General features: G+C 68.8%; 26 protein-coding genes (2 of these 26 cut by a window edge). 16 read left to right on the top strand and 10 right to left on the bottom strand.

The features are described from left to right. Both queG and J2W78_RS17095 read right to left on the bottom strand, forming a co-directional pair. Positions 1-396: the beginning of a tRNA epoxyqueuosine(34) reductase QueG gene (gene queG, locus J2W78_RS17100; RefSeq protein WP_301288874.1), read on the bottom strand. 747 nt of this gene lie to the left of the window's left edge; 396 of the gene's 1143 nt are visible here — the first part of the coding sequence; the start codon lies at positions 394-396; its stop codon lies beyond the left edge, outside the window. 32 nt (positions 397-428) lie between these two features. After that, positions 429-1121 (bottom strand): glutathione S-transferase family protein, encoded by a 693-nt coding sequence (locus J2W78_RS17095; RefSeq protein WP_253372404.1) that lies wholly within the window; start codon positions 1119-1121, stop codon positions 429-431. A 227-nt stretch (positions 1122-1348) separates the two neighbouring features. Here J2W78_RS17095 and J2W78_RS17090 point away from each other — a divergent pair, with 227 nt between their 5' ends. The 4 genes from J2W78_RS17090 (at position 1349) to J2W78_RS17075 (ending at position 5293) form a co-directional block, all read left to right on the top strand. Further along, positions 1349-2188, top strand: a complete 840-nt coding sequence (locus J2W78_RS17090; RefSeq protein WP_253372403.1) for an undecaprenyl-diphosphate phosphatase — start codon at positions 1349-1351, stop codon at positions 2186-2188. 148 nt (positions 2189-2336) lie between these two features. After that, positions 2337-4154: a methylmalonyl-CoA mutase subunit beta gene (locus tag J2W78_RS17085; RefSeq protein WP_253372401.1), complete on the top strand. Its 1818-nt coding sequence runs from the start codon at positions 2337-2339 to the stop codon at positions 4152-4154. Between the two features lie 103 nt (positions 4155-4257). Continuing rightward, positions 4258-4650: a hypothetical protein gene (locus tag J2W78_RS17080; RefSeq protein ID WP_253372399.1), complete on the top strand. Its 393-nt coding sequence runs from the start codon at positions 4258-4260 to the stop codon at positions 4648-4650. A 175-nt stretch (positions 4651-4825) separates the two neighbouring features. Then, positions 4826-5293, top strand: a complete 468-nt coding sequence (locus tag J2W78_RS17075; protein WP_253372397.1) for a hypothetical protein — start codon at positions 4826-4828, stop codon at positions 5291-5293. 22 nt (positions 5294-5315) lie between these two features. Here the strand turns inward: J2W78_RS17075 and J2W78_RS17070 are convergent, their stop codons facing one another. Then, on the bottom strand, positions 5316-5759 hold the full coding sequence (locus J2W78_RS17070) for a DUF2147 domain-containing protein (RefSeq protein WP_253372395.1): 444 nt from the start codon (positions 5757-5759) through the stop codon (positions 5316-5318). 173 nt (positions 5760-5932) lie between these two features. On the opposite strand from J2W78_RS17070, the gene rfbC reads away from it, so the two are divergent. The 4 genes from rfbC (at position 5933) to rfbA (ending at position 9477) form a co-directional block, all read left to right on the top strand. Next, on the top strand, positions 5933-6484 hold the full coding sequence (rfbC, locus tag J2W78_RS17065; RefSeq protein ID WP_253372393.1) for a dTDP-4-dehydrorhamnose 3,5-epimerase: 552 nt from the start codon (positions 5933-5935) through the stop codon (positions 6482-6484). A gap of 134 nt (positions 6485-6618) precedes the next feature. Then, positions 6619-7677: a dTDP-glucose 4,6-dehydratase gene (gene rfbB, locus J2W78_RS17060; RefSeq protein WP_253372392.1), complete on the top strand. Its 1059-nt coding sequence runs from the start codon at positions 6619-6621 to the stop codon at positions 7675-7677. Positions 7678-7679: 2 nt separating this feature from the next. Then, entirely contained in the window at positions 7680-8570 is an 891-nt protein-coding gene (gene rfbD / locus J2W78_RS17055) for a dTDP-4-dehydrorhamnose reductase (protein WP_253372390.1), read from the top strand. A gap of 16 nt (positions 8571-8586) precedes the next feature. Then, positions 8587-9477: a glucose-1-phosphate thymidylyltransferase RfbA gene (gene rfbA, locus J2W78_RS17050; protein WP_253372388.1), complete on the top strand. Its 891-nt coding sequence runs from the start codon at positions 8587-8589 to the stop codon at positions 9475-9477. A gap of 246 nt (positions 9478-9723) precedes the next feature. On the opposite strand, the gene J2W78_RS17045 is transcribed toward rfbA, so the two are convergent. From J2W78_RS17045 to J2W78_RS17020, 6 genes are all read right to left on the bottom strand, one after another. Next, positions 9724-10383 carry a hypothetical protein gene (locus J2W78_RS17045; RefSeq protein WP_253374071.1) on the bottom strand — a complete coding sequence of 220 codons (660 nt, stop codon included), beginning with the start codon at positions 10381-10383 and terminating at the stop codon, positions 9724-9726. A gap of 101 nt (positions 10384-10484) precedes the next feature. Beyond that, on the bottom strand, positions 10485-11354 hold the full coding sequence (locus tag J2W78_RS17040; RefSeq protein WP_253372385.1) for an efflux RND transporter periplasmic adaptor subunit: 870 nt from the start codon (positions 11352-11354) through the stop codon (positions 10485-10487). A 13-nt stretch (positions 11355-11367) separates the two neighbouring features. Next, the gene (locus J2W78_RS17035; RefSeq protein ID WP_253372383.1) at positions 11368-13404 is read right to left on the bottom strand and encodes a preprotein translocase subunit SecA; all 2037 of its coding nucleotides are present in this window, start codon (positions 13402-13404) and stop codon (positions 11368-11370) included. Beyond that, the gene (locus J2W78_RS17030) at positions 13397-15544 is read right to left on the bottom strand and encodes a PqqD family peptide modification chaperone (RefSeq protein ID WP_253372381.1); all 2148 of its coding nucleotides are present in this window, start codon (positions 15542-15544) and stop codon (positions 13397-13399) included. The genes J2W78_RS17035 and J2W78_RS17030 overlap by 8 nt, the downstream gene beginning before the upstream one ends. An 11-nt stretch (positions 15545-15555) precedes the next feature. Continuing rightward, positions 15556-17457 (bottom strand): efflux RND transporter periplasmic adaptor subunit, encoded by a 1902-nt coding sequence (locus J2W78_RS17025; protein WP_253372379.1) that lies wholly within the window; start codon positions 17455-17457, stop codon positions 15556-15558. A gap of 92 nt (positions 17458-17549) precedes the next feature. Then, the gene (locus J2W78_RS17020) at positions 17550-17846 is read right to left on the bottom strand and encodes a DUF3467 domain-containing protein (protein WP_003606160.1); all 297 of its coding nucleotides are present in this window, start codon (positions 17844-17846) and stop codon (positions 17550-17552) included. A 362-nt stretch (positions 17847-18208) separates the two neighbouring features. Here J2W78_RS17020 and J2W78_RS17015 point away from each other — a divergent pair, with 362 nt between their 5' ends. Genes J2W78_RS17015 through J2W78_RS16995 form a run of 5 tightly spaced genes read left to right on the top strand, consistent with a single transcriptional unit; the run spans position 18209 to position 24186 of the window. Beyond that, a complete protein-coding gene (locus tag J2W78_RS17015) occupies positions 18209-19285 on the top strand; it encodes a methyltransferase (RefSeq protein WP_253372377.1) in 1077 nt (358 codons plus the stop codon). Continuing rightward, the gene (locus tag J2W78_RS17010; protein WP_253372376.1) at positions 19282-19941 is read left to right on the top strand and encodes a uridine kinase; all 660 of its coding nucleotides are present in this window, start codon (positions 19282-19284) and stop codon (positions 19939-19941) included. Before J2W78_RS17015 ends, J2W78_RS17010 begins: the two co-directional genes overlap by 4 nt. A 29-nt stretch (positions 19942-19970) precedes the next feature. Beyond that, complete coding sequence (locus tag J2W78_RS17005) at positions 19971-22364, top strand: tryptophan 7-halogenase (protein WP_253372375.1); 2394 nt, start codon at positions 19971-19973, stop codon at positions 22362-22364. Further along, positions 22361-23236 carry a hypothetical protein gene (locus J2W78_RS17000; protein ID WP_253372373.1) on the top strand — a complete coding sequence of 292 codons (876 nt, stop codon included), beginning with the start codon at positions 22361-22363 and terminating at the stop codon, positions 23234-23236. Before J2W78_RS17005 ends, J2W78_RS17000 begins: the two co-directional genes overlap by 4 nt. Positions 23237-23253: 17 nt before the next feature. Then, entirely contained in the window at positions 23254-24186 is a 933-nt protein-coding gene (locus J2W78_RS16995; protein WP_253372371.1) for a radical SAM protein, read from the top strand. A gap of 96 nt (positions 24187-24282) precedes the next feature. Here the strand turns inward: J2W78_RS16995 and J2W78_RS16990 are convergent, their stop codons facing one another. After that, on the bottom strand, positions 24283-25287 hold the full coding sequence (locus tag J2W78_RS16990; protein WP_253372370.1) for a helix-turn-helix domain-containing protein: 1005 nt from the start codon (positions 25285-25287) through the stop codon (positions 24283-24285). Between the two features lie 608 nt (positions 25288-25895). Between J2W78_RS16990 and J2W78_RS16985 the strand changes: the two genes are divergently transcribed. The 3 genes from J2W78_RS16985 to J2W78_RS16975 all read left to right on the top strand — a co-directional run. Next, complete coding sequence (locus J2W78_RS16985) at positions 25896-26138, top strand: hypothetical protein (protein WP_253372368.1); 243 nt, start codon at positions 25896-25898, stop codon at positions 26136-26138. Beyond that, a complete protein-coding gene (locus J2W78_RS16980; protein WP_253372366.1) occupies positions 26135-26935 on the top strand; it encodes a SapC family protein in 801 nt (266 codons plus the stop codon). The genes J2W78_RS16985 and J2W78_RS16980 overlap by 4 nt, the downstream gene beginning before the upstream one ends. Positions 26936-27110: 175 nt before the next feature. After that, a protein-coding gene (locus J2W78_RS16975) for an LEPR-XLL domain-containing protein (RefSeq protein ID WP_301288599.1) crosses the window boundary here: on the top strand, positions 27111-57671 show its 5' portion. The gene runs 18318 nt beyond the window's last position; 30561 of the gene's 48879 nt are visible here — the first part of the coding sequence; it begins with the start codon at positions 27111-27113; its stop codon lies off the right edge, out of view.

Below are 57671 nucleotides of genomic sequence, written 5' to 3'. Positions count from 1 at the left end.
GGGCGCGGTATCGACGAAGACCTTCACCGGCTGGCCCGAGCGGGCGGAGAGGAAGCCGCCGAGTTCCTTCAGCTTGCCCTTCATGACGTCGTGATAGTCGCGCCGCTGCGCGTAAGCGGCGATGGCGGCGCGATCCTTCAGGCGCGTGAGTTCGAGGGGATCAGTCTGCGGGCCCGCATTCATGCCGAGCATGACGATGCTGCGGGTCTCGGCCCACAGGGCGGAGGGCGCCGCGCGCTGGTCGGCCCGCTCCTCCATCCAGTCCATTGTGCCGTGATGGCCCGCCGCGAGCCATGCCGGCAGGCGCTCACGCAACTCCGGCACGGCGTGGGGCTGCGTCACGCGGAACGCCTCGAAGCCGAGACGGCGCGCGCGCGCCTCGACCGTCTCGCGCAGGGCGCGGCCCGTAAGGACAACCTTTTCGAGTTTCAGAAATCCAGATCCGCATAGTGGGCGGCTGCCGGCATCCCCGGCGCCCGGTCGGCCAGGAGCGCGCGGAAGGACGGACGGGACTTCACCCGCGCGTACCAGTCCTTCGCCATCTCGTCCTCGTCCCATGGCACGTCGCCGAGATAGTCTACGCAGGAAAGATGGGCCGCCGCCGCGAGGTCGGCATAGGTCAGGTCGTTGCCCGCGAGCCAGCGGCGCTGCCCGATCAGGTAACCGACATATTGGAGGTGATAGCGCACGTTGGTACGCGCCGCACGAATGGCGTTCATGTCCGGAGGGCCGCCCCCGGCGGCGGACGGCATGAAGCGCTTGTCGATCTTCTCGGTGACGAGATACTCCGTCACTTCGCTGTTGAACTTGACGAGGAACCAGTCGAGCAGACGCCGCACCTCCACCCGTGCCGTGGTGGTGTCGGGCAGCAGGCGCCGCCCGGCAAGGCCGAGCCCTCGCGTCTCGTCGAGATATTCCGCGATCACCCCCGCACCGGGGATGGCGAGCCCGGTCTGCTCCACCAGCACCGGCGTGGTGCCGGCCGGGTTGACGATGAGGAAGTCGCGGCGGCGCTCCCAGGCCCGCTCCTCGACGAGGGTCGGCTCCATGCCCATCTCGGCCAGGACGAGGCGGATGAAGCGCGAGTTCGGGCAGAACGGGGAGTGATAGAGCGTCGCCATCGAGGCCGTGGTTCAGCGGTGAAGAAGGCAGAGCCCTGGGCAGACCGTGTCGCACCGGCGAAATTGGGGCGACGCGCCAGGATTATTTCTCCAACGTTGCCACCTCATTAACAAACGCGCCGCAACCCGGTAACCGCCCGTCAACCCTACCGCCGCAAAGCTGCCGCATCGCCGTCGTCTGCCGCGCCCTGGATCGCCGGCACATCGGCGTGAGGAATGGCAGGCTTATGGATCTCGTCCTGATCGCGAAGGCGCTCGTGCTCGCCGTGGTGGAAGGCGCCACCGAGTTCATCCCGGTCTCCTCGACCGGGCATCAGCTCCTCATCGGCCACTTCATCGGCTTCCATTCGCCCAACAACACCTTCGAGGTGCTGATCCAGTTGGGCGCGATCCTAGCGATCCTGTTCGTCTACTTCAGCCGTCTGTGGAGCATCGCCACCGCGCTGCCGAACGATCCGCGAGCGCGCCGCTTCGTGCTCGCCATCCTCGTGGCCTTCCTGCCTGCGGCGATCGTCGGTGGGCTGTTCTCCAAATATATCAAGCTCTACCTGTTCAATCCGTGGATCGTCTGCGCCACGCTGGTGGCCGGCGGCATCGTGCTCCTCATCATCGACGACACGGTCGGCGAGCCGAAGACCGCCCCCGGCGACGGACCGACCGAGCATCCGCGCAAGACCGACGTGTTCGAGTTCAGCCTGCCGATGGCGCTCAAGATCGGCCTGTTCCAATGCGTGGCGATGATCCCCGGCGTGTCGCGCTCCGGTGCTACCATCGTCGGCGCGATGCTGATGGGCGCGAGCAAGCGCTCGGCCACCGAGTTCTCCTTCTACCTTGCCATGCCGACCATGGCCGGCGCCTTCGCCAAGGATCTGCTCGACAACTACAAGAACCTCTCCTCCAACGACGCGCTGCTGATCGTCATCGGCTTCGTCGCGGCCTTCGTCTCGGCCCTGATCGTGGTGCGGACGGTGCTCGACTACGTCTCCCGCCACGGCTTCTGGCTGTTCGCGTGGTGGCGCATCATCGTCGGCTCGCTGGGCTTTGCCGGACTGATTCTTTTTAGCTGAACCTTCAGGATTTTGAACGAGGCGGCGGCGGTCACCTGGACTAAAGTCGGTTGTCGTCTGCCCGCACCCCGTGCGAGGGCTTGCGGCCAAGTCGCCGCTCTCTCAAGAAGCGGTCGGGAAACGCCGAATCGTCAAGGTCTCGCCCAAGATGGAAGATCGTCCGCTCGCCGAATTGTTCGAGCCCGCCACCCGCGAGCGCTGGCGTAGCGCCGTCGAGGCGGCGCTGAAGGGGGCCGACTTCGAGAAACGCCTCGTTTCGAAGACCGCCGACGGCCTGCGCATCGAGCCCTTCTACGAGCCGGCCGCTGCGGTGGCCCAGCCGGTGCGGGCGCCCGGCCCGTGGCGTCTGGCGCAGCGCATCGACCATCCCGATGCCGAGAAGGCCGGGGCACAGGCGCTGGCCGACCTCGAAGGCGGCGCCGATGCGCTGGTCCTCGTCCATCGCGACGCCCGTGCCGCCCGCGGTTTCGGGCTTGAACTTCCGTCGGTCGATGCGCTGGACGCGGCGCTGAAGGGCGTGATGCTGCCGCTCATCGCCCTGCGGCTCGATGCCGGTCCGGCCGGGTTCGAGACGGCGGCGCTCCTCAAGCAACTGATCGATCGCCGTGGCGACGACCCGTCCTCGCTCGACCTCGATCTCGGCCTCGACCCGATCGGTACCCGCGCCGCGACCGGCCGGCTCGACCAGGGGTGGGAGGCACGCCTCTCCGAGACCCTCACGGCCTTCGCCGGATATCGCGGGCGCGCGGCTCTGGCCGATGCCCGGCCCTATCACGAGGCGGGGGCGAGCGAGGTGCAGGAATTGGCCGCCGTGCTTGCGACGGCGGTCGCCTATCTGCGGGCGCTGGAGGCCGGCGGCCACGATCTGGAGCGGGCCCGCGACGCCATCGCGGTTCTCCTCGTGGCGGATGCCGACGAATTCCTGACCATCGCCAAGTTCCGGGCGATCCGGCGGCTCTGGGCCCGGGTCGAGCAGGCCTGCGGCCTCGAGCCCAAGCCGCTGCGGGTCCTGGCCGAGACCGCGTGGCGGATGATGAGCCGCCGCGACCCCTTCGTGAACATCCTGCGCACCACCATGGCCTCGGCCTCCGCCGGCCTCGGCGGGGCGGATTCGGTGACCGCTCTGCCCTACACCCTGGCGCTCGGCCTACCCGACGCCTTTGCCCGTCGGGTGGTGCGCAACAGCCAGATCGTGCTGATCGAGGAATCGAACCTCGCCAAGGTCGCCGATCCGGCGGCCGGCGCGGGCGGCTTCGAGGCGCTGACCGCCGAACTGACCGAGAAGGCTTGGGGTGCCTTCCAGGAGATCGAGCGGGAGGGCGGGATCGCTGCGAGCCTGGAGGCCGGCGCTCTCGCAGGCCGGATCGCGGCGGTAGCCGAGGCGCGGGCGCGGGCGGTGGCGACCCGCAAGGAGCCGCTGACCGGCGCGAGCGAGTTCCCCTTCCTCGCCGAGAAGCCGGTGACGGTGCTCGATGTGGCGCCGAACGCAGGCACCTCCTCGGACGGGGCCTTGCCCTCGCAGCGCCTTGCCGAGCCCTACGAAGCCCTTCGCGACGCCTCCGATGGCGTCTTCGAGCGCACGGGCAAGCGCCCGGCGGTCTTCCTGGCCAATCTCGGTCCCGTGGCGGTTCACAATGCCCGCTCGACCTTCGCCGCCAACGCCTTTGCCGCGGGCGGCATCGAGGCCATCGGCAATGACGGCTTCTCCGACACGAAGGCACTGGCCGATGCCTTCAAGGCGTCGGGTGCACGGATCGCCTGCCTGTGCTCGTCCGACACCGTCTACCAGACCGAGGCCGTGCCCGCGGCCGAGGCGCTGAAGGCAGCCGGCGCCAGCACGATCTACCTCGCCGGCAAACCTGCCGAGGCGGACACGCTGCGCCAAGCGGGCGTCGGGGGCTTCCTGTTCGCCGGTTGCGATCTGTTGGCGCTCCTGCGGGAGGCCGCCGAGCGCGCGACGGGCTGACACTCAAGGCGTCGTGAGCAATCTTGACACTGCGGGATGCGAGACAATCTTCCGGCTGAGACGGGCCAGAACGGCCCCATGACTTCAGCTGGAATTTGACCCCATGCGCCTTCCGATCCTTGCCGTCGCCGCCTTCGCCATCGCCGTGGGGGGCGCCGGGACATCGGAAGCGGCCAAGCGTAAGGTGCAGGTCCCGGATCGCTTCGACGGCCGCTGGAGCATCGAGGTCGTGACTCTCGACGGTCCCTGCGACCGGGCCTATCGCTACGGCATCCAGATCCAGCGCGGCGAAGCCGTCTACGGCGGTGGCGAGGTCGGGATCAGCGGGCGCGTCGCGGCGAACGGGACGGTGCGGGGCACCATCTCCCGCGGCAGCAACGCCGCGCAGGTGGTCGGACGGCTGTCGGCCAACGGCACCGGCGCCGGCCGCTGGTCGACGCTTGGCGACGGCCCCATCAGCTGCAGCGGGAACTGGAACGCGGTGCGGCGCGGCTGATTTCGCCCTCCCGCTTATGTCACCGCGGAGCCGGCCGCCGCCGAACATTCTGTGGCGGTCCGGCGACAGATTCGGATTTGTTCCGCGCTGCGACATCCGGGATCGGTTTTCGCCCTAGATCCGGCGTGATCTTCGGCGAACACTGGCGGCGTTCGATACTCGTTCGAGGCGCCCCATGAGAGCCGTGATGAGAGCCGTGCCGTTCGTCGGTCTTGCCTTCGTCCTGCTCGGCCCCTCGGCCGAGGCGCGCCCAGCCCGTCAGCACGTGGCCGGCTCCGAGCACGCGGTGCTCGCGCCGCTCGAGGAAGCGGCGACGGCTTGCTTTGCCGAAACCGTGATCTCCAATCCGAAGGCGATGCGGCTCGCACGGGACGGGCGCTGGTACGAGGCGGCCGGGGTGACCGGCTTCCTGTGCCGCCCGGAGGTCGATCGCATGGCGGTCGCCCACGACCGCATTTATGGTCGCGGCACCGGCGCCCGCTACTTCAAGGGGGCCTACGCCCGCCACCTCGACAAGCAGCTTGCCGCCCGCCTGCGGCCTCTTCTGGAAACGAAGGCCATGGCGAGCGCCGAGCCGCCGGCCGAGAAGGCCGCGCTCATCGACAGCGCGATGGAATCCGCGCCCGGAAGCGCGGATCACTAACCGGCCGAGGCCGGGGTTCGACTTACCGGACCCGCCGCCAGGTCTGGCGCTTGCACAGGACGCTGAGCACGCAGCCCGCCACCTCAATGGTGTCGGCCCCCTTCGGCGTGACGCTGCCCGAATAGGTCTTGCCGTCCTTCGGATTGTAGAGGCTGCCCTCGAAGCCGTCGCCGCTCGGGGTGCCGGCCTGCATGATCTGCACGCCGACGAGCTTGCGCGAGCGCAGCGCCGGATCCGGATTCTGCGCGTCGAGGCCGGCTCCGGCGGTCGAAGCGATCACGCCGCAATAGCCGCCGCCGCAACGGGTTATGCGCACGGTCGAGCCCGCTGTCTCCGTCTGCCATACGCCGGAGAGGTCCGAAGTCTTCTGCGCCAGAGCGCCGGTGCCGGATACGGCGAGCAGCAGCGCCGCAGCGAAGGCGTGCGTCGGGCGATGGCGTGAACGGGTGGCGCGCGGCGTCGTCATTCGAGCTTCCCTCCTCGCCGACAGTGACCGCCGGCCGCGGCGAGGGGTAGTCAGCCCGCCACGGTTACGCAAGGCACGGGGAAGGGCCGAGCATGACGGTGCGGCCTTGACTTCGCCGCCTTCGCGCGGCCTACGCCCTCGGCGAGGCGGCACGGACGAGTCAGGAGCGGCGGATGCAGGTCATCGATACTGAGATTCCGGCGGTCAAGCGGGTGATCCCGAAGCGGCACGGCGACGATCGCGGCTGGTTCTCGGAAGTCTACCGCGCCGACATCCTATCCAAGCATGGGATCGCCAACGGCTTCGTGCAGGACAACCAATCCTTCTCCGCACCCGCCGGCACGATTCGGGGCCTGCACTTCCAAGTCGCACCCAACGCCCAGGCCAAGCTGATCCGGGTGCTCGCCGGGGCGATCCTCGATGTCGCCGTCGATCTGCGGTCCGACTCCCCGACCTACGGCCGCCATGTCGCCGTGCGGCTCGACGCGACGGGCGGCGAGCAGCTCTTCGTGCCCGCCGGCTTTGCTCACGGCTTCTGCACCCTGGAGCCGGACACCATGGTCGCCTACAAGGTCGATGCCTATTACAGCCCGGCCGACGACCGGAACCTGCGCTGGAACGATCCGGCGATCGGGATCGAATGGCCGGTGGCGGAAGCGGATGCGATCCTCTCGGGCAAGGACAAGGCCGCGCCGCTTCTGGCCGATCTCGGGCGGGTGTTCTGAGTTCAAGGTGTCGAGATAATTGGGTCGAACGCCTTGAGCGCGACCTCAGGTTGGCGTAGCCGCGGCCGAACGTGGCCCTTGCCCATCCCGCGGATGCCGACCCCGCGGACAGGAATTGGACGGAGTTGGGATCGATGCGCATTCTGGTAACGGGCGGCTGCGGCTTCATCGGCTCCGCGCTCGTGCTGCATCTGGTGCAGGATCTCGGCCACGAGGTGCTCACTCTCGATGCCATGACCTACGCGGCCAATCCGATCTCGCTGCAGCCGCTGGCGGACGACCCGCGTCACCGCCTGGAGCAGGCCGACATCTGCGATCCGGCCCGCGTCCACGCCCTCTACGCCGATTTCAGGCCGGAGGCGGTGATGCATCTGGCTGCCGAGAGCCATGTCGATCGCTCGATCACCGATCCGGGTGCCTTCGTGCGCACCAACGTGATCGGCACCCAGGTGATGCTCGACGGCGCCCGCACCTACTGGGAGAGCCTCTCCGGTGAAGCCAAGGCGACGTTCCGCTTCCTCCATGTCTCGACCGACGAAGTCTACGGCTCGCTGCCGCCGGACGCCTTCTTCACGGAGGAGAGCCGCTACGATCCGCGCTCGCCTTACTCGGCATCGAAGGCGGCCTCCGACCACCTGGCGCGGGCCTGGCACGAGACCTACGGCCTGCCGGTCCTGGTGACGAACTGCTCGAACAATTACGGCCCGCGCCACTTCCCCGAGAAGCTGATCCCGCTGATGATCCTGGCGGCGTTGGAAGGAAAGCCGCTGCCGGTCTACGGCGACGGCCTGAACGAGCGCGACTGGATCCATGTCGAGGACCATGCCCGCGGCCTCGTCGCGGTGCTGGAGCGCGGCCGGCTCGGCGAGACCTACCTGCTCGGCGGGCGCTCGGTGCGGAACAACCTTGAGGTCGTGAAGGGGCTCTGCGCCGCCTTTGACCGGCTCCGGCCCGAGAACGGCCCGCACGAGCGCCTGATCACCTTCGTCGCCGACCGGCCCGGCCACGACCGCCGCTACGCGATCGACCCCGGCAAAGCGGAGGCCGAGGTCGGCTGGCGGCCGACCAAGGTGTTCAAGGAGGCGCTGACGGACACCGTGCGCTGGTACCTCGACAACGAGGCGTGGTGGCGCCCGATCCGCGAGGGCCGCTATTCCGGCGAGCGCCTCGGCCTCGCGGGCAAGAGCGCCTGAGCATGGATATCCTGATCCTCGGCGGCGCCGGTCAGGTCGGCACGGAGCTTCAGGCCTTGTCCTGGCCCGAGGGCGTGCGGATCCACGTGCCCGACCGCCAGAGCCTCGACATCACCGACGAGGCCGCTGTTGCTGCGGCGCTCGACGCACGCAGCTACGCGGCCGTGATCAACACGGCCGCCTATACGGCGGTCGACAAGGCCGAGACCGAGGTCGCCGCCGCATGGCGCCTCAACGCGCTGGCCCCGGCCATCCTCGCGGCCGAGACGAAGCGGCGGGCCATTCCGCTCGTCCACGTCTCGACCGACTACGTGTTCGACGGGGCGGGCGAGGGCTTCTACGCCCCCGATGTGCCGGTGAATCCGCAGAGCGTCTACGGTGCCAGCAAGGCCGCCGGCGAGATGGCGGTCCGCTCCGGCAATCCGCGCCACGCGATCGTGCGCACCGCCTGGGTGGTGAGCCCGCACCGGGGCAACTTCGTGAAGACGATGCTGCGGCTCTCGGGGGAGCGGGAAAAGCTCACCGTTGTCGATGACCAGCACGGTTGCCCGACCTCCGCGGCCGATCTCGCGAGCGCACTCGCCACCATCGCCCTGCGGCTAGCGGGCGACCAGGCTGCGCCCACCGGCACCTTTCACTGCGTCAACGACGGCGCGACCACGTGGTGCGACTTCGCCCGCGCGATCGTCGCGGGCTCGGCCCGGCGCGGCGGACGCTCGGTGCCGGTCGAGGGCATCCCGACCTCCGCCTACCCGACGCCGGCCCGGCGTCCGGTGAACTCGCGCCTCTCCACCCAGAGCCTGACCGACGCCTACGGCATCGCGCCCCGCCCCTGGGAGCAGGCGCTCGACGACATCCTCGACCGGCTGGTCGGGCCGGCCCGCTCCCACTGATCAGGACGTGTTTCGCATGAAGGGCATCGTGCTCGCCGGCGGCTCCGGCACAAGGCTCCACCCGGCCACGCTGGCGATCAACAAGCAGCTGCTGCCGGTCTACGACAAGCCGATGATCTACTATCCGATCTCGGTGCTGATGCTCGCCGGCATCCGCGAGATCCTGATCATCTCCTCGCCTGAGCACCTCGGCAACTACCAGCGCCTGCTCGGCACCGGCGAGCAGTTCGGCCTGACCTTCTCCTACGCGGTGCAGCCGCGGCCCGAGGGGCTGGCCCAGGCCTTCATCATCGGCCGCGACTTCGTCGGGACGGACGACGTGGCGCTGGTGCTCGGCGACAACCTGTTCTTCGGCAACGGCATGAGCGACCTGCTCGCCAAGGCCCGCGCCCGCAAGAGCGGGGCGACGGTGTTCGCCTACCACGTCGATCATCCGGAGGCCTACGGCGTCGTCACCCTCGACGAGACCGGCCGGCCCCTGCGGCTGGTGGAGAAGCCCAAGACGCCAGAGAGCCCCTGGGCGGTGACGGGCCTGTACTTCTACGACAATGGGGTGCTCGACATCGCCGCCGAGGTGAAGCCCTCGGAGCGGGGCGAGCTCGAGATCACCTCCGTCAACCAAGCCTATCTCGAGCGCGGTCAGCTCCATGTCGAGCGGATGAGCCGCGGCTACGCGTGGCTCGACACCGGCACGCATGACAGCTTGCTGGAAGCGGGCGAGTTCGTGCGGGTGTTGCAGCGTCGGCAGGGGCTTCAGGTCGCCTGCCTCGAAGAGATCGCCTACCTGCAGGGCTTCATCGGCCGCGAGCAGTTGCAGGCGCGCGGCGAGCTGTTCGCCAAGACCAGCTACGGCCAGAACCTGCTGCGCCTCGCCCGCGAAGGCCGCCGCGCCGATCAGGACTTTTAAAGGACACGCTTCAATCGCGTCACTACGAGAGCATCGTCGCGAAAGGTGACTGCCGGCTTTCGGAAAAGACGAAGCGAGGACAATAACTTAGAGCATCGTCCTGGATCCGATATCCAGGACGATGCTCTTGGCGAAGCCGAAGCGGTCCAGCGCGCCGATTGCTCCGGCAAGGTCTCGCCGGTGGATCGCTTCGGCTTCGCCTCGCGATGACGGGTGGGGTGCCGTCGTGTTCGGTCCGGAGCCGCGTCAGCGCTCGCCCTGAATGAGCACGGCTCCGGTATAGGTCTCGGCAACCTCGCAGAACGGCACGCCACCCGCCGTCAGCACCGCCTCGACGGAAAACAGCGGCTCGCCGGGCCCCGGCAGGCCGCCGGATTCGGGCCGCCACAGCATCGTCAGCGAGCGGTTGCGCCGGCTCGGACCCAGCGGGCGCACGACGTGGCCGAAGGGGGCTTGCGTGCCGTCCAAAGCCGCGTTCATCGCGGGCGTCAGGCGGCTCGGAACGTACCAGTTGTCGGCCTCGGACAGAACGTGGGTGCCGCAGGTGAGCCGCACCCGGCGGTAGCGCACGGGCTCGTCCGGGCCGACGGCCAGCCGCTCGCGCCGGGCGGCACCGGGGGGCTTGTCCGGGACGGGGACGCGCACCGCGACGATCCGCGGATCGGGGCTGAGCCCGCGCTCGGCGCACCACGCTTCGAGAACGGCGGTGGCGCTCGGCGCGGCGAGAAGGCGGGCGCTCAGCGTTTCGATCAAGGCGCGCGCCTCGGACCCATCCTGCGTCTCTCGGCTTGCGTCGGGAGCGACCTCGGAGGCTTGCGCCCGCGCGCTGCCCGCGTCGGCGGGCGGCACGGTGGCTCCGAGCGCCGCGAGACCCACCGTCAGCATCCGTGTCGCCGTCCGCTCCATCGTGCAGCGCAATACGTCGATGGCGGGCAAAGGTCCATCGCGCCGGGCAATCGGTCCCCGATTCGCCGACTACTTAGCTTCCCGCCTATTTGGCTTCCCGCCTACTTGGAGCCGGGGGGCAGGGCGGTCGCGAGCGGGCCGGCGGGGGGAAGCGGGAAGCCGACCTTGCAGCGCTGGCCGCCGGGCAGCTTGAAGTCCGGGTTCGGCAGTTCGAGGCGCACGCCGAAGGTGCCGCTCGCCGCGTCGAACACCTGATCGACCACGCTGACCTTGGCCTCGTACGCGCCGCCGATCGGCTGGTCGAGCGTGACGGTGGCCGGCATCCCCAGGGCGATCTCCTTCCAGCGGGAGACCGGCAGGTAGGCTTCGACGTAGAGCGGATCGAGCTGGACCAGGGTGAAGATCGCGCTGTCCTGGCGTACGAACTCGCCCGCCGACATCAGCCGCTCGGTGACGATGCCGCGGATCGGGCTGCGGATCATCCGCAGTTCGAGCTGCGCCTCGGCGCGCTGGAGTTCGATGCCGTTGAGCTTGTGCTTGAGGATCTCGGTCTGAAGGTCGCGCCGGCCGATCTCGTAATCGGCCTCGACCTGATCGAGCTTCTCCTGGGTGACGATGCCCTTCGAGAGCTGGTTCTGGCGCTCGAGGCGGCGTTTGTAGAGTTCGACGCGGGTCTGCTGGGCCTCGATGCCGGCGGTCGATTCCGCCTGCGCCCGCGACAGGGCGACGTTGGCCTCTTCCACGCTCGAATCGAGCCGGGCGATGATCTCGCCCGCGTCCACGGCGGCACCACGGTTGACCGGCACGCTCTTGAGGATGCCGAGCGTGGCCGAACCGATCTTCAGTTTCTGCGCCGGCTCCACCACGCAATCGACGCGGATGTCCTGGGCGCTCGCCGCCGAAGCGGAGAGGACGAGGGCGGCGAGCGCCAGCCAGATCCGGGCTTGTTGCGTTCCGGCCAGAAGGGTCATCGCGGAAAAGTCCTCACTCGGCATGGCCGGCAAAAGCCAGAATACGGTCCTGCATCTGGTCGGAATGCAGCAGGTCGGCGCGCATGCGCCCGTGCAGCCGCTCGGTGCGCACCTGCGCGTGGCGCAGCAGGCGCGCGCCGAAGGCCCGGCCCCGCTCGGGGCCGAGCAACGCCATGATGCGGCGGGCGAGTCCACGGCTGATGACGCTGCCATCCAGCAGCGGATCGTCGAGGGAGAGGATCGCCTGGAAACAGCCCGGCTCGCCCTGGCGCCCGCTGCGGCCGGCGAGCTGGTCGTCGATGCGCTGCGCGTCCTGGCGCTCGACCATGATGACGTGCAGGCCGCCGCGTTCGGCCACGCCGGGGCCGAGCTTGATGTCGGTGCCGCGCCCGGCCATGTTCGTCGCGACCGTGATGCGGCCGTGCTGCCCCGCCTGCGCCACGATGGCGGCCTCCTGGCCGTCCTGGGCGGCGCTGAGCACCGTGTGCGGCAGTCCGGCTGCGGTGAGATACGTGCTCGCCCGCGCAGAGGCCCCCACCGAGCGGGTGCCGACGAGAACGGGGCAGCCTTTTGCATGGAGTTCGGCGATGCGCGCGGTCACCCGCCGCCACTTCGCCGTTTCGTCGGGAAGCACCTCGTCGGGCAGGTGGCGCCGCTGCACCGGCCGGTGCGTCGGGATGCGCACCACCGGCAGGCGGTAGACGGTCCAGAATTCGGCGGCGACGCCGCGGGTCGTGCCGGTCATACCGGCGAGGCGGGGATAGCGGCGGAAGAAGCGCTGGTAGGTCATGCGCGCCAGCGTCGCGCGGGCGCCGGAGAGTTCGCAGCCCTCCTTGTGCTCGACCATCTGGTGCAGGCCGTCGCTCCAGCTCCGGTCCGGCATCACCCGGCCGGTATTGGCATCGACGATCACCACTTTCCCATCGCGCAGGATGTAATGCTCGTCGCGGTGGAACAGGTGCAGGGCCGAGAGCGCCTGGCGCACCAGTCCCTCGCGGGTGACGCGCCCGCGCCAGGCCGAGGCCTCGCCGCGCCCGTCGCTCGTGGCAAGATCCGTGATCCGCTCGCGGCCGGCCTCGGTGAGGATGATCCGGTGCTCGGCCGCTTCGATCCCGTAATCCTCGGGGCTCTTCAACGCCGCGGCGATCTCCATGGCGCGGGCGAGCACCTCCGTGCCGAATTGTGAGCCGGCCGGAGCCGAGATGATGAGCGGCGTGCGCGCCTCGTCGATCAGCACGCTGTCGGCCTCGTCGACGATGGCGAAGTGCAGGCCGCGCAGGCGGAGCTGGGCGAGCCGGCTCGCGCTCGCGTGCAGGCTCTCGAGCTTGAGGCGCACGTCGCTGGCGCGCTGGCCCAGCGCGATGCGGTCACGCAGGTAGTCGAACGCCAGATCCTTGTTCGTGCAGTAGGTGATGTGGCAGCCATAGGCCTGAGCCCGCTCCGACTGCTCCTGCTTCTCCTTGATGACGCCGACGGTGAGCCCCAGCGCGGCGTAGAGCGGACGCATCTCCTCGGCGTCACGCTCGGCGAGGTAGTCGTTGACCGTGACGACGTGGACCGGAAGGCCGGCCAGCGCCGCCGCGCCTGCGGCCAGCGTCGCCGTGAGGGTCTTGCCCTCGCCGGTGGCCATCTGGGCGACGCGCCCGTCGAGCATGGCGGCGGCACCCATCATCTGCACGCCGTAATGGCGCTGCCCCTTCACCCGCCCCGACATCTCGCGGATCAGCGCGAAGGCCTCCGCGATGTCGGCATCGCGAAAGGTCTTTCGGGCGCGCAGGGTCCCGGTGATCGCCCGAATGCGGAACTGCAGCGCCTCTTCGGACAACTCGGCGATGTCCTCGGCCTGCGCCAGGGCGGCGCGGGCGATCCGCGCGTAGCGCCGGGCGGCCCAGCCGGCGAGCCCGACGCGCACGCGGCCGATCACCCGTGCGGCGGCCTGATCGAGCCGGCTCGGCTTGAGCGGCTTGCGCTCGGAGTAGGCGCGTGCCGGCGGCACGCGGTAGGCGGCCCCGGGCGCTGGAGCGGCCGAGAGGGAGACGGGGTCAGACACGGAACTGACTCAGGAACACCTGCCGCAGGCTGCGCAGCGCGCGCCACGCGACCGGCTCCGCCCCGTGATCGAACCGGATATAGACCCGCTCGCCGAGCACGTTGAAGGGGATGCCGCCGGCGAGCTGCACGTCGAAGACGAAGATGCTCTGGAGCGCCACCGGCTTCTGCGGGTTGCTGGCGTCCACGGCGATGGTGCCGCCGCCCTGCGTCGCGAGGGCGAGGCTCGGAATCTCCTGCTGCGCTCCCGGCACCTCCCTCAGGATCGAGCCGATGCGCACCTCCTCGGGCTTCTCCGCCAGCCGCGCCGCGACGCCCTGCGTCCGGCTGCGGATCAGGTCCACATCCGTCTGCGGCACCACCACCCGCACCACGGGGTCGTCGGCGGTGAGCACGTAGCCGATGCGCTCGCCCCGGCGCAGGTACCGCCCCGGCAGATCGACGGCGCCCGGCACGATCAGGCGGCCCGCCTGGGATGCCCGCACGGTGAGGCCGGCCTGCCGCTCGCGGTAGACCCGCAGGATTTCCTGGGTGCTGGCGATCTGCTCCTGGAGGATCTGCGCCTGCACCCGGTCGCCGAGGCGGGCGGCGTCGTAGCGCAGGCGCAGTTCGGCGAGCTGCGCCTCCAGTACTGCGACGCGGCTGTCGAGGCTCGGGTCTTCGAGCGTCGCCAGGGCCTCGCCGGCCCCCGCGTCGCGGCCGGGCTCCACCAGAAGCGTAGTCAGGATGCCGTCGGTCTGGGTGCGGATCTGCGTGTCGTCGGGTGCCCAGACGACCCCCTGCGCCATCGTCGTGTAGGGCAGGGGCACCACGAACAGCAGGGCCAGCACCGCACCCGTGGCGGCGCTGGTGAGGGTGACAGCCCGACTCCGGCGCCGGTTCAGCTTCGGATCGGTGAGGATGAACTTGAGCCCCTTCACCAGGGGCGAGACCACGGTGCCGAACAGCGCGAGCCCGGCCAGCAGCACGCCGAACACGAAGTACTGTGTGGCGATGAAGCTCGCGATCGCGATCGAGACGGTGGTGCGGTAGATGAAGGCGGCGACCGCGTAGACGAACAGCCAGGGCCGCTCGCCGTCCGCGGTCACCGGACTCTTCGCGCCCTCGATCTTCAGCGCGTAGCGCTCGATCAGGTAGAAGACGTAGCGGTTGGCCCGCGAACCGAGATTCGGGATCTCGATCAAGTCGGCGAAGATGTAGTAGCCGTCGAAGCGCAGGAGCGGGTTGCCGTTGAACAGCAGCGTCGAGACGCTGCCGATCACCATGACGTTGAAGGCCGCCGCCCGCACGAGGCCCGGCTCGGCCGTGGCCCAGACGATGGCGGCGAGGCCCGCCAGGAACAGCTCGACGAAGATGCCGGCGGCGGCCACCATCATCCGCTGCCACTTGCTGGGGAAGGCAGCGGAGGTCGAGGCATCGACGTAGGGCGCCGGGAACAGCACGAGCAGCATGATGCCGACCTCGTGCACCTCGCCGCCCCAGGCCTTGGCGGCACAGGCGTGCCCCGCCTCGTGCAGCGCCTTGATGACGGGGTAGAGGCACATCATCAGCGCCACGTTCTGCGCCGAGAGCATCTGGCCCGCGACGTCGCCGGTCAGCTCGCCCGCGTGCAGGCCGGCCACGACGAGGCCGGAGATCACCACCGCGAGCCAGACCGCGAGCCCCCAGACCGAGAAGAGCGGCCGGAAGTACGGCGCGAGCCGGTCGAGCAGCGGATCGGGGTCGAACAGGGGGAAGCGCAGGGCCAGCGGGTTCTTCACCCGTGCGATCAGGGTGCGGCGCGCGGTCGATTCCGAGCGCTCGGCGAGTTCGGCGAGATCGGGCGGCAGGTCACCCTGAAGCAGATCCGAGCCGTGAAGCTGCGAGATCAGGCGGATCGTGTCGTCCTGGGTTGGCGGGTCGTCCTCGTTGCGGCGCGCGGCCGCCTCCCACACCTCCTGCAGGGTTCGGCGCCCGTCCATCATGCACAGGATCAGGTTGGCAGCGGGCGAAAGGCGGTGGAAGCGCCCGGTCTGGTGATCCTGAAGGACGTACCAGACCTCGCCGCGAAAGCTCTGCCGGTGAATTTCGGCGTGGCGGCGCAGGCGCGGGCGCAGAGACGCGACGCGGTACCACGATTGGCTGAACAGGGACTGGGACATGCCTCAACCCCTCACGGCCACCAGTGCCAGAGGGCAAGGCGCACCCAGTCGACGATCGGTCGAGCCCAGACCCAGGCGAGCAGCCGCCGGTCGACATCGACCTTGGCGATGCCCTCCATCCCCGGCCGCAGCCGGGTGGCGCCGTCGGCGATCCGGCCCTCGACCCGGAACAGGTTGCGGCCGTTCTTGGCTTCGGCCACGGGGGTGATGGTCTGGATCGTCAGCACTTGCGGCTGGTCGGGCAGGGAGGTGGCGAGCACGTGCCCGGTCTGGCCCTCGCGCAGGTCGGCGATCAGGCGCTCGTCCACGCTGAGCACGACGCGGTAGCTGTCGAGCGGCGCGATCTCGAACAGCACCTGTCCGCGGCTGATCGCGCCGCCGATGGATTGCGAGAGGTCGCCGGAGACGATCAGGCCGTCGAAGGGCGCGGTGAATTTCGAGCGGGCGATCTGCTCGTCGAGCAGGCGGATCTGCGCGTCGGCCTGATCGATCTGGCTCTTCACGACGTTGATCGTGGCGGGCTGCCGGGTGGCGAGCGCCTTGTCGTATTCGTAGGTGCGCTGCTGGCGCTCGGTGACCCAGCGTAGGCGCTCCAGGGCGAGATCGCGGTCTTCCAGCGCGGCGAGCAGGTCGCCCTTGCGCACCGTGTCGCCGGCGCGGTGCCCGGCGGTTTTCAGATAACCGTCATAGGAGGCGACGACGGAGCGGCGCACGAGGCCTTCGACGCGGGCGTCGGCGGTCACGCGGTAATCGATCTTGATCACCGAGAGCGCCAGGACCACGGCCAGCGTTGCGGCGAGGCCGAGCTTGAGTCCGGTATGGTTCGGGCCGAAGACCAGCCGAGCGCCGTTCATCACCGCGTCGGTGGCCTTCAGCACCAGCCAGCGGTCGTTCTGGCGCTTGTCTTCCAGCACGGGGCCGATGGCGGCGGCGCAGGCGCTCACCTGCTCGACCGTCTCCAGGCTGAACGGCTGGTCGGCGGGCCGCTCCAGGGTGATGGCGCCGACGAAGCGGTCATCGACGAGCATCGGCACGGTCAGCACCCGGCCGCCATATTGAAGGCGGGCGAGGTCGGCATGTGCCGTGGTGACGGTGGCCTCGTTCTCGGGCGGCGGGAACAGGATCAGGCTGCGCTGGTCGATCGCCTCGTTCATGCAGGCGCCGAGGCGGCGCACGAGGTTCATCTCGCGGCCGAACTGCGCCGAGTGCGAGATCGCCGTGATCCGGGCGCTCCCGCGGCGCACGAAGCCGATCGCCGCGCGCTGGCAGGAAAAGGCGATGGCGAGGTCCGTGACCGCGGCGGTGCAGGCGGCGGAGAAGCGGGATTGTTCGAGCACGCCGGCCAGCAGGTCGAGGACGGAGCGCGAGCGGGCCAGGGTCCGGCGCTCGCCCCGCCCGATCAGCTCGGCCTGCTTGGCGACGAGCCACGCGCTACCCCACTGCACCTGACGGATCGCGGCGCGCAGTTCGTCCTTGTCGAGGCTGTCGAGGGCAAAGGCGGTGACGGCGAAGCACGCATCGTCCAGAACCAGCGGAAGCGCGACCCACGCGCCCGATTCCTGCGGGGCGGTGCCCGGCTGCGGCCCGGCCTCCGCCATCGCCTGCACGACCGGCCGGTTCTCGCGCAAGGCGGCCTCGGCAGTCTCGCGCAGGCCGGCTTCGCATTCGGACTGTGCCGGGAACACGGCGAGCGGGGCGAGCCCCACCGAGGTGCCCGGAAGTAGGACGCAGGCCCGCGGGGCGCCGAGCATCGGCGCTTGGAGCGTGAGCCACGCTTCCGCCGCCGCCTGAAGCGTCTGGGAGGTTCGGAGCACCTGCCACAGGGCCGGCTCCAGTAGGGACAGGCGCGCGGCCGGGCCCGCTGCGGACACACCCGACGCGGACGAGCCCTCGGCCGCCAAACGCTCGCTCATGGCCCCCGGATTCCTTGACTGTCGGCGCGCAGGGTCTTGCTGGAGAGGGGCCGCGCCGCCACGCCGTTCGGCGCGGCGGCTGAGGCGGATGGTCAGGCGTCGAGGTCGAGGCGCCCGTGCCGGTTCTCGTACTCGGTCAGCACGCCGCCGAGGACGGAGTGGAGGCGCTTGGCCGCGAGCGGCGTGAGGATCACGCGGTTCGAGAGATCGACCACCACGCTCTCGGTCTCGGCGAGGTTCCAGGTCCGGTTGGTGCCGAAGAACAGGTCCACCTGCTCGCGGGTGCCCTGCACGTTCACGACGTTGGCGAACTGTGTCGACATGCTGTCTTCACGCCATTCGATCGCACGCACCTGATCGGCGGCACCGGGCTTGCTGCTCTCGCTCACGACTGCTCCCTCATCTGCGCGCATCACCGCGCGGTGTTACCTCGGGCTCCTCGACATCACCGCCGGGCCGATGCCAGGCTGGATCGCGAAGCCTAAGTCCTCGTCAAGACATTGCACGAATAAAGCCGTCGTTGAACGACGGCTCGCCTTGCGAACCCAGCGAAACCAAGTCGCCTTGCATTTATGGCACACAGGGCGATAGGAGCTATTGCACGGTTTGTGCGATTCGATCACGAATGGAATGTGGCGGCGGCAATGGCCACGAAGAAAAATGCGTTGATCCAGCGTCTCAATTCAAGGCCTCCTTCATGCCGGAGGTTTGACCGGGTCTCGCGCCGCAGCCTGAGCTTGGCTTCACGCTGATGCCGGATGGGGGAGCGCGCGAGATCTCGGCGCCGGAGGTGCCGGGCGCCGGCTTTCCGCGCGTGGACCGCTTCCTCGAAAGCGAGGCCGCCGCGCACGCCCTCGGCTTTGCCTTCACATCGGGGTTGATCGACCGGCTCGCCCGCCGGGCGGACACCGCCACGGCGGGGCTGGCCGACGAGTTTCGGCTCGAGCGGCCGCAACTTGCGTGCCTGACCGGTCTCCTGGTCGGCGCCGGTATCGCGACCGAGCCCGAACCGGGCCGGATCGGACTGAGCGACGCCTTCCGCGCCGTGCTGCCCTGCCGCGACCTCATCGAGGCGAAGCTCGCCTTTGCCGCCGCCGCGTCCGAGGATCTGCGCCGGCACTTCCCCGCCTTCGTCGCCGACCTGCCGGCCTTCATGGCGGCCGCGCGCACCTTCGAGCTGTTCCGCTACGACCGCTGTTTCGAGATCACGCCGGACAACCTCGACGCCACCCGGCGCTGGGTCGCCTACACCACCTGCCTGACCCGCTACGAGGCCGGGCCGGGCCTCGACCGGATCGAGCCCGGCCGGCATCGGCGCCTGCTCGATCTCGGCGGCAATAGCGGCGAGTTCGCCGCCCAGGCCTGCCGCCGTGCCCCGAACCTGACCGCGACGGTGTTCGACCTGCCGGTCGTCTGCGCGCTCGGCCGCGAGAACCTCGCGGACCGGCCGGAAGGCGCCCGCGTCACGTTCCAGGCTGGCGACATGCGGCGCGATCCCCTACCCGAGGGGCACGACCTCGTGACCTTCAAGTCGGTCCTGCACGATTGGCCGGCCGACGAGGCCCGAGCCCTGCTCGAACGCGCCGGGCGCGCACTCGCTCCGGGCGGACGGCTCGTGATCTACGAGCGGGCGCCGATGGCCCTGCGCGAGCGCCCCCTCGGCTACGTCCAATCCGCCGACCTCGTGTTCCAGCCCTTCTTCCGCGAGGCGGATCTCTATACCGGGGCGCTGGCCGCTCTCGGCTTCGTCGATTGCACCGTCCGCCGCCTCGCGCTCGAAACGCCGTTCCACCTGATCGAGGCGCGTAAGCCCGGCGGTGCGCGGTGAGCGCGCCCTTCGTCCTCGCCGTCAGCGGACCGCCGGGCAGCGGCAAGACCACCCTGTCCCGCGCCCTGTCGGAGTGCTTCGGCGGCGCGCCCGTGCTCGCCTACGACGCCTACGAGGAAATCACCGGCTGGCCGCCGGAGCGGGTGGCGGCGTGGCTCGCGGGCGGCGCACCCCTCGACGCGGTGCCTGTGCCGGGGCTCACCGAGGATCTGGCCCGGCTGCGGCGCGGCGAGCCGGTGCCGGACCGGGAGCGCGGCGGCACGCTGCGCCTCTCGCGACGCGCGGCGCGGCCCGTGATCGTTCTCGACACCCTGCTCGGCCGGGCCCATCCCGGCACGGGTGCGCAGATCGACCATCTGGTCTGGCTCGACCTGCCCCTGGACGTCGCGCTGGCACGCAAGCTGCTCAGCTTCACCGGGGAGTCAAAGCGCGACCCCTCGGCGGCCCCCGGACTTCTCGAAGCGCTCGACGCCTATCTCGGCCGCTACGACGCCTTGCTGCACCCGACCTACGCGTTGCAGCACGATCGGGTCCGGCCGTCGGCCGACCAGATCCTCGGCGCCGGCACGCTCGCCGGGCACCTCGCCGCCATTCAGTCCGAAATCCAATCCACTCTCCACGCCACCCTCACGGCCGTCCCGACGCCGACGGCGTGAGGGGCGACGCTCGCGGAGCCGACAACTCGATGTTCAGGTCCGAACGCTCCGCGCCTCCGCGCTTGGTCGTCGCCGGCGGCGGCCCCGCCGGCTGGATGGCCGCGCTCTATCTGAAGCGCGTCCTGCGCCGGGCCGGCTGGACGGTCACCCTCGTCGGGTCGGCCCCGGCCGCAGGCGCCTCCGCCGCCCTGGCGACGCGCCCGGCCTTCACCCGCTTCCTCACCGGTTTCGGGATCGACGAGGCGATCTTCATGCGTCGCTGTGCGGCGACCTATCGACTTGCCAGCCGCTACGACGACTGGTTCGCCGAGGGTCAGGGCCACTGGCATCCCTTCGGTGCCTGCGGCCCGCGGATCGCCGGCCGCGACCTATTTCACTACTGGATGAAGCTTCGCCAAGAGAGCACCGACGAGGGCACCGAGGACGAGGCCGGGAGCTACGCCGATTACGCGCCCCAGGCGCTGATGGCGGCCGCAGGGCGCGGGCCCCGCTCGCAAGCGGACCGGTCCTCGCTCACCGAATCCGGCGATTACGGCTATCACCTCGACCGGACCGCCCTCGTCCGTTTCCTGCGCGACTTGGCCCTCTCCGAAGGCGTACGCGGGGTGGCCGGGCGGGTCCGCGAGATCGAGCGCGACCTGTACGGCGATGTCGGGGCCCTCGTTCTCGACGGAGGGCGGAAGGTCGAGGGCGACATCTTCCTCGATTGTACCGGTGCCGCCGCGCAGCTCATCGGCACCGGGCTCGGCGAGGCCTGGGTCGCGGGCAGCGGCCCCGGAGACCGCGTCGCTCGCCTGTCCCTGCCGCGATCGCCCGAGGTGCCGCCCTTCACCGCCTATCGCGGCCGGGCGGAGGGATGGACGGCGTCGCTGCCGCTGGCCGACCGCACGGAGCACCTCTTCGTCTACGACAGCCGGACCACCCCGCCGGATGCGGCGGCGGCCACCTTACGACGCGCCTTCGACGGGGAGGCAGGCATCGTCGATGCGGAACTGCGGCACGGTCGCCGCGCCTCGCCGTGGCAGCGCAACGTCGTCGCCATCGGCGCGGCGGCCGAAGCGGTCGAGCCGCTCCTCGGCTTCGATCTCGATCTCGTCCTGGCCGGACTCGAAACCTTCCTCGCCTACCTGCCGCAGCAGGGGGAGGGCGGTGACGTGCTGCGCCGCGCCTATGCCGCGCGCCTGAACCGCTTCCACGACGATGCGGCCGAGGCGGTGGCCGCGCATTACGTTCTCGGCCGCCGGTCGGAACCGTTCTGGGCGGCGGCCCGCGCGGTGACGATCCCCGACCGGCTCGCCGACCGCCTCGACCTCTATGAGTTGGCCGGGCATGTCGCCTTGAGCGAGGAGGCGCCGTTCAGCGAGGGCGACCATTATCTGCTATTCTCCGGCGCCGATTTTCTGCCGCGTCGGCCCTTCGCTCCGGTCGATGTCGCCGACGGCCGCGAGATCGCCCGACTGCTCGCCAGCATCCGTGCACAGTCGAACCAGATCGCCGAGGCCATGGCCCCGCATGTCCGTCTGATGGACGCGTTGCACGGCCAGGCGCCCGTTGCCGGGCCTTCGGTCCGCATCGCGTCGGCGCCGGTCGGCCCGGCGGCCCTGCGCCGGACGCCGGAGGGCGCCCGTCTCGCCGACCTGGTGGCGGGGCTTGGCCAGCCCTTCGGCTACGAGCGCTCGGTGAAGGCGTCCCCGGCAGGATTGCAGACCGACCGCTTCCTCATGAGCCTGCACCGCGCGAGCCTCGGCCTCACGCCTGAGGCGACGCTCGACCGGCTGGCCGCCGGGCTCGGATTGCCGGAGCGGGAGCGCGCGGAGGTCGCCGGCCTGATCGGCGGGGCGGACATCCTTCATCTCGGCTACGAGGACGGCCCGTCGGGCGCGCTCTACAAGCTCTACGTCGAATGGTCGTCGCGCACCGACGCCGCCTGGACCGGAGTGGACGCGGCGGGGGCGGAGCCAATGCTGGTCCATCGCGCCTACAAGTGGAAGCCCGAGGCAACGCATCCGCCCGTCGTCACCCTCTACCACTGGCCACGGGTGCGCACGCCTGAGGAGATCGAGGCACGGCTGAACCGGATGGCCGGCGAGTGGGGTTCGGCCGGCGCACCCGCGCGCGACACCGCCCAGGCGATCCTGCTGCTGGCGCGGGAGCGGGGGCGCGGCGCGGTCCACTATCTCGAAGCCCGCGAGGAGCCGGGGCTGCGTCTGTCCTACGACCTCAACCTCTATGCCTGCGGCCTGACCGTAGCCGATGCGGAGCCGCTGCTCGGCCAAGCCTTCGTCAGTCTCGGCGTGCCGCGCGAGGCGGCCGCGATGGTCTTGAGAGACAGGCTTCAGGAGACACTGGGGCATGTCGCCGGTGGTGTCGGGCGGGATGGCCAGCCTTTCGTCACCGTCTATTCCGGCATCGCCGGCGGATGACCGGCCTCGATCCCGCCCGTCTGGAACTGACCGCGCCGGGTGACCGCTACGCCGATTACTGCCTGTGGGACTACGAGCCGGTCGGGCCGACGGCGGGACGCCTGCGGCAGGCGAGCCTGCTCTGGCACTCGCTGGCCTGCGCGGGGGCGGATCCCCGGCTGTTCGCGATCTGCGACGCGTTGCGCGACGGCCTCGGGCCCGGCCGCAGTGTCTGGGGCGCCAAGCTGCGGGGCGGCGTCACGACCTGGGAGTTCTATTTCTACGACTATGCCCGGCTGGAGCGCACGGTCTCGATCGAGCGCGTGCTGGCGATCCTGGCGCCGTTCGCGCCCTGCGGCCTGCGCTATGCGGGTGCGCGGCCCTACTTCATGTTCTCGCTCGATCTCGACGACGCCTTGGCCCGGAGCGAGCGGAGCCTCGACCGGCTCAACATCTATGTCGGCAATCCCGGCAGCAGCGTCTCGTCCGGCCTCAGCTACGGGCTCACCGCCGACGGACTCGTGTTCGACAATCTCTACAGCTTCTTCGACGCCGCCCGCGAGCGCGACGCGATTTCGGCCAAGGCCGCCTGCTCGGCCCATTTCGATCTGCCCGGCCTCGATCTCGACGCGATCCTGTGGCCCGAACTGATGCGTTGCGGCGTCGTGGTCGTGGCCAACAAGCGCCTGTGCGACGGCGTCTATTTCTCACGCGTCGGCATCGACGGGCTCATAGCCTTCCTCGACCGGCTCGCCTATCCGCCCGCGATCCGCGAGTTCGTACGTTCGGAGCGGCGGCGCCTGTCGCACCTGCTGTTCGATGTCGGGATCGACTACGCGCTGATCGACGGCAGGCTGACGGTGACGAAGAGCGCGTATTACGGTCTGCTCTGAGGGGCTGGGACGACGCCATGGGACGCTACGACCACGCCGCCTACGTCTCGCTGACGATGGAGTTTCGCTGCAACCTCAAATGCGTCCACTGCATGATCGAGGGCACGATGGACCGGCTCGCGCCGGAATCGGACGCGCATTTCGAGGAGATCCTCGCTCTCAATGCTCGCGAGCGGCGCTGGACCGGCCTGATCCTGACCGGGTCCGAGATCACTCTGCGGCGCGACCTGCCCGAGCTGGCCCGCCGGGCACGGGCGAGCGGCTTCGACCATGTCCGCATCCAGACCCATGGCATGCATCTCGGCCAGCCGAGCTACTGCCGCCGGCTGGTCGAGGCCGGCGTCGACGAGTTCTTCGTCTCCATCGCCGGCAGCGACGCGGCCAGCCACGACGCGCTCACCCTGGTGCCGGGCTCGTTCGAGCGGGCGCTACGCGGTTTGGAGACCCTCGACGCGATGGAGGGCGTCGAGACCCTCACCAACACCGTCGTCACCGAACGGAGCTATCGCCTGCTGCCCGATCTCGTCGCGCGGCTCGGCCATCTCCGGCGCCTGACCCAGATGGAGTTCTGGGTCTACTTCCCCATGTCCGAGCGCGACGAGAAGGGACTCGTCGCCCGCCACGCCGACGTCCTGCCCTATCTGCGCGAGGCGGTCCTGCGCGCCCGCGCGCTCGGACGCGCCGTCGAGGTGAAGAACTTCCCCGAATGCCTGCTCGGCGATCTCGGCAATGCCCTGGTCAACGGCCAGCCCGAACTGCACATCGATCCGGATTTCTGGCGGGAGTTCGAGCGCAACGGCTTCTACCAATGTGCCCACCGGGAGATCTGCACCTCCCGGGAATGCCTCGGCCTGAACACCGCCTATGTCGAGAAGTTCGGGCTCGAAGCCGACTTGGTGCATCCGTTGCCCGCGCCCCGGCGGCAGACCTGGAGCCGGGCTCCGGCTTGAACCGGCGGTTCCGCGTCTCCGGCAAACGCCGCATCGAAACCAGCACCTTTCGCGGTCCGATTATCTCGTGTCGCCAGCCCCCTTCAGGGCAATACGCTATCGGTTCCCGAGCCGGAGCCAACGGTCGTGCAGGACGTCGAGATCGCTCCTCGCATCCTTCTGGGCGAGGGCCACCTGCTCGGCCCGGAACTCGCTCGCGGTGATGCCGAACTGCGCGCGGAAGCTGCGGCTGAAATGAACCTTGCTGCGAAACCCGAAATCGGTCGCGAGCCGGGAGAGGCGGCGCGTTTCCAACGGATCGCTGAGGGCGGCCCTGACCGCCAGGAGCCGCCGTTCCTGCACGGATCGCATGATGCCGCCGTAGGGGGCGAACATCCGGTAGAGGGTCGCGCGCGAGACGCCGATCTCGTGGGCGATCATCTCCGGCGAGAGGTCCGGCGAGGCGAGGTGGGTTCGGATCGTCTGCTCGGCGAGCGCCAGATGCGTGGTGGCGAGCGTCGGCGTCTCGATGATGGCCTCGGCGCGGGAGGGATCGAGCAGCGCGCGCAGGAAGTCGAGCGTCTCCGCCACGACCTCGTCGGCATCCGGTTCTTCGATCAGGGTGCTGCGTTCACGCAGCGCGATCATATGGGCGGCGAGGAGCCGGTTGCGTCCCGCGTCGAGCCGCGGCGGCGGCGGGTTTTCGGCGAGCCCCGGCAGCAGGGCCCGCGGGATGATGAGCGCGATTGTATCCGACGAGGCCGCGAGCGTGTCGACCTCTTGGGCGAGGTCGATGATCGCTACCTGCGAAGACCAGATCGTGGTTTGCCGGCCGCTGATGAGGCCGTTGAAGCCGCCGACGTTGTAGAGATGGAAGAGGATGTGATCCGGCGTGCGGGCGATGAGGTCCCGGTCGCGGCGATAGCTTTGCGCCCCGAACACCACCCGTGCCACCATGATGTCGCCGATGACGGCACCGCTCGCCGAGCCGGTCGGGCTTTGCTGGCCGGGATGGAAGGCCCGCGGTTCGAATAGGGGGCCGACGACGCCTCTCCAGATTTCGGCCGCGGTCTCGTGGGGCAGCCCGGTCGTGAGGTAATCCAGCCGCTGGAGAGAGGTCACGGGACAATCGACTTCCAAAAAACAATCGGAGCGCTTTTCCCATTCAGGCAACGCTTGCCGAAATGCGCGGAAAAGAGGCAACTTTGCAATCACATCGTATTTGGACGAAGTTTATCGACAGAGTTACGATTGATGTTGCAATATATTCCGACTCAGAGCGCGAGTTGCCGCTCACGTCTTTGCAGAATACCGTCGATCGGATGCCGCCGCCGAGGATGCGTACAGCTAAAGTAGCCCGTTGAGGTTTCAAGAGCTGATGTCCTCAGCAGTGACCGCTCAGACGATTGCAGGGGGGATCGGTTGCCGTCGGGTGGCCGGCTGAAATCCGCAATTTGAAAGTATATTATCTTTATAGGCTGCATAACCTATAATGCAAAAATGTATGATTCGACACCAGATCGAAATAATTGCATCAAATTTTAAAAAAATTATTTTCGATTTTGGTGTTTGTCGGATTTTCGAGCGATGCTGTTTGTGTCGATCATCTGCAAATATCATACGCACTGTGCGATGAGGTCTATCGATCGCGAAGCTTCGCTTTACTGACGTGCCGGTTTATCGGATCGCAAGGCCCAGCTTCGTCACCGTGTCGAGCCGGGTACAGCCCTATGACTATTTTCGCGACAACCCCGATCGCGATTGCGTTCAAGGCTCGTGCACCCGAGAATGGATGGCCGGGATTGATCCTCTCGGGTAACGCCGTCGCGGTTGCGCCTGCGAAGTCGGCATCTGAGACGCTGGATCAATCGAAAAAATGGAACCATCCCTCCGCAGCGGGGGGCGGTACTGATATGCAGCAGCAGGCGAAGATGCGGGAATCGCACGAGCGCCGCAATGTGGGGTCGGAATGAGTAAGCAGCTTCTCATCTACGAGCGTGCCGTACCGGTCACCCGGCAGCGTCACGGGTCATGGTCCGTGAAGGCCGGTGCGTCGTTCGACTTCGCGCGCGGCGTCAATTCAGTACCGCTCATGGTCGCTGAGTTTCCGAATTCGGCGGCCGAGTATGCCATCGTGTTCGGCGGTGCTGCCGACGAGATCATTCCGGTGGCGCTCCTCGGCATTCGCGACAACGAGAACCTTTACGTGGCCGAATCCGGTTCGTGGACCGGTTCGTACGTCCCGGCCTTCCTGCGCCGCTACCCGTTCGTGTTTTCCAGCGACAACGCGAACGACGCCGATGCCACCTTCACGCTTTGCGTCGATGAGGATTTCTCGGGCTGCAACGATGAGGGTCGCGGCGAGCGCCTGTTCGACGCCGACGGCGAGCGGACACAATATCTGCAGAACGTCCTGGGCTTCCTCCAGGCCTATCAGGTGCAGTTCCAGCGCACGAAACTGTTCGTGAAGCGCCTGCAGGAGTTCGGGCTCCTGGAGCCGATGCAGGCGCAGTTCACCCTGCGAAGCGGTCAGCGCTCGACGCTGTCCGGTTTCAGCGTGGTCAACCGTGATCGCCTGAAGGCTCTTTCGGCCGAGCAACTCGCCGAGCTCATGCAGGCGGACGAGATGGAGCTGATCTACCTGCATCTGGCTTCGCTGCGGAACCTTGCGCCGATCGCCGAGCGCATCGGTGCCCCGGCCGAGACTGCGCAGGCGGACGAGACCGCCCCGGCTTCTCCGGCCGACTTCGAGACCTCGGGCAACGCCTGATCCCGAAGGGCTCCCGGTCGAGGCCGGGAGACATGAGCCGACGCTCAGCCGCTGAGCGTCGGCCGAAATCTGGAAATAGCGGTGACGATGACCCCGGCGGCTCTCTTGTCCGCCGGGACGCTGTGTCTTTGCGCGCCAGGTCAGGCCGCGCAGGTTCCGGTTGGAGAGAGCGGCAATGGCTTTTCCGTTTAAGTCGGAAGGCTTCTGGGGTCCCCTGTTCCGCCGCCGCGATCGTGCGCGCATGGCCGTGGAGGCACCGCGCCCGTCGCGTCCGTCGAAGCGTCAGCTCGTCCTGCATCTGAAGACGAAGGCCGGAAAGCTCTTCAACCGCGATCGACTGATTTTCGATCCGTTGGAGCCGCGCGTTCTTCTCAACTCGGACATCACCTATCAGATCGGCGCACCGTCCGACGCTGCGACCGTCGAGCATCAGCTTCTCGTCAAGCTGATCCAGCGGGACGAGACCATCAACAGCACCACGAAGACGGTGCAGCGCATTCAGGTGTTCGACTACACGAACGGGACGCAGGGTATAAACCCGCTCCATACGTTCGGTATCATCGATGCGAGTTCAAACCAAGCTTACACGCTTCAAGGGTCGGGCGGCAAAGAGACCATTACGGTCGATGCCGACTCCTTCAAGCTTTTGGGCGATACTCAAAAGCCGATTCTCGCGTTCACCGATCCGACCAATGCCGGGGTGAATCCGAACAACAATTCCGACAACACTATCGCCCTCCTGAACACGCCGACCGGGTCCGCGCAATCAGGCGCCGAGTTCAAGCTGACGGGCGCCAATGCCGGCGAGATCGCGTCGGGGAAATTCGCGGGAAGCTTCTCGAACGTTGCCAATCTCGTCGGTGCCGCTTCGGCCGACGACAAGCTGACGATCGGCGCGAACGGCAGCCTCAGCGGAACGTTCGGCGGCGGCAAGAAGAGTCTTCAACTCGACATCTCGTCGGTCGTGGCGGGAAGCATCGATGCGACGCTGTCCGGCGGCGGAAGCAGCTACACGCTGGCCCGGACCAGCGGCTCCTCGGCGGCGACCTTCGGCAGCCTCGCCTTCACCGCGCCGACGACGAGCCTCGGCGTGATCCTCGGCAGCGGCGACGACACGCTCCACCTGGCCAGCCTGCCGCCGGCACCGTCCTTTACGGTCAGCGGCGGCGCGGGCGCGGACAGAATCGTCTTCGACACCGATCTCTCTGCCGCATCCGGAAATCTCGCCGTCACCTTCAATGGCGGCGCGGGCGACGACAGCATCGCCGTATCGGCCAACCTGAGCGCGCTGGCGGGCGATCTCGGCATCGTCTTCAAGGGCGGCGAGGGTGCCAACACCCTGAGCGTCGCGTCGGGCAAGACACTGTCCGCCAGCGGACAAGTCACCATCGCCGCCGACGCGACCGTGACGCCCATCCTCGCCACGTCCGGCCTCAATCGTTCCGGCAGCGCGAACGCGCGGATGGCCGTCACCGTCAACGACGGGGCCGTGATCCGCGGAACCGGCGTGAAGGTCGCCGTCCGTAGCGACATCGCGATCGCCGATACGGCGCCGGCCGACATCTCGACCATCAGCGTCACCGCCAACGGGCTGGCCGGGATCACGCTCGATGGCACGGTCGATGCGCGGACGGGCGACGCGGAACTGACCACCGACGTCAGCAACATCGTCACGCTGGTCTCGACGCTCAATTCGGAGCTTGCGAGCGTCAAGCCGAACCTGACCAACAGCTCGACGATCGCCGTCGGCTCCAAGGGGGCGGTCAACGGCGGCACGGTGAAGATCGCCGCCAACACGGTGGCCAAGGTCGATGTGAAGGCCATCGGCCTCAATCTGCTCGGCGTCCAGACGATCACCGGCGCTGCGGCCGGAACCTTCGACAAGGTCAAGAGCGCCGTCAAAGGCGAGGGCAGCTTCAGCGATATCTTCACGCCCGTCGAACTCGCTGCCAGGGGCTTGATCAAGTCGGCCGAGACGACGATCAACAACACGACCCAGGTGACGGTCGCGCCGAGCGCGGTGAGCACCGACTCGCGAATCAGGCAGACCGGCGCCGGTACGATTGCCGGCAGCGATCCCGCCGTCGCGCTCCAGATCTCGGCCGACGACAAGACCGATTCGACGATCACGCTCGTGGCGCGGGACGCCGCGTCGGTGCCCGGCCTCCAGTTCGACGACCCGGCCCTGGACGCCGCTGCGAGCGCCGCCGCCAAGGCGGCGGCCGCCGTCAACATCCTCAACCTGTTCGGCCTGACCGGCACGCAGACCGTCACGCGCCTCACCAGCGTCGATCTCGGCGTGCCGGCCGCCGGAAGCCTCCCGGCCACCGCCCCCGCGCCGGGCGATGCCGCCCTCGTGTCGGCGGAGGGTGCCGCCGGGATCCACGCCGCCAATACCGGTGCGCTGGCCGTGCGCATCCGCGCCGCCACCGATGCGACCGACCCGGCCAAACCGGACGAGAGCCTCGTCGCGGGCGACGGTGAGACCGACAATTCGCTGCCTGCGCCGATGAAGGCGGGTGCGGCCCAGGTCAACGTGAGCGACACCGTACGGGTCGCCGTGCGCGGCGTGTCCGTCACGGCCGCGTCCCTTGCCGTCGCGGCCACCAACGACACGGCAATCGAGTCGCGCGCCGTCCAGGCCCGCAACCTGCTCACCGGCTCCACCAAGGCCGTCGTCGAGACGGCGCGCCTGACCGCTTCCAGCGGCGCCATCTCCGTCGTCGCGATGGATGCGACCAAGGCGGAGGCCATCGTCGAGCCGATCCGGACCGACAGCCTGGAAGACGAGAGCGATGCCGAGGAGGCGAAGCGCGAGTTGATCGGCATCGCCCGCAGCTCCGCCGTCAACACGGTCGAGCGCGACATCACGGCGACGATCACGGATTCGGTCGTGACGGGAGCCGAAGGCGTCGCGCTGACCGCGCAGAACGCCCTCGACCTCACCACCAACGCGAAGGCCGTCGTCGCCGCGAGCAAGTTCGGCGTGGCCGGCTCCTACGCCGTCAACATCGTGCTCGGCAGCACCACGGCGACCGTGAGGGGCGGGAGCGTCAGCGCCGCGACCGGCGACATCTCCGTCAACGCCTCCGACGTGACCAACATCGATTCGCGGGTGCAGACCTCGGTCGCCGGTGAGAGCAAGTCCGGCGGCACCGCCATCGGCGGTGCGGCGGCCTTCAACATCGTCGGCTACCGGCCGGACGGCCTGACCGGCAGCGACAAGCTGGCCGACAAGGTCGTCGGGATGGCCATCGACGCCATTCTCGGCAGCGGGTTCTTCACCTTTGCCGCCACCCAGGCGACCCGTGCCCGGATCGAGGCCGCCACCGTCACCGCCACGACCGGCGGCGTCGGCGTGAAGGCGATCAGCGCCGGCACGGTGAACGCCACGGTCAGCAACACCGTGACCGTGTCGACCCCGGAGCAGTCGCGCCTGGACGAAGCGAAGGCCCAGGCGACGCGCACGGCGATCAACAAGGCCCGGACCTTCCTCGGCAAGGCGACGCTGAGCAGCGAGCCCGGCGCGGTGACGAGCGCAGGCTCGCGCAGCATCGGCGGCCTGATCGCGACCAACCGCATGAACCGCACGGCCACCGCCGAGGTGATCAGCGGCGCGACCATCACGAGCGGGGGGGAACTCGGCGTCCGCGCGACGGACCTCTCGACGATCAACGCCAACGTGAAGCTCGTGGCGTCGAGCCAAGCCGCCAGCGACGGCGGCCTGGACACGAAGCAGCCGCAGATCAAGTCCGATTACAAGCTGAGCGCCAGCCAGCCGGTGGCGATCACCCTCGGCCAGCGCGTGGCCGTCGATTTCTCGACGCTGCTCGGCGAGCAGGCGATCAAGACCGTCAGCACCCTCGACGCGATCAAGTCCAACCTGCCGTCGACGACGAAGCAGGCGCAGGGCGGCACGACGCCCGGCAAGGCTCCGACGCTGAAGGCGGTCAAGACGGGCGACGTCGTTCTCGTCAGCCCCGGTCATCCGGCCGGCAGCGGCGAGGTCGGCTCCTATTACCGCTACATCAAGACGCCGACCGCGCCGGCGACGTTGGACTCGATCGACCTGTCGAAGGAGAACTTCACCGGCGCGAACTGGGAGCTCATCGGCGCGAAGGGTGACGTTTACGCCTATATGGGTGCGGACCGCACCGCCGCGAACAAGCTCGACCTCAAGACGGCGACGTTCTCGAATCGCGATCTCTGGCGCCGGGTCACCGACACCGAGGCCGCGCCAGCCAAGACGACCGGATCCGGCGGCACCTCGGCCGGCGGCATCGTCGTGCGCAACGAGATCAAGGGCGGCGTCACCGCCGCGATCAGCAATTCCTCCGCCACGACGACGGTGAATGGCGGCGTCGTGGTCTCGGCCGAGCGCGGCGCGACGATCACGTCGAAGGCCGATGCCACCGTCGAGGCGATCGCCACGATCCGTGAGCAGACCGGCGAGACGGCCGAAGGCACGGCCGGCAGCGGGACGGCGAGCACGGTTCCGGGCCAGACCTCGGCCTTCGACAAGTCCAGCACGTCGAATTCGAGCGCGCTCGCGATCAACGCGGTGATCGCGACCAACACCATCCTGTCGGCCGCCGACGCCTCCATCACCGACGCCGAGGTCGCGACTGCCGGCGACGATGGCGCGGTCACGGTCGAGGCGAAGACGACCGGCTCGATCGAGGCTGAAGTCCAGGCGCAGATCACCGCGCTGTCGAGTGGCCCCTCCGGTACCGAAGACGCCGCCGCCGACCCCGCCGCCGGCGGCTCGACAGGTGGCACCACGACGCCGCCGACGGGCACCACGACGCCGACGACGGGGTCGGGGCAAACGACCGCGCCGACGACCACGGCACGGGCGGGCGGCATCCAGCTCGCCTTCAACGCGATCGGCTACGAGAGCAGCAATCTCGGCTTCGACACCCTCAACGCCCTGGTCGGAACCAATCTCGGAAACTCGGCGACGGCGCAGGCCAGCGCCCGCATCACCAACACCCGGGTCGCGGCCACGGGCGCGGTCAGCGCGACGGCGGAGTCCTCCGGCACGATCGCCTCGACCCTGAGCAACGAAGTCACCGCTGCGGCCAAGGCCGCGAGCGTCAATTCCCTGGCGGTCTCCGGTCTCGTTGCGATGAACCGCGTCAGCGGCGCCGCCGAGGCGGTGATCGATGCCCGGACCAAGACGGTCTCGGGCACCGACGTCACGGTGTCCGCCACCGATACGGTCGGCATCGAGGCCGAGACCGCCGTGGCGGCCTCGGCTTCGGCCGAGAAGACCGGCTCGGTCAGCGGCCTCGGCAAGAACGCTGAGGCGCTGCTCGGCGAGTACACCTATACCACCGCGTCCGGCAGCCGGCAGGTGAAGTTCGGCGAGAAGATCCGCCTCAGCGATACCTGGGCCGGCAAGGGCGAGAAGGGCGCCGTGTACCAGTACATGGGCGCGGACTTCGCCGCCGCCGAGGATCTCGGCAACACGGCGCGGGACTTCGCCGACTTCGCGCTGTGGAAGAAGCTCGACGCCACCAACGTCGTGCCGGGTGCGACCGGCGGCTCGGCCGCTCCGACCGGAAAGATCGCGGCGGCGAAGTCCTCGGCGATGGCTCTCGGCGGCATCTTCGCCCGCAACGACGTGTCGGGTCAGGCCACGGCCCGGATCGTCAACACCACCGTCCAAGCCACCGGTGACGTCAGCGTCAGCGCGAAATCGGAAGCGTCCATCAACGCCACCGATGAGAGCGAAGTCGAGGCCGAGGGTGGCTCGGCCGCCAACGGCGTGCTCGTTTCCAACACCGTGCAGAACGGCGCGCTCGCCTACATCAAGGACAGCACCGTTACGAGTGAAGACGGGGGCGTGAGCGTCTCCGCCGAAAACGCATCGACGATCGAGGCGAGTGCGGCCGGCTCCGTTGCCGGCGAAACGTCGGCGGTTGGCTTCACGCTCGCCTTCAACACGGTCGGCTTCCAGCAGCAGAACCCGCTCTTCAACGCCGTCGACACCATCATCGGCGATCCGCTCATCGCCACCGCCACCAACGGGGAAAACCCGGCCGGCGCCAAGGCCTACATCACCGGCTCCACCGTCACGGCCAAGCGCGACGTCTCCGTCACCGCCGACAGCCAGGCCAAGATCACGGCCGAGGCCGGCAACAAGGCCGAGCAGGCGGATTCCGAGGAAACCGTCCACAAGGCGGAGACCGGCGCACGCGGGATCTCCGCGGGCGCGGTGCTCGCCATGAACAAGGTCAGCGCCCGCGCCGAGGCCTTCATCGGCGCGGAAACCGTCGCCGCTCAGGCCCCAGCGCAGACCGCCGCCACCGTCGCCTCGACCGATGGCGCGGTGACCGTTTCGGCCAAGAATCAAGCCGGCATCGAATCGACCAGCACGATGATCGGTGCGTCGTCGGTCTCCGGCAGCGTTGCCGAACTGGCCAAGAAGGCGGTCGCCACCGCCCTCAACATCTACGATTACACCTCGAAATCCGGCACCAAGGCGCTGAAGGCCGGTGACCGTGTGCGGCTCGCCGCCGACTTCACCGCGCCGGCCGGATCGAGTTCGAACACCGACGCCAAGCGGACCGAAGAGCCCACTCTAAAGGGCCGGGTCTTCATCTTCGTCGCGGCGTCCGATGCCTCGGTCGATCTCGCGACCGAGGATTACACCAACGCGGCCCGCTGGTTCGCGGTCGATGACGGGGCCATCGTGTCCACCAAGCCGACGGTGGCCGGCACGACGCCCGGTACCACGACCGGCGACACCCTCGACAAAGACACGACCACCATCAAGACCGCGGAAGGCACCACGACGATCACGCGCCAGAAGGCGCGCTACACGTCGAACGGCGGCTTCCAGGACATGATGGCCGGCCAGGGCGTGCTGCTCTCGAAGACCGACACCCTCTCGAAGGGCGAGAAGGGCACGATCTACATCTGGCGCGGGGCCGACAACACGCGGGTCACGCTCCACGGCGAGGATTACACCAGCGCGAACTGGATTCCGGCGGCGGCCAAGACCGTCATGCCGAAGCTCGATACGGTCGCCAACCCGCCGGCGGCGCCGACGCCCGCCGCGGGCTCGACGGCTCCGACCCCGACCGACCGCACCCCCGGCTCGTCGTCCAAGGCCTTCGGCGGCCTGATCGTCTACAACGAGGTGACCGGCGGTGCCGGCGCCCGCATCACCGATGCCACGGTCACCTCCGCGCTGGACCTGACGGTCCATGCCGCGGACGCTGCCGACATCTCGGCCACCGTGCTCAGCACCGTGACGTCGTCCGGCGGTGCCTCCTTCGGTTCGAAGACCGGCGCGGCCGGCACCAGCGGCGGCACCGGTGGCGGCACGCTCATCGCGGCCAACGGCATCGCCGCGACCAACGTCGTCCGCGGCGGCGCCGACGCCAGCGTCCTGCGTTCGACGGTGGAATCCACGACCGGCAATCTCGAAGTCAGCGCCGAGAACGAATCCGGCGTCGATGCGCGCATCCGGGCGTCGTCGACGACGTCGGGCGGCCAGGGCGTGTCCGGCGCGGTGACGCTCGCGTTCAACTCCGTCGGTTACGAGACCCAGAACCTGCTCTTCAACGCGATCGACACGCTGATCGGCCAGTCGGCTATCTCGGGAGCCTTCGGAGGCGAGATCGGCGCGGGCGCCAAGGCGACGATCGTCCAATCGTCGGCAAAGGCCGGCGGCGACCTGACCGTCTCGGCGACCTCAGCTGCCAAGATCAACGCGACCGTCAGCAACGCCGCGACTTCCACGGCCGACGTCGCGATGGTCTCGGGTGGCGCCGGCACCGGCTTCGGTGTCGTCCTCGCCTCGAACAAGGTGAGCGGCAGCGCCGTCGCTCTCATCGACAACACCGGTGTGACCCGTGACATCACGGCCGGCGGCGCCCTGGCCGTCACGGCGACGGATGCGGCCGGCATCACCTCGAACGTCCAGATCGTCACGAGCTCGACCGTCACGAAGAGCGACGGCGGCGCCGTCACCAATCAGTCCAAGCTCAACAAGTACCTGCCGTCGGACTTCTCGACGAACCCGAACGAGGTTCAGTCAGCCACGATCCAGTCGAACATCATCAAGAACCGCGCCGATTGGGCACCGGCCGAATTGCTGGCCTTCGAGGAGAAGGTCACCGCGCAGATCACCCGCGTGAAGGGACTGATCGAGGAGCTTCAGGCCGGCCCCGCGACGCTGCTCAAGCAGGTCGAGACGAAGCTGCTCGAACTCAGGGCGGGCAAGGTCACAACGGAGTACCTGGTCAAGATCAACCAGACCCTCGTCGACCAGCTCAACGGAATTGATACCTCCAAGATTCCGAGCACCGACCAGACCGATCTCAAGACGCGGATCAAAGAGGCGGCCGACGCGCTGTCGGGGCACCTGACGGCGCTGTCGGTCAACACGGATGGTGGCGACGAGGCGCGGCTCGAGGCGCTGAAGGTCGCCGCCGAGGCGGCGCGTCTCGGCTATCTCGACGAGGCCGCGCTGCGCAACAGCACCGATTCGGCCGAGAAGAGTGTCGGCCAGTTGATCCGTCTGCAGGTCGCTGTCGATCGCGCGGTCATCGAGACCGCCGGCAAGATCCTGGAACTGAAGGACGGGCTCAACAACTTCCTGAAGCCGTTCGGCCTCAGCACCGACAGCATCGGCGCGATCGACCTCTCGGCGTACGGCCAGCTTCCGAAGACCGCGAACGCGCAGGACGTCACCTTCGGCGCGCGGGTGCGGATCGCGGACGGCTACGCCAAGCCGACCTATAAGGCCGGACAGGGCGAGATCACGGTCAAGACCGGCGAAACGATCGAAGATCTCTCGGGTAAAATCTACAAGTATGTCGGTGCCGACATCCTGGTCGAAATCAGCTCGCTCGATCCGGATTTCACGGACGGCGCGAAATGGAAACTGATCGCCGACAAGTCCAGCGCCTACAAGGCCGGGGACATCTTCATCTACATGGGCGGCAACGCGAAGATTGATCTCGCGGCCACCGACTACACCAACAAGCTCCTCTGGAAGCGGGCGCTCGAATCCAACTTCATTCCCGATGGCTTGAAGCTGCCGACCACCGGCACGGGGACCGGCACGACGACACCGGCGCCGGCTACGTCTTCGACCGAGACGGTGGCTCCCACGGGCGACCCGTCGGCCAACAACGCCGCCAAGACCGGCACGGTCGCGGCGCAGCCCTCCGCCTCGCTCGCGATCGGCGGCCTCGTCGTGCTCAACAGCGTCCACGCGGACGCCGTTGCGCGCATCACCGGTGTCACCGCCGAGGCGGGCGGCACGGTCACGGTTCAGGCGAGCGAGACCGCCACGATCAAGGCGACCGCCGACAGCGCCGCCAACGTCAAGTCGGCGAGTTCCTACAAGCCGACGAGCGGCACCGGCACTCCGGCCCCGACCACGCCGGCCGACCCGTCCACAGACAGGACGCTCGGCACGAAGAGCCAGCCGACGAGCCTCGCGCTCGGCGGCATCATCGCCACCAACGCCGTTCTCGGCACGGCGCGGGCCGAGATCATCGACAGCACCGTCACCGGCGGCGGGATGAACGTCGATGCGGCCAACACCGCCACGATCGACGCCACGGCCAAAACCGCGACCTCCAGCGACCAGGGCGCGGTGTCGATCACGCTCGCCTTCAACACCATCGGCTGGAAGGAGCAGAACATCCTGTTCCGCGCCGCCGACACGATCACGGGGCAGCCGCTGATCGCTGCCGGCAGCGGCAACGACGCCGACCCGTCGGGGGCGCGCGCGCAGATCCTGCGCAGCACCGTCACGACGACGGACGCCAGCGGCACGCTCGCCGTGACCGCGCGTTCGGACGCGTCGATCAACGCCCAGCTCACCAACAAGGCCAGTGCCTCGCAAGCGGTGCTCAAGGATGCGAGCGCCTACGCGATCGGCTTCGCGCTCTCCGGCAACCTCGTGAATTCCGAGGCGGTGGCGCGGATCGACAGCAGCAACGCGGCCGGCACCGCCATCGACCCGACGAAGACGCTCGACGCAGCCGGCAAGGTGACGATTTCGGCCACCAGCAACGGCAGCATCACCTCGCTGAACAACCTCTCGGCGATTGCCAGCCTGACCAAGCCGAGCGTGCTGCAGGACTTCGCCGACAAAATCCTCGGCAACTACACCTACACCACCGAATCGGGCTCGAAGACCGTCACGTTCGGCGACATCGTGTTCGCGAAGGTCGGTGGTGTCGAGAAGCTGTACGTCTATTTCGGCGATACCAAGCTCGTCTCCGACCTTAAGACGGAGAGCTACACGGAGGCCAATGGCTGGCGGGAGAACAATCTCCGCGAGTTCGTGAAATTCCTGCCGCCGGGCGTGCTCAACCTCGGCGACAGCAAGGATGTCGCCGGCTCGGCGACGCCGCCGGCCGACAACACGAACACCACCAGCGGCCAGACCCCGTCGAAGCCCTACGCCGTCGCCGTCAGCGGCATCCTCGTGACCAACGACGTACGCAGCGCCGCCACGGCGACGCTCACCGGCATGACCGTGGCCAAGGCCGGCGACATCAGCGTCCAGGCGGAGCAGAAGGGTGCGATCACCGCGACGGTCAACAGCAAGGTCGAGTCGAAGCTGAAGCCGGGCACCAAGGCCGGCGACAAGCACTCCGTCGCGGCCCAGGCCGTGATCGCCTCGAACGTCGTGATGGGCGCGAGCACCGCCACGATCGACCGCAGCCCGCTCGGCGACGCCGCCACCAACGCGACCGTCGGCAATGTCGCGGTGGGCGCCCGCAACACCGGGACGATCACCGCCACGATCGACAGCACGGTCGATTCGAGCGAGACCGCCGTCGGCATCACCGCCGCCTTCAACAAGATCGGCAGCCCGAGCACCAACGCAGTGTTCGACCTCGCCGAGTTGCTCGTCGGGATCGATCTCGACAGCCAGATGACCAAGGGCGGCCAGTTCGCCGCGACCGCCTCGATCTCGGGCCAGCCGATCAACGCCACCGGCAAGGTTTCGGTGGAGGCTCTGTCCCAGGCGACCATCAAGGCCACCATCGAGAACGCCGTCACCTCGATCGGCTCGGCCGCGACCACCGTCGGCGCCGTCGCCGGCCTGAACTTCGTGCGTGTCGGCACCTCGGCCACCATCGCCGACGTGACGAGCCTTAAGGCGGCGGGCGGCGTGGCCGTCAACGCCCGTAGTGCGTCCGCCATCGATGCCGTGGTCAAGGCCCCCGTCACGGCGGTGGTCTACAACATGTCCGACACGAGCGGCACCAACACCTCCGGGAATACCGGCAATACGGGGAACACCGGCGGAACCGGCACCGCGACGACCACACGCTCGATCTCCGTCGCCGCCAGCTTCGCCCGCAACACCATCCTCGACGTCGTGCTCGACGCCGGCCTCGACCGGATCGGAGACCTCACGGCGAGCGCGGGTGACGTCAGCGTCACCGCCGCCAACACCGCCACCATCACCGCGAAGGTCGCGGCCACCGCCATCGCCGTGCTGCTGAGCACCGAGGACGGCAAGAATCTTGGCGTCTCCGGCAGCGGCGCCTTCGGCATCAACACGATCCTCGGCGGCGTCGAAGCGCGGATCGCCGACAGCCGGATCACCGCGTCCGGCAGCCAAGCCCCGAGCGTCACCGACGGAACCGGCGGCCAGGGCAACATCACCGTCTCCGCCAAGAGCACGGCCACCGTCACGGCTTCGGTCGAGGCCGCGGCGGCCGCCGTCATCGTCGGCAAGGGCGCGGCACAGGCGGTGGCGATCGGCGTCTCGCTCGCCTTCAACATGATCGGCTACAACCTCAGCCTGATTCCGGTCGACGGCACCAGCAGCCTCGCGGCCGACAAGGCGCGTTCGCTCGACGTGAAGGCGACCGTGACCAAGTCACGGCTGAGCGCCGGGCGCCGGGTGTCGGTCGAGGCCGAATCGGGCGGCCGGATCGAGGCCCGGACCCTCGCCACCGCCATGGCGGTCGGCGTTTCGACGGGCGGCAGCTCCGGCGGCTCCAGCACCGACGGCAACGTGGCGCTGTCCGGCGGCGGCCTGTTCGTGCGCAACAAGGTCGTCACCTCGGCCTCGGCCGTCATCGACGGCACCGGCAGCAACGACGACGCGGTCACCTCCGGCACGGGCGGGATCAACGTCTCGGCCAAGGACACCGCCGTGATCCGGGCGACCTCCGTCGCCCTCGGCCTCTCGGCCAACCTGAGCGCGGATGCGAGCAACACCGCCTCGAAGTCGACCCTCGCCATCGCCCTGTCGCTCGCCGACAATGCGATCACCAGCGAGGTGGCCGCGCGGATCACGCAGATCGCCAATCTCGCGACCCTCGGCGATGTGGCGGTGGCTGCTGACCGCAGCGCCGATATCTTCGCGCAGACCTACGCCGCCGCGGTCGGCGCGCAGGTCTCCTCGAAGGGCGACGGCGCCTCGGTGAGCGGCGGCGGCGCGCTCTCGATCAACACGATCAAGGGATCGACGATCGCCGAGATCACCGATTCCAAGGTCGGGGACGGTGCCAATGGCGGCGCCAAGGTTGGCAGTCTCGCCGTCTCGGCCCTGGACACCGCGAAGATCGTCGCGCTCACCGGCGCGGCCGCGGTCACACTCGCCGGCACGGCCGAGGGCAAGGCCACGGGCGTTTCCTTCGGCGTCTCCGCCGCGCAGAACGTTATCGGCGGTTCGGGCACAGCGGTTCGGGCCACGGTGGCGGGTACTCCGGTGCGGTCGACCGGCGCCGTCGGCGTGCGCGCCGAGTCGAGGGCCGATATCGATGCGACGACCGTGACGGTCTCGGTCGGTGTCTCGGGCAGCGGGACCAGTGACGCGCGCACGGCGAGCCTCGGCGGCTCGGGCGCGCGCAACACCGTCAACGTCGCCACCACGGCGGAGCTTTACGCTGCGGATGGCACGTCGGTCGCCATCGAGGCCGGCAGCCTCGCGGTCACCGCCAAGAACGCTTCGACCATTTCGTCGGATGTCGGCGCGGCCTCGGTGGCCGGCTCGTTCGGCCAGGGCAAGTCGGTCGCGGTCGCTCTCGCGGCCAGCGTCGCGATCAACGAGATCAGCGGCAACGTCTCGGCGACCGTGAAGAACGCCGATGTGACGACCCTTGCCGGCGGCGTGACCATCGACGCGACGCGGCAGGGCATTATCGAGACGCGCGCCGCGGCGGCCAGCGTCGCGGTGAGCGCGAGCGCAGACAAGAGCATCGCTGTCTCCGGTGCCGGCGTTGCGGCGGTCAACAAGATCAACAGCAGCACCACGGCCACGGGCCAGAACGCGTCGATCAACGCGACGGGCGACGTCACCGTCACGGCCGGCAGCAATGCCACGATCAAGTCATTGGTCGTTGGCGCCGCGGCATCCATCGGCGGCGGGGCGGGAGACGGCGGCGCGGGCGCGCTCGGCATCTCCATCGCCTACAACGAGATCGGTGCCTGGACCGCCTACGACGAGACGGCCCACACGCTGAGCGAGGCGCCCTCGCTGGGAAGCCGTGCCAACGTCTCGGCCACCCTGGTGGGCAGCCAAGTCACGACGACGGGGGCGCTCTCCGTCGCGGCGAGCGCCAACAACGCCATCACGACCGACATCGTCGCGATTGCGGCCGGCGTCACCGTCGCGGGCGGCAAGGCCGGCGCGGTCAGCGTCGGCGGCACCTTCGCGATGAGCAACATCGGCCTCGCGGTCGCAGCCTCGATCGACGGCGACAAGACCGGCGCGACGCCCGGATTCCAGGCCGCGAGCGCCACCGTTTCGGCCCAGGACATCTCGACCATCACCACGCAGGCGCTCTCGGCCAGCCTCTCGCTCGCCGCCGCGTCCGGTAACGCCCTCTCGATCGCCGTCGGCGGCAGCATCGCGCTCAACTCCATCGCCAACGACATCTCGGCGACGGTGAAGAACATTGATCGCGGCCTGCAGACCGTCGGCGCGATCCTCATCTCGGCGAAATCGGCGGGCACCATCACCGCGAACGCCGCCTCGGCCGCGATCGCCGTGGCCGCGTCCGGCTCGAACGCCGTGCCCGTCAGCGCGGCGGTGACCTATGCGCGCAACGTCATCACCACCAGCACCCGTGCGCAGGCGAGCGAGAGCAAGCTGACCACGACCGGCGCGGCCGGCAACATCAGCGTCAAGGCCGAGGCCTCGGCCGCGATCAACGCCGCGATCCTGGCGGCTTCGCTCGCCGCAGGCGTCGGTGGCAGCAATGCCGCGGGCGTCGGGCTCGGCGCCGCCATCGCCGAGAACCGCATCGGCGTCTGGTCTTCGTCGGGCACCGATGCCAACACCAGCTACGCCCTGGCCAATAACGGCGGCACCGTCGTCGAGGCGTCCCTGACCCGCGTCGGCGTCGATGCGAAGGGCGCCCTGGCGGTCGAGGCGACGTCGAAGAACGTCATCAAGGCGAACATCGCGGCCATCTCGGCGGGCCTCGCGGGTGGCGGCTCCAACGCCGTCGGCGTCAGCGGCGGCGCCACGGCCGTCATCAACGCCATCGGTGTCACCACGCAGGCCTTCATCGAGGGCAACGGCGTGGGCGGCAGCGCGATCGCGAGCAATGCGATCAAGGCCGGCGCCGTCACCGTGAAGGCGGCCGATACGTCGAGCATCACCGCCAACGCGCTCACGGCCGCCGTCAGCGCGGCCTTCGGCGGCTCGAACGGTGTCGCGGTCTCGATCGGCTTCGCGCTTGCGCTCAACACCATCAATGCGTCCACCCGGGCCAGCGTGAACAATGTCGGCGACGGGATCGACGCGGGCACCGGTGCAGTCCTGGTCGATGCCCTCAGCAACGCGACCATCACGGGGACGACGACGGCGGCCGCTGTCAGCATCGGCGGCGGCGGATCGGGCGGCATCGCCATCGCCGGTGGCGGTGCGCTCGCCTTCAACACCATCCGCCCCGTCACCCGGGCCGTGATGGCCGCCAGCACGATCACGCAGAGCGGCACCGTCACCGTGACCGCCGCGGCCACTTCGAAGATCTCGGCTCTCGTTGCGGCCGCCTCCCTCGCCGTCGGCGTCGGTGGTTCGGCCGGCGTCGGCGTGGCGATCGGCGTGTCCGTCGCCGCCAACCAGATCGGCGACTGGACGTCGTCCGGCGAGGGACGCAACCGCGTCGATACCGCCGCCGCGAGCCAGGGCTCCGTCGTCGAGGCGCGTCTCACGGGGAGCAGCGTCAAGACGAGCGGCGCGCTGACGGTCGGGGCCAGCTCGGCTCAGGCGATCTCCGCCCAGGTCGCTGCTGCGGCGGCCTCCATCGGCGGTGGCGGTTCGGCCGGCGTCGGCGTCTCGGCGGCCGGCGTCTCGGTCTCGAATGCCATCGCGGTGGCAACCCGTGCCGTCATCGACGGCGACGGTGCGGCCGGCATCGAGGCCGGCAACGTCTCGGTCCGCGCCTCCGACATCTCCACGATCGACGCCTTCGCCGGGTCCGCCTCGCTTGCGGGCTCGGGCGGCGGCGGGGCCGGCGTCTCCGTGGCGGTCGGCTTCACGCTGGCGCTCAACAGCATCGCCGGAAATGTCGAGGCGGCGATCAGGAACGCCGACACCCTCCTGCGCACGAGCAGCCCGCTCGGCGTCTCGGTCAGCGCCACGCGCGCCGGCCGCATCAACGCGGCGGCAGCGGCGGCGGCCATCAGCATCGCGGGCGGCGGCTCGGCCGGCGTCGGCGTGTCCGGCGGCGGCGCCTTTGCCTCGAACCGGATCCTCGGCTCGGTCAGCGCAACGGTGGATGCGAGCCGCATCACCACGACCGGCAGCGGCGGCCTCACGGTGACGGCGACCGGCTCGTCCGAAATCACGGCGATCATCTCGGCGGTGGCCGCGTCCGGCGGCGGCGGCGGTGCGGCCGGCGTCGGCGTCGCGCTGGGCGTCAGCGGTGCCGAAAACCGCATCGGGGAATGGTCCAGCACGGGCCAAAACGCCGAGCGCATCGATATGCTCGGCAGCGGCGGTGCCACGGCCGTCCAGGCCTCGGTCCGGAACTCCCCCCTCGACATCGCTGCGGCCCTGACGGTTCAGGCCACGGCGAGCCAGAAGATCACCGCGACCGTCGTGGCCGCATCCGCCGCGATCCAGGGTGGCGGCGCGGCCGGTGTCGCGGGCGCCGCGGCCGGTTCGGTGGCTGCCAACGCCATCGGAGTCGAGACCTCGGCCACGATCGACGGTGACGGCGCAGGCCCGGACGGCATCAAGGCGGGCAGCGTGACCGTCTCGGCCGCCAACACGGCCCAGATTACCGCCGTCACGGGCGCCGCCTCACTCTCCGGGGCCGGCGGCGGCGCAGCCGGCGTCGGCGTGGCGATCGGCTTCGCGCTCGCCATCAACAGCATCGCGGGCGGCATCCAGGCATCGATCTCCAACGTCGATGCCGGCCTGACCACCCGCAGCGGCGGCGTCTCGGTCGGCGCGCGCAACGACGCGCGCATCCGGGCCACCTCCGCGGCGGCGGCCATCTCCATCGGCGGCGGCGGTGCTGCGGGCGTTTCGGTGAGCGGCGGCGGCGCCGGTGCGTCGAACGTCATCACGGTGCGGACGAACGCCTTCGTCGCCAACAGTGCCGTGATCGTGCGCGGTGGCAAGTCCACGGTGTCGGCCGGCTCGAATGCCGACATCCAGGCCCTGATCGTCGCTGCGGCGGCGGCGGCCGGCGGTGGTGGCGCGGCGGGCGTCGGTGTCTCGGTCGGCATCGGTGCGGCGGCCAACACCATCGGTGCCGGCAACGAGATCCAGGCCTATCTCAACAATACGAGCGTCGATTCCGACAACGCGCTCGACGTGACGGCGGTCTCGAACCAGACCATCCGGGCGGATGTCGGGGCGGTGTCCGCATCGATCCAGGGCGGCGGCGCGGCGGCGGTCAGCGTGGCGGGCTCCGGCACCGGCGCCTCCAACACCATCGCGGTGGCGACGCGCGCCTTCATCGACGGCGATGGCGCCACCGGCATCACGGCGACGCAGATCGCCCTGTCCGCCAAGGACACCTCCGCGATCACCGCCTCCGTCAGTTCGGCGGGCATCGCGGGCGGCGGCGCCGGAGCGGCCAGCGTCGGCGTGACGGTTTCGGTCTCGATGGCGACCAACCGCATCGGCAACACGGTCGAAGCGCTCGTTCGCAACGCCGATACCGGTGTCACCACGACCTCCGGCGACCTCTCGGTCGAGGCCGAGAGCAGCGGGTCGATCCAGGCGATCGCCACGGCGGCCTCCGTCAGCCTCGGCGGTGCCGGCGGCGTCAGCGTGCAGGTGGCCGGCGGCGGCGCGGGCGCCCTCAACGTCATCACCACGAGCACCCGCGCGGCGATCGAGCGGGCGACCGGGCAGTCGTCCCTCAACCGCGTCACGAGCGGCGCGGGCCTGCGGGTGGCTGCCAAGAGCAGCCAGGATATCGACGCCAAGGTGGTCGCGCTCTCCGCTGCCGGCGGCGGCGCGGGTCTCGCCAGCGTTCCGGTGGCGATCGGCCTCTCGGGCGCCCAGAACATCATCGGCAGCTGGAAGACCACCGATGCGCACGGCAACCGGCTCGATCAGCCGACGCTCGACACCGATGGCGGGGCCAGGGTCGAGGCTCTGATCGCCGACACGGTCGCGACGGCGCAGGGGTCGGTCGCGGTCACCGCCACCTCCTCCAGCACCATCGACGCGACCGTCGCGGCGGCCTCGGCCGTCGTCACGGGCGGAACCGTCGCGGTCGGCGTCGCCGGCTCGGGCAGCTACTCGGGCAACGCGATCAGCTTTGCCACCAACGCGGCCATCACCGGCGCTTCGACGAGCGTTACGGCCGGAGACGTCACCGTTCGCGCCAAGGATCAGGCCACGATCAACGTCGATGTCGGCGCGGCGGCCATCGCGGCTGCGGGTGGCGCCGTCGGCGTGGCGCCGGCGATCGGCGTCGCCGTGGCCCTGAACGTGATCAACAATGCCGTGACCGCGATCGTCGACGGCGCCACCGTGACGACGCGTACAGGCGGAATCCGCATCGAAGCCACGGTTCCGTCCGACAACGGCGGGTCCAGCATCAACGCCCGCGTGGCTGCGGCCGCCGTGGCGCTCTCGGGCGGCGGCGTTGCCGTCTCGGTGGCCGGTGGCGGTGCCATCGCCACCAACATGATCGGCGGCTCGACCCGTGCACGGGTCAGCAATGCCCGCCTGAACGCCTTCGGTGACGTGGCGGTCGCCGCTGCGAACAACAGCCGGATCGTGGCAGAGGTCGCCGCCCTCGCGGCCGGCGTCAGCATCGGCGGTGTTGCGGTCGGGGCCAGCATCGGCACCGGCGTCGCCACCAACCTGATCGGCAGCGAGATCACGCAGCGGGTCAACGGCCAGGACAAGACGACGAAGTCGGCCGCACTGCTCATCGAGGCTCTGTCGCAGAACACGACGATCGAGGCGGGCGGCAACCTGTCCGTCACCGCCAATTCCGGCCAGACCATTCGGGCGACGGTCGTCGCCGGCTCGGTGGCGATCTCCGGCGGTGCCATCGCCGTCAGCGCCGCGGGGGCCGGAGCCGGCACCCATAACCGGATCGGCGCGATCGTGAGCGCGGCTATCGACGGCGACGGAGCCGGCGACAAGATTTCCGCCGGCACCGTGACCGTCTCGGCGCGCGACACCTCCAGCCTCAGCGTCGATACCGGAGCGGCCTCGGTGGCCGCCTCGTTCGGCGTCTTCGGCAGCGGCTCGTTCGCCCTCGCCGTCGCGGCGGCGGACAACGTGATCGCCAACAACGTCTCGGCCACGATCCGCAACCTCGGCACGACCGGCGGTCTCATCACCCGCGGCTCCGTCGCGGTCACGGCGACCGAAAGCGCGACCCTGACGAGCCGCGCGCGTGCCGCGGCCATGTCCGGCAGCGTCTCGGCGTTCAGCGTCTCCGTCTCGGGCGGCGGCGCCGGCACCGGCGACACCGTGACGAGCACGACGAGCGCCAGCATCACCAACAGCCGGGTCACGTCCGCGGGCGATGTCGCCGTCAGCGCCAGCGACACGACGACGATCGACTCGCAGGTGCTCGGCATCTCCGTCGCCGGCGGACTGCTCGCACTCGCGGCCGGCGGCTCTGTCGCCAAGGTCGAGGCGCGCCCGACCGTCACCGCCGCCATCGAGGGTGGCTCGGTGTCGGCCGCGAACGTGAGCGTGGTCGCCACCGCGCTTCCGTCCGTCAACGCCGCGGCTGCCGGCATCAATGCCGGCACCGCCGCGATCGGTGCCTCCGTGGCCGAGGCCAAGGTCTCCGCAACGGTCGGAGCCTCGACGAAGAACGTGTCGATCACGGCCGGAAGCCTTTCGGTGCTCGGCAACCTCGCCCGTCAGGCGGGCCGCGACTCCGCCACGGCGACCGCCTCCGGCTCCGTCGGCGGCCTCATCGGCTTGAACTCGACGGTGACCCTGGCCGAGAACAGCAGCACGGTCAGCGGCCTCATCGATGTCGGCACGGTGCTGGCCGTCAGCGGCGCGGTCGCCGTCAGCGCGACGAGCAGCACGCGCCAGACCTCGACCGCCAGCAGCGCCAGCATCGGCCTCGTTGCGGCCGGCGCCACCGTCTCGTCGGCCAATTCGGCGACCGTGACCAGCGCCCGCGTCGTGTCCCTCGGCACGCTCAATGCCGGCTCGATGACCGTCACCGCCTCGGGCGTCGACGACAACTTCGCCAAGGGCATTTCCGGCAGTGGCGGCCTCGTCTCGGGCACGGCCGCCAGCGCCAGCACCAGCATGGGCGGCAGCACGCGCGCCGAACTCGGCACCGGCGTCACCGTCGACCTGACGAAGAGCAGCGACAGCACCGGTCTGTTCTATCTCTCCGCCGATCACGTCGGCACCCTGAACGGCCAGATCATCACCGACAGCTACGGCGCCCTCGCCGGAGCGGGCGCCGTCGTGAACAACGCCATCACGCACGCGGTGACAGCCGCGTTCGGGATCAATTCCCGCGTGACGGCCCGCGACATTCTCGCGACCGCAACGAACACCGTGAACAAGCCGCAGCTCGGTCAGGCCAACATCGTCGGCTCGACCGGCGGTCTGGCCAGCGGCGCGGCGGCGCACAGCTCGACGGTGCTCGACATCACCACGCGGGTCGATGTCGGCAGCAATGCCGATCTGATCACCGTTGCCCGCGCCGGGACCGCAGGCGGAATCCGTCTTGCTGCCAACAACATCATCAACGCCTACGACAAGGTTTCGCTGACCACCGGCGGCGCGCTGTCGGGTGCTGGCGCCTATTCCAGCATCGAGACCCGGAACTTCGTCGCGCAGGTCAATATCGGTGCCAACGCGACCCTGTTCACGCTCGGAAACCTGACGCTTTCGGCCAATGGCGGCGGCAACGCCTATGCCGTCTCGAACTCCGAGACCTACGGCGCGGCCACCGTGGCCAGCGGCAGCACCACCGTCATCATCCGTCCGAACAACGCGGTGAACATCGGTGCGGGCGCCGACATCACCGCCTACGGCGACGCGGACCTTTTGGTCGGCACCAACAAGAAGGCCTACGACGACGCCTACGACGCGTCGGCGACGACCGACAACTTCGCGGGCAGCGCGATCCCGATCACCTCGCTGGCGGCCAAGATCCGCGTCGAGGAAATCAACACGATCAAGATCGATGGCGGCGCCACGATCAAGACCGCAGGCAACGCCAACCTCTTCACCAACCGCCAGGGCAATTCCAATGCCGTGGCGCGGATGAAGGGCACGAACTGGACGACCGCCGTCGCCGGCGCCATCGACAGCCTGCTCGGCGGCTCGGCCGTCACGCCCGTCGGCGACACGCAGACCGGCTCGATCGGCACCGTCATCGTCGACGGCACGGTCGTCACCGGCATCACCCGCAACATCTCCATCGTCATCGACGACATGACGCGGGCGCCGGGCAACGGCGCCGCGACCCTGATCACGGGCACCGTCAAGCTCAACGGCCAGAAGTACGATGCGGCCGGCAACCCGATCGCGGATTCAGACAACACCAAGAGCTTCACGATCACCCTGCCTGACGGTGCGACCTCGGCCTCGGCGACGCTGCCGAAGCTGCCCATTACCGTCAGCCTCGGCTTCGCCAACGCCCAGTCGAACCTGATCAAGGCCTACGAGGAAGCCACGAAGGGCCTCTCGACCTACAAGGACAACGGCATTCTCCAAGCCTACTACCAAGGCGAAGTGAACCGGATCAAAGCCGAGCTGCTGGCCGACGGGCTCGCAGAGTTCCAGACGACCTTCGACGGCAAGCAGATCCTCATCCCGATCTACAAGCAGGTCCAGGCCATCACGGTGAGCCCGTTCTCGGCCGGTGCCGGCGGCATCATCGTGCGGGCCGACGCCCTGCTCGGCTCGGGCAGGCTCGATGCCGCGTCCGACACGAAGGTCGAGATCACCAACAACTCGGTGGCGAATCTCGTCATCGCCGGCATCACGATGCCGGAATCCAACGGTGGCACCTTCTTCAACGACGCCCAGATTCCGGTGACGTCGAGCGACGACTTCAACACCCGTCGCCAGGCGATCATCACGAAGAACGCCGCGAGCCCGGATGCCGCAGCCGCCAAGGCGATCGCCGGTGGCCGTGACGTCAGCTTCCAGGTCCTGACCGCCGGCGGCGTCGTCACGAAGGACAGCAAGAGCGACATCTCGCTCAAGAACACCTCCGGCGCCCGCAACGGTAACTCTGCGCCGGCCATTCTCATCGTCGGCGACATCTATGCGCCGACGGCGGTCCTCAACGTGGCGACGGCGGCAGGCGGTGACCTCACCATCACGGCCAAGACCACCGTCAAGGAGCTGAAGACCGATGTCGGCGGCGCCGTCTCAATCGGTCTGACGGAGGACCTGCGCACGTATTCCGTCGGCGGAGATCCCTACGGTCAGATCAAGGGCGTGCTCGAAGCGGGCTCCGGTCCGATGACCGGTAAGTCCGCCTCCGACATCGCTCGTGCGCTGTCCGGCTCGCAGTCAAGCGTCATCGCCAGCGGTGCGGTGACGATCAAGGCGCAGTTCCTGAACCTCAACGGCCTCGTGCAGAGCGGGCGTGAACTCTACAGAATCGTCATCGATCAGTCGGTCGAGAACGAAATTCAGGAGATCATCCGCAATCCCTATCGCACCGCGAACCTGAGCACGCTGACCCGCGACGGCTATTCTGCCAGCTACAATCGGCAGACCGGCGCCATCGAGATCGACGAGGTCGTCTCGACCGGGGGCCAGATCAATCTGACCGGCGTCATGCTCAACACCAACGCCGGCGTCGGCGAGCTGCGGGCCTTGGGCGGTTATGCCAAGGTCGAGGTCGTCAACCAGCTCAACCGCGACGTCGTCCTCAACCGCATCGACCTATCGCGGCGCGGCATCGGCACGATCGATATCAAGGATCTCGCCTACAAGACCGACGTGAACGGCAACGGCATTGCGGATGCCAACGACATCGTCTTCCGCCAGACCCTGATCCGGCAGGACGCCGCCGGCGTCGTCACGCGCTACAGCGCCGATCTGAACAGCACCGGCGCCGAGCTCGCCAAGTATGACGGCAGCAGCACGACGCAGTACGACCCGAAGACCGGGTACCGCTACGCCTTCACCATCGGTCAGGGCGCCAAGAACACCTACACACTGACGACGGGTACCTCGTCCTGGGCCGGCCTTGACTTCCTCGCCAAGGATCCGCCGCCCCTGAGCGCCTTCAACAAGGAGATCACCGAGAAGGCCGCTCTGCAGCCCGAATCCGCCTATTACTATGTCGATACCAGTAAGTCGGGTTACGCCTTCCTGGGCGCGCCCGAATATACGCGCTCGGCCGAGAAGCCGAAGGAAGTCGCGAGCTGGACCACGAGCACGTGGTACGGAAAGAAGACTTACTACACCAAGTTCCAGACGGTCGATTATACCGAGACCCAGGCGACCCATAGCCTGCAGGCCGACTACGGCATCAAGATCAAGTTCACCGGTGAGACCACCGGCACCGTCAGCATCGACTCGCAGGGCTCCGGCCGTGTGCTGATCGCCGGTGGCATCAAGAACGACAACGGCACCACGACGATCACTTCGGGCGGGACGATCCAGCATCTGAGCTCGACCGCGGCCATCACCGGCTCGCGGGTCACGCTGCAGGCTGCCCGCGGCATCGGCGTCGGCAACGGCAACAACGCCACCGATCAGGCGCTCAACGTCACGACCATCGGGGCCGGCAACACGCTCAAGGCGACGACGACCGCGGGCAACATCAACCTCAACGTCCGGACCGTCGACAACGAACTCGGGATCGACAAGATCGCGGCGGGCGGCGGCTTCGACGTCAAGCTCGTTTCGACGAGCGGCGTGACGGTGGCCGGCGAAGGCGTGGTGTCAGGCGGCTCCCTCAAGGTGATCGCGGGCGGTCGCTTCGGCTCCGAGGCGGCCCCGATCACGCTCGACGGAGGCACCACGGCCCGCGACAAGACCGACATCACGGCGGCCGGTTCGGTCGGCATCCGTGAGCGTGCGGGCGACCTGCGCCTGAACAGCCTGACGGCCAACGGCGACGTCTACATCAAGGTCGATGCCGGGAGTCTGCTCAACGTCAACAATGTCGTCGTGCGCGACGACCGCGTGGCGTCCCAGCTCATCAACGGCGTGTGGAAGGATCTCGCCCTCACCACCGAGGATGCGAACCTCAAGTTCGAGCGGACGCTCAGCGCCTACGAGAGCACCCGCGAGCGCGACTACAACGCCTACTGGGCCTACCGGAACCAGCAGGCCGACCCCTCCCGCTACAGCAGCAGCTTCGAGGTCACCCTCAGCGAGAAGACCGGCGAACGCGCCTACTATACCGCCCTGTTCACGAGCCAGGCGAATGATGCCGGCATCACCGAAGCCGGTGCGGTGAAGACCTACGTCGACAACGCGGTCAAGGCGCTCGAAACCAACCGGACGCTGCAGTACCGGGTGCTGCACGCCCAGTACGGCCAGTACGGCGACGTCTATCACGCCGACCTCTCGGGTGATTACGCCACCTACTGGGCGATCCGCGGGACGCAGCCGAACAGCACCAGCTTCGATTCGGCCTACACGGTGCAGGCGACCGCATCGGCGCTCGCCAAGATGCAGGCCGCAACGCGTACCGCCCCGATTTCCGGCGATGCGCTGATCGCGCGCGTCACGGCTCAGATCACGCAGCTCGAAACCGATCAGGGCACCCGTTTGACCGAAGCCCAGATCGCGCAGCTCTACACCACGGCCATTGAGGCCGAGGCTCGTGGAACTAAGCTGACGGGCACCGCTCTGACGGATTACGTCTCCGCGCAGATCAAGCAGATCAGCGACTCGAGGAATGTCGATTTCGACAACTTGAAGCTGGTCTTCGACGGCTTCGATGCCACGAAGGTGACGAACTTCAGCACGCAGTACGACAAGTACTGGCAGATGCGCGAGGCGGGTGACGCGACGACGTTGCAGTCGCAGGCCTACAAAGATCTTGATGCCGCCTTCTCGGGCTTCGGCGCCCGCTACGTGGCGAAGCTCGGTGCGGCTTACGACCTCTACAGCACCTATCTCGCCAACGGATCGACCCGGATCGGCAGCGCCGAGCTGACCGCCCTGACCGAGCAGTTCACCAAGGACGCCGGCTCGCAGACCCTCGGCGAGGCGGCCCTGCGTCTGGCCACCTCCGGCAAGGTGGCAGCGGCGGAAGCCGCGCTCAAGGCGACCTACGCAGCGCTCCATCTTCGCTTCGGCGGGCTCGGCGACAGCTACGACGCGTCGAAGGTCGTGGCCGAGACGACGGCCGTGCAGGCCGACTATGAGAGCTACTGGAGCTACCGCAACCAGCAGGTCGATCCGAGCGTCTACAACGCCGCCTTCGCGCCGCGCCTCGCCGGTCAGGCACTCCTCGACGCCGTGGCCGCCGCCCGCACCGCGGCGGAGACGGAGAACCGGAGCTCCGCCGCCATCGACGCGGCCCGTACCGCCGCGCAGACCCTGCGCTCCACGGTGCTGACGGCGCAGTACCGCTCGCTCAACACCTTCTTCAACAGCCTGCCGGGCTCCTACAACACGGCCGACACGCCCAACACGAACGCCCTGACGGCCAGCCGCAAGGCGGCGCCCGCCTTCTTCATCGACAAGGCGACGGCCGATGCCATCGACGCCGGCATCAAGCGCTGGACGCAGGAAGAGCTGCTCAGCGCCGTCGGCCAGGGACTGCTCAAGGAGACGACCAGCACGATCGTCGACAAGCAGGACCCGATCATCAAGGGCGCCAACATCAAGATCGTGACGTCGGGCAATGTCGGCTCCGTGAGCGGAACCAGCCTGATCGACATCGGACCCGGCTCCGCGCCGCTGACAACGGATCAGCAGATCGATCTCGGCGCCGCCGAGCGGAGCGACATCGTCTTCCTCACGAAAGCTCCGATCACCACCAACGTCGTCTTCGGCCAGTCCGGCAGCAACGGCACCGTGACCCGCCAGGACGGCGCGAACTGGGATACGAGCGTCTTCTTCGACAAGAACGGCAAGCTCTACAGCGGGACGCTCTACATCGGGGGCGTGACGCCGAATGCGTCGGCCGAGAGCTCGACGGGCTACAAGATCATCAGTGTCGTCGGGAACGTCATCACCGTCGACAAGGTCTTCGGCAGCCAGGGTGTGGCCCGCAACATCGATATCGGCGTCAGCATCGCCGTCGCCGGTGAGGCGCCGCGCGCGACCGCCGAAGTCGCCTTCGACCTGCTCAAGGCGGCCCCGGCGACCCTGACCGTCAGCTTCAGCAACGACGCGGCGACCAACCAGGGTGTTCTGACCCGCACCGACGGCACGGCGTGGGACGGCACCTACACGGTCGGCAGCACGCTCTACATCGCGGGCGGCACAGCCAACACCAGCGCGGCCTCCACGAGCGTCTACCGCATCGCGTCGGTCAGCGGCTCGGTGATCCGGCTCGAGGCGACGCAGCTCTTCGTTCCCGAGACCGGCGTCACCGTGAATGTCGGCGTGCGCTCCACCGACGGGACCGGTGTGTCCGTGGTCACCCGCGCGTCGGGCAGCTTCCTCGGCGACGGCTTCAAGGACGGGATGCTGATCGGCGTCGCCGGTACGTTCGGCGTGAAGTCCGGTAACGCGACCACCAAGGACACCAGCTTCACGATCAAGCAGGCGAGCGCCTCGACGCTCATCCTCGAGAGCGGAAGCACGCTCAAGACGGAGAGCGCCCGCAGCCTCGTGCTGTTCCAGTCGGCCAAGGACGCCGGGAATCCGTTCAACCAGATCACCAAGCTGCTGATCCAGAAGCGCAAGGCGGTCGTCATCGAGGGCACCGGCGCCCTCGATGTGAGCGCGAACACCCAGATCTTCATCAACACCGCCGCGCTCCTGACCGTCGGCCGCGTGGAATCGGTCACCGGCAAGGAGATCCGCCTCAAGTCCTCGACCGGCCTCCTCAACGGCGGGGCGGCGGATGCGGTGAACATCAAGGGCGGCGACGCCGTCCTCGAAGGCGGGGACGGCAGCGTCGGTACTGCGGCGCGGGTGATCGGCATCGATCTGACGACGGGTTCGACCCTGGCCGTCCGTGCGGCGCGCGACATCTTCGTCACGGCCCGCAACGGCGATCTGAACCTGGAATCCGCCTATTCGCAGGGCGGCAACGTCACCTTCGTCTCGGACAAGGGCAGCATCCTCGACGGTGTCCACACGGACACCAACAAGATCGTCGCGGCCAACGTCTACCTGAAGGCGGCCGGCGCGATCGGCGCCAAGGGCGACGCCATCGAGATGAAGCTGACCGGCACCGTCCGGGCCGGCGCCACGGGCGACATCGTGCTGACCGAGACGGAAACCAGCATGAAGGTGCTGGCCGTCACCACCAAGGGTGACGTGGTTCTGGCGGCCAAGGCTTCGATCCTCGACGCGGGCGACCTTTCCAACCCGCGCGATATCGACTCCGCGCCGGTGGCCGGTTCGGGCCGTGCCAACGTGAGCGGCCACTCGATCTCGCTCACCGCCCTCGACGGCATCGGCGTCGCCGGCGACGAGTTCGAGATCGACAGCAACGTCGATCGCACGACGGATGGTGTCGTCACGCTTCAGAGCGGCCTGAGCAACCTCTACGTGCTGGAGAGTGCGGGCGATCTCTACCTCGCCAGCGTCGGCACCGACGCGCAGCGCACGGCCTTCGTCACGGCGGTCGCCGGCAGCATCCTCAACGGATCGACCAACTACAACGAGACCACCGGAGGCAGCTCCAACCTCCGTTCCGGCAAGGCCTATCTCGTTGCTTCCGGCAGCATCGGCTCGGAGGCCAAGCGCATCGTCGCCAACATGCGCAGCCTCGACGGCGACCAGTATGGTGGTCTCGAAGCCCGCTCGATCAACGGCGACATCTGGCTGTGGAATATCGGCGGCCTGCGCGTCGGCGGCGTCACCAGCGACACCACGGGTCTGCAGGCGGCGCGGGGCCGGATCGGCATCCGCACGTCGAGCCCGCTGACGATCGACAAGGACATCGTCTCGTCGGGCGACATCATCGAGCAGGCCGGCGAAACGGGTTCGTCGGGCGACGACCTGACCGTCAAGGCCGGTGTCACGATCTTCTCGACCGCCGGCTCGGTGACCCTGAACGCCGGCGACAACCTCGTCGTCGAGGCGGGTGCGGTCGTGAAGGCGAAGGGCACCATCACCCTGCGCTCGGACTTCAGTGCCAGCGGAACGCCCGACAACACGGCCTCCAAGATCACGCTGTCCGGCACCTTCGTCGGCTCCTCGATCCTGATCGAGTCCGGGGGCAACGGCGACGAGATCCTGCTGGACGGCATCTTCACCACGGGTCAGCGCACCATCAGCGGCGGGGCGACCGCCGCGACGGTCACGGAAGGCGCGATCACGCGCAGCGGCTCCATCGAACTGCGTGCCGGCGCGGGCGACAACAAGATCACGATGCTCGGCGCCTATTCCACCGGCGCGCTGATCATCGGCGCCGATGCGGGCAGCGACACGCTCGTCGACACGCAGGTGCTCGGCGGCGTCACGCGGAAGGCCGACGTCGGCGCGGATTCGGTGACGGTCGCGCTCGGGGATGGCGCGAACACGGTCGGCCTCGGCGGTGACTACGTCGTCACCAACGCCATGCAGCTCACGACGCTCGACGGCACCGATACGATCAGCCTGACGGGCATTTTCGATACCGGCAGCTTCACCCTCGACGCGGGCGAGGGTAACAACACCCTCGCGCTCTCCGGCGTCTACAAGGCGCGGAACGCCCTTACGATCCGGACGGGTGCGGGCAACGATACCATCGGTCTGCAGGGCAGCTACACGGCCGGCTCGATGGGGATCTCCGCCGGAACCGGGGCTGGCCGGAACGACCTCACGCTGAACGGCACCTATCGGATCGCCGGCGCGCTCTCGATCACGGGCGGGTCGGGCATCGACACCCTGTCCGATACGCCCACGACCGACATCCGGGCCGGCTCGCTGTCGATCAACCTCGGCGACGGCGTCAACTCGGCCAATCTCGTCGGCGGCTATGACATCGCGGGGGCGATGGAGTTCGTCACCGGCAGCGCCGATGACGTCATCATCCTGAACGGCGGGATTAAGGCCGGCAGCTACACCCTCGACGCGGGCGGCGGGAACAACAGGATCACCCTGGCCGGCAGCTACACGGTCACGAACGCGCTCACGATCAGGACCGGTTCCGGCAACGACGAGATCGACCTGCGGGGCAGCTACAAGGCCGGCTCAATGTCCGTGAATGCGGGCGCGGGCGACAACACCCTGACGTTGACCGGCAGCTACAAGATCGACGACGCCTTCACGATCACCGCAGCGGGCGGCGCGGACACGCTGACCGACCTGCGCGTCGCGAATGGCGCGGTGGAGAAGGCCAGCGTCGAGGCGAAGTCGCTCGCGATCGACCTCGGCGACGGCGCCAATACGGTCACCCTCGCCGGCATGTACCGTATTGTCGGCGCCTTCCGCCTCGCCACCGGTTCGGGCCTCGACATCGTCAGCGATCACCGCAAGGCCGGTCAGACGATCACGGATGCGCTCGACCTGACGGCCGACACCATCGCGATCACGCTAGGCAACGGTGCCAACCAAGTCGCGCTCGCCGGCACGCTCGCCGCCGCGGACAGCTTCAGCCTGGTTTCGGGCTCGGGCAACGACACGGTGGTCGATGCCGCGCTCGACGGCACGACGCTGCTCAAGAGCGCGACGATCACGGGCAAGACCATCGATGTGAATCTCGGCGCGGGCGACAACGCCCTGACGCTGCTCGGCACCACGATCGCCACCTCGACCCTGGCGCTGACCAGCCTCGGCGGCCAGGACCGGTTCGCCCTGCGCGGCCGGGTCCGCGCTGCGGCCACGGCCATCCGGCTCGGTGCGGGCGACGACAGACTCGACCTCGCCGTCAGCGAGATCGCCGGCAACACCAAGGTCTTCGGTGAGGACGGCGCGGACACGATCAACGTGGATCGTCTGCCTTCGCTCACCAGCAAGACCGGCAGCGTCACCGACACGCTCGACATCGACGGCGGCCAGGACACGGACACGATCCGCATCCAACTGGCCGGCGCCTCGTCCTACCGCATCAACGTGACGGATTCCGGCGATGCCGACCGTGGCATCGACACCCTGACGATCCTCGGCACCGATGCCGCCGATCAGTTCCTGATGCGCCGCAACTTCGTCGCGCTCGTCCATCCGAATGCCGACGGCACCTACCCGGTGAACGCCGTCGTCGAGCGGATCAACTACGACATGAGCGTCAACGGGCGCGTCATCGTCGAAGGCGGGAAGGGTAACGACCGCTTCGCGATGGACGACAACGCCGCGCTGATGACCATCGACGGCGGCGAGGGCAACGATTTCTTCCAGGTCGGCCAGGTCTTCGCGACGCCGCGCGACGTCCCCAACGGACTGCTCGTCGAGGACGCGTTCGAGACGACGAAGCTGTCCTTTGGCGGCTACCTGTCCCGCGGTATCTCGATCCCGGCAGTGATCTACGGCGGTGCCGGCGACGACACCTTCCAGATCTACTCGAACAAGGCCGATCTGCGCCTTGAGGGCGAGGACGGCGACGACGTCTTCATCGTGCGCGCCTTCGCCACCGCGTCCGAGAACAAGATCAAGCTCAATGCCGGTGCCGGCAACGACCGGATCGAATACAACATCAACGCGCCGCTCGACATCGATGGCGGCTCCGGCTTCAATAAGATCGTCGCGCTCGGCACCGAGTTCGCCGATACCTTCGTGGTGACCCGTGACGGCATCTTCGGTGCCGGCCTGTCGATCCGCTTCACCAACATCCAGGCGGTCGAGGTCGACGGCCTGGAGGGCGACGACACCTTCTACGTGCTCTCCACCCCGGCGGGCGTCGTCACCACGCTGATCGGCGGCCTCGGCAGCGACACCTTCCACGTCGCCGGCGACGTCAGCGGCGAGGTCGTCGCGCGCGACGCCAAGGGCAACTCGGCCGTCATCAACCATACGATCTCCAGCACCGATCCGGCCTTCAACGGCCTGTTCGTGCCGGGTATCAACGCGTCGGTCTCGGCGGCCGATGCGGGCTCCGTCAGCGACGGCGGCGGGCTGACCCTGCGCGAGGATTCCAGCATCACGACGCCGGATGCCGTCGGCAGCAGCGTCGGCACCTACAAGATCGCGCCGCCGGCACCGAAGACGACCGGCCTGACCAGCACCGATTGGGCCGTGGTCACGGTTTCGGCCGCGCAATCGTCGGCGCAGATGCGCGCGCTGGCCGGCAACGCGAGCACC

The organism is Methylorubrum extorquens (genome assembly GCF_024169925.1).
Taxonomy (GTDB): domain Bacteria; phylum Pseudomonadota; class Alphaproteobacteria; order Rhizobiales; family Beijerinckiaceae; genus Methylobacterium; species Methylobacterium extorquens_A.
The sequence above is the reverse complement of the archived record's forward strand: the minus strand, read 5'-3'. Positions and strand labels throughout refer to the sequence as shown.

Coding starts and splice junctions, on each gene's coding strand:
- J2W78_RS17095 (WP_253372404.1), bottom strand. CDS start 1,121: ATGGCGACGCTCTATCACTCCCCGTTCTGCCCGAACTCGCGCTTCATC.
- rfbC (WP_253372393.1), top strand. CDS start 5,933: ATGCAGGTCATCGATACTGAGATTCCGGCGGTCAAGCGGGTGATCCCG.
- rfbA (WP_253372388.1), top strand. CDS start 8,587: ATGAAGGGCATCGTGCTCGCCGGCGGCTCCGGCACAAGGCTCCACCCG.
- J2W78_RS17090 (WP_253372403.1), top strand. CDS start 1,349: ATGGATCTCGTCCTGATCGCGAAGGCGCTCGTGCTCGCCGTGGTGGAA.
- J2W78_RS17030 (WP_253372381.1), bottom strand. CDS start 15,544: ATGTCCCAGTCCCTGTTCAGCCAATCGTGGTACCGCGTCGCGTCTCTG.
- J2W78_RS17000 (WP_253372373.1), top strand. CDS start 22,361: ATGACCGGCCTCGATCCCGCCCGTCTGGAACTGACCGCGCCGGGTGAC.
- J2W78_RS17085 (WP_253372401.1), top strand. CDS start 2,337: ATGGAAGATCGTCCGCTCGCCGAATTGTTCGAGCCCGCCACCCGCGAG.
- J2W78_RS17045 (WP_253374071.1), bottom strand. CDS start 10,383: ATGGAGCGGACGGCGACACGGATGCTGACGGTGGGTCTCGCGGCGCTC.
- J2W78_RS16985 (WP_253372368.1), top strand. CDS start 25,896: ATGACTATTTTCGCGACAACCCCGATCGCGATTGCGTTCAAGGCTCGT.
- J2W78_RS16995 (WP_253372371.1), top strand. CDS start 23,254: ATGGGACGCTACGACCACGCCGCCTACGTCTCGCTGACGATGGAGTTT.
- J2W78_RS17070 (WP_253372395.1), bottom strand. CDS start 5,759: ATGACGACGCCGCGCGCCACCCGTTCACGCCATCGCCCGACGCACGCC.
- rfbD (WP_253372390.1), top strand. CDS start 7,680: ATGGATATCCTGATCCTCGGCGGCGCCGGTCAGGTCGGCACGGAGCTT.
- J2W78_RS17080 (WP_253372399.1), top strand. CDS start 4,258: ATGCGCCTTCCGATCCTTGCCGTCGCCGCCTTCGCCATCGCCGTGGGG.
- J2W78_RS17015 (WP_253372377.1), top strand. CDS start 18,209: ATGCCGGATGGGGGAGCGCGCGAGATCTCGGCGCCGGAGGTGCCGGGC.
- J2W78_RS16980 (WP_253372366.1), top strand. CDS start 26,135: ATGAGTAAGCAGCTTCTCATCTACGAGCGTGCCGTACCGGTCACCCGG.
- J2W78_RS17040 (WP_253372385.1), bottom strand. CDS start 11,354: ATGACCCTTCTGGCCGGAACGCAACAAGCCCGGATCTGGCTGGCGCTC.
- J2W78_RS17005 (WP_253372375.1), top strand. CDS start 19,971: ATGTTCAGGTCCGAACGCTCCGCGCCTCCGCGCTTGGTCGTCGCCGGC.
- J2W78_RS17025 (WP_253372379.1), bottom strand. CDS start 17,457: ATGAGCGAGCGTTTGGCGGCCGAGGGCTCGTCCGCGTCGGGTGTGTCC.
- rfbB (WP_253372392.1), top strand. CDS start 6,619: ATGCGCATTCTGGTAACGGGCGGCTGCGGCTTCATCGGCTCCGCGCTC.
- J2W78_RS17075 (WP_253372397.1), top strand. CDS start 4,826: ATGAGAGCCGTGATGAGAGCCGTGCCGTTCGTCGGTCTTGCCTTCGTC.